This window comes from Pseudomonas sp. PS02303 (assembly GCF_029959925.1).
Taxonomy (GTDB): domain Bacteria; phylum Pseudomonadota; class Gammaproteobacteria; order Pseudomonadales; family Pseudomonadaceae; genus Aquipseudomonas; species Aquipseudomonas mandelii.
Window position 1 is genome coordinate 1 of the sequence record NZ_JASCOM010000011.1, and the last position, 57,671, is coordinate 57,671.

Here is a 57,671-nt window from a genome sequence, read left to right on the forward strand (position 1 = left end):
GCTTCGCTTCGACCTCCTCTCGATGTGTGCGGCTTCGCCGCACGGCGCTACGCGCCCACCCCCAGATGAACGCCTCCACTCGGCCTCCCGACGGGGCGAGCAGATCAAGATCAAAAGCAGGCGAGCTAACGCTCGGCCTAATGAGTGGTGAGGAGCGAAGCATGTACACCGAACCCTTGTAGGAGCGAGGCTTGCCCGCGAAGGCGGCCTGACAGCCGACCATTTTCTTTCAGGCATGCACCAAACCTTGTAGGAGCGAGCCTGCTCGCGAAGGCGGTCTGACAGCCGACCAATCTCTTGCAGGTACCCACATTCCACTGTAGGAGTGAGCCTGCTCGCGATGGCAGCCTGACAGCCGACCAATCTCTTGCAGGTACACCCATTCCACTGTAGGAGCGAGGCTTGCCCGCGAAGGCGGTCTGACAGCCGACCATTCTCTTGCAGGTACCCACATTCCACTGTAGGAGCGAGGCTTGCCCGCGAAGGCGGTCTGACAGCCGAACAATCACTTGCAGATGTAGGTCATTCCCTGTGGGAGCGAGCCTGCTCGCGATGGGGGGTGTGTCATTCAACATTGATGTCGGCTGACCCAATGCCCTCGCGAGCAGGCTCACTCCTACAGGGAATGTGTGCTGATTTGAGGGGTGTGTTTAATTGCGTTTAGCGTTACTTCCTGAAAGCTACAGTTCCTTGCGCCGTTGCCTACGACTGCGCCAGAATCCGCCGGCTTGTGCGCTTTGTGCCTGGTCTTTATCGTTTCCGGGTCGCTGAATTCAGCGGCCGGGTTTAGCGACCTGAACAGGTATAAGCGCAACAAAGCTCCATTTTTATTGCAGGCTGATGTCTGCAGTTTCGATATGGTGGCTGTGCGCGGGAGACCCTCGGGTCTGCCGGGTCTTATACCTCTCGGTTCGCTAACCTGCGTACAGCCGCCACCCTTACTTGTTTAGCGACAGGTGCCGGTGGTTCCAACAGGTATAAATGGAGTTTCACCATGTTCAAAGCCACACCCAACCCCCCGCACTCCGACGACGTTTCCCCCTACGATCCCCTCGACCCCAAAAAACTCAACGAAGCCGCCGACCGTGCGCTGGATCACTATCTCAATCCGCTGAAAAGCGCGATCCCGCCACGCAAGCCCAGTACCATCTACCTCATCGCCCCGGATATCGACACCGAAACCCTGTTGGTCAATGCCTGCGAATCCCTGGCTTCAGCCAGTGTCATGGCCAGCGACTTCGCCGGGTTTCTCGAAGGCCCGCAACGCAACACGATGCTGGCCCTCCAGCAAATCATTATGCTGGGCGAGCTGGCGGTGAATCGGGCGCTGGATAACGTCGTTCCGCAGGCGTAAACGCTGAGTCTGGAGCGGGAGGGTTTCTGTGGCGAGGGAGCTTGCTCCCGCTCCGCGGCGAAGCCGTCGTAAAACCAGTGAATGCGGTGTGTCAATGGAGATGCGTTTGCCGGGTTTAGGTCTGCTGCGCAGCCCAGCGGGAGCAAGCTCCCTCGCCACAGTATGAGTTCATCAAGTGGGCCGCGAATCGTTCGAAAGCGGCTTGTCAGGCATCCAATTCGCCGCAGCCTCACACAAAAAAACCGCGACCCACCCCCGAGGGCCGCGGTTTTTTATGCCTTGCGATTACTGCTGCAGCACGGTCGCCCGGTTGTCACTGCCCAACTGCTGAACCGTCGCCATTTGGGTCACGCCGCTCTGATCAACACTGGCCATGTTCCCGGTACCGCCCTGGGTCACGTAGGCGACGTTCATGGTGTCAGCCTGTTTGACGCTGATCATGTTGTCGCTGCCATACAGCTGCGTGGTGAATGCCTGGTTGCCCGTGCCGGACTGGTCGAACTCGGTGGTGTTGCCAGTGCCGTTGGTGGTGCCCTGGGCCAGGTTGGTGGTGCCGCGCTGGTCGGCGATCAGGATGTTGTCGCTGCCGTTCTGGTCGAAGTACAGCTCGTTATAGGAGTCGGCCTGGCTGATGGTGGTTTTGTTGCCCGTGCCGGTCTGGTTGGTGGTCATGATGTGGCCGACGCCATCCTGGTTGAAGCTGGCGATGTTGCCGTTGCCGGCCTGGGTGACGGTCGCACGCTGGTTGCTGCCGAATTGGCCGCCCAGTTGCGGGCCTTTCCAGTTGCTGGCGTAGACCTTGTTTTCGGTACCCACGGAGGTGGCGTTCAGCACATGGCTGTCGCCGCTCTGGTAGGTGAAGTGCACGTTGCCGGTGCCTTGCTGGTACAGCGCGAGCACCGAGCCGACGGAGTCGAACTGGTCGGCGTAGATGGCGTTGACGTCGCCAACTTGCAGGACCTGGGCGTTGTTGTTTTGGCCGAAGCTTTGGTCGACCACGGTTTCGTTGGTCTGTCCGTACTGGTTGACGGTGGCTTGACTATTAGCGGTTTGCCCGCCTTGCCAGACTTCACTGCCGTTGAAGTCGCCGAACTGGTTGATCGTGATGACGCCGCCGTTGCCGTCGCGTTGGTCGCCATAGGCATAGTTGCCTTCGCCGGCCTGGTTGATGCCGATCTCGCCGCCCATGTGCGCGATCTGCTCAGTGGTGCCGTAGTTGGCGGTGCCGTACTGGATGATCGTCGCGTTGTTGGCGATGCCCAGTTGAATCTGCTCGATATTGGCCTCGTTGGCGTCACCGAACTGGAAGGTCTGGCCTTTGGTGGCTTCTTGGCTGTCCTGATAGAGGAACGAGAAATTGCCGCTGCCCGTCTGTTGTTGCAGCGCCTGGTTTTCGCCCATGCCGATCGATTGACTGGCATGGCTGATGTTGAGACTGCCGACCTGTTGCTGGACGATGGTGCTGCCGTTCTCGAACAGTTGCTCAGCGTAACCGGCGTTGAAGTCGCCGGCCTGATCCTGGGTGATGGTGCCGGTGGCGGTGTCTTGCACCGCCATGGCATCGTTACCCTCGCCGAGTTGCTGTTGGGCTGCGGTACTGAACGGGGCCGCGGTCTGTTTCACTTCGGCAATGTTGGCGGTGCCGACCTGGGACTGGTTGGAAACGCTGTCGTCGGCCATTGCCTGGGCACTGACAATGACCAGGATGGCAGCGGTGAGGGGCGTCAGTTTGAACATGATGAAACCTCCAAGTGGTGCAGTGCTTTAGCGATATTGTTTGACCGAAACGCTCATGCCATTTCCCGACTGGGTCACGGCGCTTGAAAGTCCCGTACCGGCCTGGTCGATGCTGGCGTCGTTGTTATTGCCGTTCTGCGAAATCTGCGCGCGGTTGTGGCTGCCGTTTTGCGTGATTGAGGCGGCGTTGCCGGAACCTTGCTGGGTAATCAATGCCATGAGGTCGCTGCCTTGTTGCAGGATCCAGGCTTCCTGGTTACTGCCCGACTGGACGATGGTGCCGAGCAACGACTGGCCGTTCTGTTGCACCAGCGCCACGTTGGCCTGGCCGTTCTGGTCGATCAGCGCGTGCTGGCCAACCGGTGGAGGCAACTCGCCGAGGTCGGCGGAGGGTGCCAGGTCGTCGTTCTCCATCAAATCGTCGGCGCGCGCGCCTGCACTGCTGCAAAGCAGAAGCAGGCAGAGCAGGGCGGCGGTCGGCGTTTTCATGGCGCTGTCCTGTGGGAGGAGGCCGGCCCCACCCACCGAATCGGCGGGTGGGGCGAGGGCTCAGTTGGAGATGACCGTCACGGTACGCACGGTGCCTTGGGACGAGGTGATCGTGGCTGTCGGGTTCGCCGACGGAATCACCGTGGTGCTGTTGCTCACCGTCAACCGCCAGCGACCGGTCACCGGCACCGTGGTGGTGCCCAGAGTTGCCAGCCCTGTCGGGGTGCTGACCTTGACGGTGATGACGTTGCCGGTAATCACCGATGAGGTACCTGCAAAGTCCCAGGTGAAGCGGTTGTTGGAGCGCGCCGACACCGTGGCCGTGGTGACCGTGAAGGTTTCCGCAGCAGGCCGTGGCGAGACTTGCACCGTGACGGTAGCGGGAGCCGACAGGGCGCCGAAGCTGTCCCGGGCGACGTAGGTGAAGGTTGTGGTGAAGGCCGTAGTGACCGTCGCTGGTGGGGTGTAGGTGATGACGGTGCCGTCGGTGCTGACGCTGCCGCGATTGAGTGCCGGTTGGGTCAGGCTGGCGACGGCGAGCGGCACGTTGCCTTCCGGATCGGTGTCGTTGGCCAGCACGTTGATCGGTATCGCCACGCCGAGGGTCGCGATGCTGTCGGCGACGGCCACCGGAGACTGGTTGGGCGCCACGGTGATGGTTACGGTTGCCGGAGCGGTCGAGGCCAGGCCTTTGACGTCTTGAGCCTTGTAGGTGAAGGTCGCTGTCAGCGGTGCATTGACCACGGCTGGCGGGGTGTAGACCACCGAAGTCGTGCCGCTCAATGCCACGGTGCCTTGCCCGGCAGCCGGTGGGGTCAGCGCGGTGATGCTCAGCGGCGTGTTGCCATCGGGATCACTGTCGTTGGCCAGCAGGTTGAGGGTCAGCGGCACGCCGAAGCTGGTGCTGCCAGTGTCGGCGACCGAGAGCGGCGCCTGGTTCTCACCGGTATCCGGAGCCGTCCCGACCACCACGACTGGTTCGGTGTCACTGCCGCCAGCAGCGGATTTGACGGTGACGGTAGCCGGTGGCTGAGTCAGGTCTGCGATGGTCAGTCGTTGCAGGGTGCCGGATTTCGACAGGCGTCCGTAACCTTGCGCAACCATGTCCGGCACGGCCACTTCATCCGTGGAGGAGGCCTCGATCAGCAGGCTGTGATCGCTCCAGTTGTAGCGAGCGGTCTGGATTTTCACCAGGTCAGTGACCTTGCTCGATACCGCCGTCGGCCGGGTGGTGCCCGACGGATTGGTGGCGGTGACGACCACGATCGAAGGCAGCGTGCCGCTGGCCGGGTGCTGACCGAAGAACCCGCCGTTGTTGTCGCCCAACAGGTTGGTCTGGCATGGCGAAAGTGGCGGACCCGGCACCAGAGCGATGGTTTCGCGAAAGCACAGGGTCGAACTGTTGTCTGATTTGGCAAAGACTTCGACCCGGGTGCTGGTGCCTGTACCCGAAGTGGTGCGCCGGTAAGTAGCGCGATCAACTTCCACGGGGGTTTGCGCACGGCTGTCCAGGACTTTACCGGACAAGTTGAACAAGTTGGTTTGAATGGTCCCGGCCGGGCCTGTGATGCGGACGAAGTTGGTGTCATTGGGACTGCCGGTGACCTGTTCGGTGAGGTTCGGGTCGCCAACGTAGGTTTCGATGGCGCCGGTGTCCGGGTTCACCTCGGTGTAAGGACCGTTGACGCTGCGCAGGAACGGCCCGATGTTGCCATTCAGCGTGCCGCTGAAATTTCCAGGCGCACCGATGCCGATGTCCCGGGTGATGTTGATGGCACGACGGCCAGGCGTGGTGACGTTGACCGTTTCGACCCCGTAAGGGTGAGTGATGGTGTACACCCCGGCAGTGGGCACCGAGACCCGAACGCGAATCCGCGCGAAGGCCACTTGATCGCCATCGAGCGGATTACCGCCACCGAATGCAGCCTCGATCCCGGCCACGTAGGCATCCAGTTCATAGCCGCTGTTGCCAATTTGCGGGATCGCAGTCTCAGCCAGGAACCAGAACGCTTCCGGCGGCCAGTTGTCGGGGAAGATCATTGGCTGGGCATCGTCGTAAATGCCCGGTTCAGCCAGCAGGATGCACATGTAGGCCGGCGGCACAGTGGTCCCTACCCGTGAGCTCACTGCCCGGGACTGGCACAGTTCCATCGAGAGTAAATTGTTGTCCTGATACCACATCGGGAATTTCCCGGTGGCGAAGGTATAAGGGCCGGGGTCGACAGCCGCGAGTTGCGCGAATGCACTGCCGGACAGCGATAGAGTCAGTCCCAGGGCGTTGAGCGCCAGGCGTGGCCAATTGTTCATGATGCCTCCTGATGAGGATCTGCGCATGTGAGCGTTCATTGCACGATGACCACTTCTTCGATGTCGCTGCCGCCATTGGATGACGTCACTCGAACCTTGGCGGGTGGAATCGGCGAGATGCCGGTCGCCAGGGATTTCACTGCGCCATCGCCACTCAGGGCGCCAATGGCGGCACCGCTGGCGGAGGTGGCGGTGAGCACTGGCGGCGAGGTTTCATCGCTGGTCGAGGCCACGAGCGTCAATTGCCCGGAGCTCAGGCTGTACTCGGCACGCTGGATCACCACCAGGTCGGTCAGGGGCATGGACAAGTTCGTCGGCGTGCTGCTGGGGATGGCCAGGTGATTGTCGGCTGTCAGTTGCAGGGTGCTCGGCAACGTCGGGTTGTTCGAGGACTGCGCATACCAGTTTCCGGTGGTGTCAGCCTCGGTCAGGTGCAGCGCCGGGTTGTTGCTGTCCAGGGTCACAGTGGCTGGTGGCGGCGGGGCCATGACGAACACGTCTTGTTGGGCCACCGGGGCGCTTTCACCGGCCTTGCGCGAGTAGGTGCTGCGCTGGGTGATCATCGGAGTCGGACGGACCACCGTCGATAACTTGCCGGAGATGGCCATCACCGTGGTGCGCAAGTCCAGTCCGTTCGGACCTTCGATGCGGATGTAGTTGGTATTGAAAGGGCTGCCGGTGAAGGCTTCCGAAAGGTTCGGGTCGCCGACGAATTGCTCCGCAGCACCGGTCACCGGATTGGTTTCGGTGTAAGGGCCGTTGACACTGCGCAGGAACGGTCCGATGTCACCCTTGAGAGCGCCGTCGTAGGTTTTCGGTGAGCCGATGCCGATGTCCCGGGTCATGTTGATCGCCCGCCGCCCGGGGGTGTCGACGTTGAATACATCGACGCCGTAGGGGTGGGTGATCACGTAGGTGCCAGCGGTGGGCACGTCCACCCGGATGCGGATGCGCGCAAAGCTGATTTGATCACCTTCGACCGGGTCGCCGCCGCTGAAGGCCGCTTCGATGGCACTGACGTAGGTCAGGTCGATGCCCCGGGCGGCATCGACAATGGCGCCGTCCCCTGTGAACCAGAATGCTTCGTCGGGGAAGTTGGTCGGAAAGACGACCGGTTGCGCATCATCAAAAACCCCGGGAGTCGGCAGCAAGTTGCACATGTACGACTGTGCACCGGGAGCGCCGGGGACTCGCGAACTGACGGCCTTGGACAGGCACAGATCGAGGGTTCGACCATGGGTGTCCTGATACCAGGCGGCGAACGAACCATTGGCTGGCAGATAGGGACCGGGGTCGACGGCAAACAGCGCTGCCTGGGCAACACTTTGGGCGAGAGCGCTGACAACCAGGGCGGCCGCCGTTTTGGACAGTAAAGGGTGCATGAGTATTCCCTCTATCAGAGTACCTGCCCCGTAGGGATGGGTCAGTTGGGAGGGCTTCGGCAACTTCCATACCAATCTTTCAAAACGGCCGGAGAGGCCCGCAGTGAAGGCGTGGAGCGCGCAAACGGTTTCGCGGGGGCGAGGGCGTAAGCGGGCGACTGTCCCCAGCATTGGGGGTAGGTGGGGGCAGTGGGGTATGTGGGGAATTGGGTGGGGGGGACAAAACCCGATGTCGGGCAAAGACCGGACAGTGGGCTATAACCCTATAGGGAGTTTCCGGGAATAACGTCCATGACCAGTCAGACCACCACCCTCCTGAAAGAAGAGGGCGATATCCGCCTGAGCTCGCGCAAACAGCCGTTCAATCTGCTGCGCTGGTTCTCGCTGATCAGCATGGCCGTGATCGGCACGGTGGCCGTGGCGCTGGGGGCGGTGTCGACGCGGTTCGTGATTACCGAAAGCGTGCAGCGCGATGCCTTGCTCACCTCCCAGTTCATTCAAGCGATTGCCTCGGCCGAGGTTCGCCATGTCTCGATCCCCAACGTGCGAACCATGGGCGAGCTGCTGGACCCGCGCAAGGACAGGGATTTTCCTGACGTTGATCCGATGGCCCGCGCCAGTGCCCGTGGTGAATTCCTCGACCATATCCAGCATTTGCCAGACGTGATTCTGGCGAACATTTATGCCCCTGACCGCATGGTGATCTGGTCCACCAACCCGGCACTGATGGGCACCACGATCCATGCCGACGAAGACCTGGACCAGGCCTTCGCTTCCAAGACTCCAGTGTCGGCCAGTTATCACAACGTCGACAAAAGTCGTATGGAGCAGAAGTTCATCACGCCCCCGGACTACATCTTCATAGAGAATTACATCCCGCTGTTCGATGCCGATGGCAATACCGTCACGGCGATGGTCGAGATCTACAAGGAACCCAGGGACCTGATCGATCGCATGGAGCGCGGCCTGGTACTGATCTGGCTGGCCACGGCCCTGGGCGGCGGACTGATTTATCTGGGGTTGTACTGGATCGTGCGCCGGGCAGCCATTTTGCTGGCAGTGCAACAAAAACAACTGATTACCAACGAAACCTTCGTGGCACTCGGGGAGATGTCCTCGGCGGTGGCCCACAGCCTGCGCAACCCATTGGCGACCATACGCTCCAGCGCCGAACTGGCCCTGGAGTTCGACACTGGCCTGGCCCACAAGAACATCAACGACATCATCGGTCAGGTGGATCGCATGTCGAAGTGGGTCAGGGAATTGCTGCAGTCCTTACGCCCGCTCAATGATGACGCCGAGCCGGTGAACCTGGTGGCGGCCCTGCATGACAGCCTCATGGCTTTCGAGCATCAGATTGCCAAGGCCGGTGTGCAGGTGGTGTTCGAGCCGCAGGAGACGCCGATGGTGTTGAGCCAGCAGGTGCAGCTTACGCAGATCCTCAACAGCCTGTTGGCCAATGCCGTGGAAGCGATGGACAGGGGCGGCACACTGAGCATCACCCTGGAGTCGACCGACACCCGGGGAATTTGCGTTGTCGTGAGCGACACCGGCAAGGGCATGAACGAAGAACAGCGCAGGATGGCGTTCCGGCCTTTCTTTACCACCAAGCAAGGCGGGCTGGGTGTCGGGCTGGTGCTGGTAAAGCGGATCATGGAACGTTTTGGCGGCGCGGTAAACCTGGGCAGCCGTGAGGGCGAGGGCACGAGTGTCCGCTTGTCGTTCAAGCGGATTCCCTGAAATCGGGTATGAACTTTCCCCGCTAGCGGGTGTCTGGACCCAGTCGTTTTCCCCGGTCACGGCACATTGATATTGATAAGCCATTGTTTTCTTGAGTGTTAATGCTTTTGTATAAAACTGTTACAAATCTGGCGAGGTCCTTGCAAAACCACCACTACCCCCTTCAAGACTTCGAGGCGGCTGGTGATGGACAGAAACGCGCGGTACCCCTTCAAGTGGTTCGGCCTGCTGACGCCGTTGAGCGTCCTCCTGACAATGACGCTCGGCACAGCGAACCTGCGTGCCAGCCCGATCGATGACGAGCGACAGCCAGAACCTGCCGATCCTTCGGCTTACTACGACGAACCGGCTGATGAAGCCGCCGCGCTCAACGCCATCTTGACCATGCCCGAGGCCAACGAAGACTCCTTCGATTTGCCCGATGGCGTCAAAGGCAGTCGAGACACCACGCGCCAGGAAAACGTCCTGCCGCCGACGGTGCAAACCAGTTTCAACTACCCCACCAATGGCAAGCCGAGCCCGCTGTTCGGCGCTCAGCCGTTCACTCAGCAGATGGTGTTGTTCGAGGAGTTCGGTCCGGAAAAACTCGACCCCACTACACCGGCGGCGCCGTTGGGCTTTCCACCGGCTACCGTTGGCCCGCTGCCACAACAGGACCCCACCAACGCGGCCCGCAGTGCGCCACCGAGCGCGGCACTCGATGCCTTTATGCGTCAACCGGGGCTGATGCCGTTCCCCAGCCAGTACTCCAACGTGGTGGACCGCAACCCGTGGCAGGCGCAGATCGAAGTCTTCCTCAACCGCCATATCGGCTCGTCAGCCGAAGGCCGTCCGCCAGGAAAAGGCTGGTCGCATCAACGCTGGAACGAGTTCTACCCGCAAATGGCCTATAAAACCGTGCAAACCGGGGCGAGGCTCAACAGCGGCTGGCGTGACAGTCATCAGATGCACGGCTATGCGCTGGGTGAGTTTGGCCCCGGTGGCCTTTATCACAACGTCGCCGGCGTGCCAGCCACGGCGGGCACCGCCAAAGGCGTCGATGCGCGTTTCCACCCGAGCATGCCAGTGCAGAACCACAACTCGGTCTGGACCTTTGACGGCACGTTACCGCCCAAGTTGCTGATGGTGCGTTACGGTCAGCCGGTGCTGATGCGTCACTACAACGGCTTGCCGATCGACCCTGCCGCCAACATGGGGTTCGGTCTGCACACCATCAGTACTCACGAGCACAACGGTCACGCACCGGCGGAAAGCGATGGCTATGCCAACGCCTTTTTCTTCCCGGGGCAGTATTACGACTATCGCTGGCCGATCCAGTTGGCCGGCTACGACAGCATCAACACCGACGCCCATGATCCGCGCGCGGCGTTCCCTTGCTCGCCGGGGGAAACCCTGTGGACCAACGACATCAGCCCCAGCCGCAAGACCTGCGACCACGGCACGATCAAGATCCGCGGCGACTGGCGCGAAACCATGAGCACCCACTGGTTCCACGACCACATGCTCGATTTCACCGCGCAGAACGTCTACAAGGGCAACGCGGCGATGATGAATTACTACAGCGCCCTGGACCGTGGCAACGAATCGGTTAACGACGGTGTCAACTTGCGTTTCCCCAGCGGCAGCGCCTTGCCGTGGGGCAACCGTGACTACGACGTCAACCTGGTGTTCGCCGACAAGGCCTGGGATCAGGCCGGCCAGTTGTGGTTCAACCCGTTCAACACCGACGGCTTCCTCGGTGATCAGGTGCTGGTCAACTGGCAGTGGAAACCGACCCTGGATGTACGCGCCCGCAGCTACCGGTTCCGCATCCTCAACGGCTCGGTGTCGCGTTACTTCAAGTTCGCCATTGTCCGCGAGGTCAAGGGCAGCAGCGGCGAGTTCCCCGGCCCGAAAAACTCCGGCGTGTCCTATGCCCGCGTGCCGTTTCACCTGATTGCCAACGACGGCAACATCATGGAACACAGCGTGCCGTTCGACGGCACCCTGGACCTGGATGCCGACGGCGATAAACAGAATCACAACGCGATCCTGCCGACCCAGGGCATCGCCGAGCGCTTCGATATCATCGTCAACTTCGCGAAAAACGGCATCAAGCCCGGCGACAAACTGTTCGTGGTCAACCTGCTGGTGCACGACGACGGCAAGGGCCCGAAAGAACCCGTGCCATTGGCCGATGTGCTGTCGGAGAAATACCTTGCGGTGATCAAGCAATCGAGCAAGGGCCCGCAGTGGGACAAGGGTGACCCGGGCGTGGGCAAGGTCTTGCAACTGAACGTCAAGGCCTACACCGGTCAGGACCTGGCCATGGACCCGGCAGCCTACGAACCGGCCAAACCGGGCAAGGCCGAAGGCCTGGTGATGATCCCGCTGAAAATCCACCGCGACAATGCGACCGACAAGGTCCTGCTGTCCCAGGCGCGCCACCGCACCTTCACCTTCGGACGTTCCGACGGCACCGATGAAGCGCCGTGGACGGTCAAGACCGATGGCGGTTTCGGCTTCCACATGGACCCGCGTCGCTTGAATACGGCGACCCAGTTGAAAACCGGTCCAACCGATGCCGGCGTCAGTGGCTTCGGCACCCTGGAAGTGTGGAACATCAAGGCCGGCGGCAAGGGCTGGAGTCACCCGGTTCATGTGCACTTCGAGGAGGGGATCATTCTCAGCCGCGGCGGCAAGGCGCCACCGGAATGGGAAAAATGGGCACGCAAGGACGTGTACCGCATCGGCTCGGAAAACGACGGCCTGGACAGCGTCGAGGTGGCGATCAACTTCCGCGAATTTGCCGGGACGTACATGGAGCACTGTCACAACACTCAGCACGAAGACAACTCGATGCTGCTGCGCTGGGACATTGAGAAACCCGGGCAATTCCAGTTGATGCCGACACCGTTGCCGAGCTGGGATGGCGTGCGCTATGTCAACTCCGCTGCGCTGCCAACCTTCCGCAATGGCGACGGCTTCGGCCCACAAGTGGCGGTGAAAAAATGAAGCGCAGGCGCGCCGACACACCGGCGTATACGCCGCGCTCCCGCGCCTTGGGCATGCACCTGATTCTGGTCCTGGTGACCTGTCTGTTGGCGGCTCGGGTGCTGCTCGCTCATGACGGGATACTGTCGCCGAGGGAATCGGCGACGCCCTGGGGTGGCGAATACTTCCCCAACACCCTGCTGACCGATCAGGACGGTCGGCAGGTGCGTTTCTTCGATGACTTGATCAAGGACAAAGTGGTGGTGATCAACTTCATCTTCACCTCTTGCAGTGATTCCTGTCCGCTGGAAACCGCACGCCTGCGTCAGGTGCAAAAGTTGCTGGGCGACCGGGTCGGCCAGGACATCTTCTTCTATTCCATCAGCATCGACCCGCTCAGCGACACCCCCGAGGTGCTCAAGGCTTACGCACAACGCTTCAAGGTCGGGCCGGGCTGGACGTTTCTGACCGGTGAATTCGAAGCGGTCACCGACCTGCGAAAAAAACTCGGGCTGTTCATCGAGGGCGTCGACAACGGACGCAGCAAAGACCACAACCTGAGCCTGATCGTCGGCAACCAGGGCACCGGCCGCTGGATGAAAGCCTCGCCGTTCGAGAACCCGTGGATTCTCGCCGACCAGTTGGCCAACACCTTGCAGAACTGGAAGAAACCCAGCATTGAGCAAAGTTACGCCGATGCGCCCGAGATTCGCCCGCCGAGCAATGGCGAAGAACTGTTTCGCACCCGATGCGCGTCGTGCCACAGCCTGGGTCCGCTGGACGGGCAGGGCATCGGCATGCGCAGCATCGGCCCGGACCTGGTCGGCGTGACGCGCCAACGGGATCTGGCCTGGCTCAACCGTTGGATTCGCGAACCGGACCGCATGCTCGCTGAAAAGGACCCGCTCGCGCTGGCACTGTTTGAACGCTTCGACAAAAACCCGATGCCTAATCTGCGTCTGGATGAGAATGCTGCGCAGTCAATTCTGGGTTTTTTGCAGGAAGAAACCGATCGCCAGCAACCGCTACAAGCGGCGCAGGTGCCATAGCGGCGAAATACTATCAGTGAAGCCGTCGACCACGATCAATGCCACCTACACTGATCCGAAACATGACTGAAAAGGCTTGATGCAAGCACCCTGGACAAGACCCATGCAGATACTGGAACAACAAAAAGTACCTGCGCCGGACGCCCCGGCAGCAGAAGGCCAAAGTCGAAGTGGACAGTTCAATCTGCTGCGCTGGTTTTCGCTGGGAAGCTTTCTCATCATTGCGGTGGTGGCGATGGGGTTGGGTTATGTGTCCACGCGGTTTGTTGTCGATGAGAGCATCGAGCGTGATTCCATGCTGACTGCGCAATTCATTCAGGCCATCGGTGATGCGGAAATTCGCCACGCCGGCATCACCCTGAAAAGAACCATGGGCGAGATGCTCGATCCGCGCGAAGACAACGCCTATCCCGACGTAAACCCAGGTGCCCGTGCCGCTGCCCGCATTGAGTTTCTCGATCACGTCGAACACTTGCCGGACACGCTGTTGGCGGTGGTGTATGCCCTGGATCGCACGGTGGTCTGGTCGACCAATCCACAGATGATCGGCATGCGCGTCGAAGGTGATGAAGAACTGGACGAATCCTTTGAAATGAAGGAGCCGGTCTCCACCAGCTATCACCAGATCGACGAGGAACGTCCCGAACAGATGCTGTTGCGCGAGCCCAAGTACCTGTTCATCGAGAATTACATCCCGATGTTCAATGCCGACAAAAGCAAGGTCATTGCCATGGTCGAGATCTACAAGGAACCGGCGGACCTGGTGGAGCGCATTCAGCGTGGCTTCAAGGCGATCTGGCTGGCGACCTTGCTCGGTGGCCTGCTTATCTACCTTGGGCTGTTCTGGATCGTGCGGCGTGCGTCCGTGTTGCTGCAGAGCCAGCAAAAACAATTGATCTCTAACGAGACCTTCGTCGCCTTGGGAGAAATGTCCTCGGCCGTCGCCCACAGCTTGCGCAATCCGCTGGCGAACATCCGTTCCAGTGCCGAACTAGCCCAGGAAATCGCCAGCCAGAGTGCGCAGAAAAACATCGGCGACATCATCAACCAGGTCGATCGCATGTCGCGCTGGGTCCGGGAGTTGCTGGTGTCGTTGCGGCCGATAAACGACGACTCCGAAACGGTGGACCTGGTGCTGGCCATTGATGACACCCTGAGCGCTTTCGACGCGCTGATCCGACGCTCGAACGTGGAGGTGCGTTTCACGCCGCAGACCTGTCCACCGGTCGTCAGCCAACGGGTGCTGCTCACCCAGATTCTGAATAGCCTGATTGCCAATGCCCTTGAGGCCATGCCCAAGGGCGGTTTGCTCAGTATCGATATTGAGCACCCCAGGTCCGCTCAGGTGCGGATGACCCTGAGTGATACCGGCAAAGGCATGACCAAGCAGCAGCAACAGATGGTCTTCAAGCCGTTTTTCACCACCAAACAGGGAGGGTTGGGCGTTGGCCTGGCCCTCGTCAAACGAATAATGGAGCGTTTCGAAGGCTCGGTCGAACTGACCAGCCAGGAGCAGGAAGGAACCCGCGTCTGTCTCAATTTCAAAGTGGCAACGGGAGGGGAATATGGAGCACAGCATACTGCTGGTCGAGGATGATGAACTCCTGGCCGAGAATATTCAGACCTACCTGGAGCGCAAAGACTTCGAGGTGACGGTCTGCCATTCGGCTGAAGAGGCGTTGGATAAACTGGGTACGTTCACCCCTGATGTGGTGCTGACCGACAACTCGCTGCCGGGCATGAGCGGTCACGACCTGATCCAGAAGCTGCGCATCAGCGCGCCGGATCTGAAGGTGATCATGATGACCGGCTACGGCAACGTCGAAGATGCCGTGGTGGCGATGAAAGAGGGCGCTTTTCATTACGTCACCAAACCGGTGGCCTTGCCGGAGCTCAAGCTGCTGCTGGACAAGGCCCTGGCCACTGATCGAATGGAGCGCACGCTGTCGTTTTATCAGGAGCGCGAGGCGCAGAAGTCAGGCGTACAGGCATTGATCGGCGAATCGGCGCCGATGCAATACTTGAAAAACACCATTACCCAGTTGCTCGACGCCGAGCGGCGCATGGCCAACACCGACCTGCCGCCCGTGCTGGTGGAAGGCGAGACCGGTACCGGCAAGGAACTGGTGGCCCGGGCGCTGCACTTCGACGGTCCGCGCAGCAAAGGTCCGTTCATTGAATTCAACTGCGCGTCGATCCCTTCCAATCTGGTGGAGTCGGAACTGTTCGGCCACGAGAAGGGCGCCTTCACCGACGCCAAGGACCGTCGAGTTGGTCTGGTGGAAGCGGCCGATGGCGGCACGCTGTTCCTCGATGAAGTCGGTGAAATGGACCTGCTGCTGCAAGCCAAACTGCTGAAGCTGCTGGAAGACCGGACCATCCGCCGGGTCGGCTCGGTCAAGGAACGCAAGGTCGATTTGCGGGTAATCAGCGCGACCAACTGCAACCTCGAACAAATGGTGCAACAGGGCAAGTTCCGTCGTGACCTGTTCTTCCGTTTGCGCATTATTTCGATCAAGGTGCCGCGCCTGTATGCCCGCGGCGCCGATATCCTGCTGCTGGCCCGGCATTTCCTGGCGATCCACGGCAAACGCTATGGCAAACCGCACCTGCATTTCAGTGACCAGGCTGAAGAGTTGCTGCTCAGCTACAGTTGGCCGGGCAACGTGCGCGAATTGCGCAACATGCTCGAGCAAACCGTGTTATTGGCGCAAAGCGATACGATTGCCGCCCATCAGCTCAACGTCTGCCTGAGCCTGGTGGATGATCCGATCGTGCTGCAAGAACCCCAGCACCACGAACCGCGACCGGCTTACAACGGCACCGAGTCGATGAACCTGCCGGAAGTCGAGCGCGACATGGTGCGCAAGATGCTCGACAAGACCGACTGGAACGTCACCAAGTCCGCACGCTTGCTGGGCCTGAGTCGCGACATGCTGCGTTACCGGATCGAAAAGCTCGGCCTCGCACGCCCGGACAAACGCCAGTGGTGAGATTTATTGCAACGTTGCCCCCTGACGGATGAGGCATTCGAGCACGCATGTGGGGTCGAGGACTTCCTGGTTGACGTAGACGCCACGTACCGGATCGTAGGAACGGATGAATACCCGGACTGAGGCATCCGCGACGGTCGGTAATATTGAGTCGTGGAACTCATGCTGGCTGGCAATCGGGATGAAGTCCTGAGGTGCGGTCGGGATGTATGACCGAGGCGGCACGGTGCTCAGGGAGGGCGGCACCGGGTGGGCGAAGGGCTGGTCGGCCCCGTAATAATTGAACTCACTGCTGTAGTCAGTGGTGGGTGTCAGGGTATCGTCCGCCTGGGCGTCGGTGATGGCGGTCAGGCTGAGGGCGAGCAACAGCGTCAGATCAGTTTTTTTCATGGCAACACCTGCGAAATCGGTTTTCCCGCACTTCCCCAAGGCCATTAACTATAGCTGCCCTACGGGCACGCGTTCGCGGCGCCCGGATTACAACATTCCAACAAACGCCCAATGGGGTTTTTCAGCACCCTGATCTAGACTCGTGCCGGTCAACAATGACCCGGATTCTGGAGTGTGCAATGGAAATGCCGACCAAAAAAAATGCCATCGCCAGCAACCGCGATGCCTGGAACGACTCCGCCCGACACCACAAGGACACGCCCGATTGGCAGGCTCTGGTGGAGGCGGTCAGTCATCGCGATTTTTGCTGCATCGATGACACACTTTGCGGTGTACTGGAGCAGGTCGGCGTCGATGGCAGGGACGTGGTGCAACTGGGCTGCAACAACGGACGGGAAAGTCTTTCGCTGTTTGCGCTGGGGGCTCGCAGCGTGGTGGGCGTCGACCAGTCCGACGCGTTTCTCGATCAGGCGCGGGAACTGGCTGGACTCTCACCCCATGAGCCCGAATTCATCGAGGCCGACATTCATCACCTGCCGGCTGAATTGCATGACCGCTTCGACGTGGCGCTGATCACCATCGGCGTCTTGAACTGGATGCCCGACATCGGCGAATTCTTCCACCATGTCGCGCAGACCCTCAAGCCCGGCGGTGCGTTGGTGGTGTACGAAACCCACCCCTTCCTGGAAATGGTCGACCCCGAGGCCGCCGATCCCTATCGTCTGGACAGCTCGTACTTTCGCAGCGAGCCGTTCGTGCAGGACCAGCCGATCGTCTACGAAGGCAAAGTCGACCAGCACACCGCGTCGTCCTACTGGTTCGTCCACACCCTGGGCGCCATCTTCACCGGCGCCATCGAGGCGGGACTGCAGATCAGCCATTTCAAGGAGTACCCGCATTCCAACCGCGAGGAACTCTATGACCGGTATGAGCGGCAGACGGCGCAGTTGCCGTTGTGTTTTACGTGGGTGGGGGTGAAGCGCTGAGACCGAGTCGCGCCCATCGCGAGCAGGCTCGCTCCCACATTGGATCGTCGTCGAACACAAAATCTGCGTGCGCTGAGGATCTACTGTGGGAGCGTCGTCGAACACAAAATCTGCGTGCGCCAAAGATCCACTGTAGGAGCGAGCCTGCTCGCGATAGCTCTCTGTCAGTCACATCAATGCCGAATGTGCCGCCGCCATCGCGAGCAGGCTCACTCCTACATTGGATCGTCGTCGAACACAAAATCTGCGTGCGCCAAAGATCCACTGTGGGAGCGAGCCTGCTCGCGATAGCTCTCTGTCAGTCACATCAATGCCGAATGTGCCGCCGCCATCGCGAGCAGGCTCACTCCTACATTGGATCGATGTCGAACACAAAATCTGCGTGCGCTGAGGAACTACTGTGGGAGCGTCGTCGAACACAAAATCTGCGTGCGCTAAAGATCCTCTGTAGGAGCGAGCCTGCTCGCGATAGCTCTCTGTCAGTCACATCAATGCCGAATGTGCCGCCGCCATCGCGAGCAGGCTCACTCCTACATTGGATCGTCGTCGAACACGAAATACGCATGCGCTGGAGATCCACTGTGGGAGCGAGCCTGCTCGCGATAGCTCTCTGTCAGTCACATCAATACTGAATGTGCCGCCGCCATCGCGAGCAGGCTCACTCCTGCATTGGATCGTCGTCGAACACAAAATCTGCGTGCGCTGAGGATCTACTGTGGGAGCGAGCCTGCTCGCGATGGCCGCAACTCGGTCTGTCTATCGGATATCAGGCGCTAGCCGCCCCTGTTACCACTGGCCGTCCCGGTTTGCGCAGCGGATCAAGCCGTGAGCCGGTGTAGCGGGTTTCGCGGTAGAAGCGCCAGAGTCCGAACAGGCCGTAGACGTGGGTAACGCGACCCTGTTCGTGGTAGCCCATGCGGATGTGCAGCTTCAGGGCAGGGATGTTGTGGGTTTCGCAGACGTCCACCACCTTGTTGCAGCCTTGGGCTGCCATTGCCGCCCAGAGGTCTACCTGAGCATCCACCGACAGGCTGGTGCCGAAGTAGGGGCGGGCCATTTCGCCGCCGAACTCGAAGAACTCACCAGGTTTGACCGGGAACCAGCAGCCGTAATAGTGACGGTCGTGGTAGTCGCGGACGCTGCCCCAGATGAACGCAACAGCGTGGCCTTCTTCGTCCAGATACATGTGCCCGGTGTGACCCTCGGTGGCGAGTTCGGCCATGGTCCCGACGCGGTCACCAAAATGCTTGCCGAAGGCGCTGGCGTTTTCGGGGGTGATGGTCACCATGCGCAGTCCCGAATAGGGACGCAGTTTGTGCGGCGGTACCGGGCTGATCAGGTCCCGTTCCATCCATAAAAGCTCCCAATGGAAGAACACGTAGCGTTTCCACAGCGTGTTGAACGTGCGGCTCAGGCCCTTTTGTTTTATGCGTTCGCGAAGCTTTTCGATGATGCTCATGACGCTCTCCTTAGCCTAAGCCAGGGTGTGGGTGGAAACGCTTTTGATGGGTATAGATCAAGCTTGAAAGTTCATATCAAAGCGCCAGCTTTGAATGTGTTGCAACGTATGTAACTCATTCGAGCGCGGCTTCACCGGTCACCAAATGGCTGTTCAAAACACCATAGGAAGCCCGCGGCACACCGTGAAGACGCCGCTCTAGAACAAGGGTTAGAGACTCTTCTGGCTGCAAATAGGCATCACCGAAATCAGCGCCAAGCTGAGTCGGATGAGCCACGATTTCCAGCACACCATCGGTCGGCATGGCCTCATTGCGCAGGTCCACCGGTGTGCACACATAATCCGCGGTCACACCCGCCAGGCTCTGCAAGCGATTATTCAGCAAGGTCTTGAACACACGCTTGGGCAAGCTCAGGTTTTGCCCCAGATTGCGCGCAAGGCGCACGGGCACTCCTTGGCTCGCGGCGAAGCGGGCGACGATCTCACCAATGGGCCAGATGTTGTGAACGTGTTGATGGGAATCGATGTGGCTGGGCCGTACACCGTTGTCCACGCAGCGTTGCCATTGGGCGTTGAGCTCCTCCAGCACTGCGTCGCGGTCCCCCCGGCTGAGCCAGAGGCGATGGCGGGACAGGTTGAGATCGAACACCCCATGGCTGTCACAGAAGTTCCTTCGACCCAGAATCGACTGACTCAACGGACGCCCATACGTGAGGTTGAAATGCAGGCCGATCCGGTCCTTGAGCAACGGATGCTGGGCCATGACGCACGCCGCTTCGAAGGCCGGCATATTGGCCATGGCCGTGGCGGAGCTGATCACCCCCGCCTGGAAGGCGCCCAGGATTACCGCGTTTTCGCACGGGCTGAGACCGAAATCGTCAGCGTTGACTATGACTTGGCGAGGCATGGTCGCCCTCCCTGTTTGTGTCGGTTGGCTTCGTTGCTTTGACCGCTGCGGCAACGGGCGCCGGTGCAGTGGCAACCGTCGCTGCTGCCCGTTTGGCTTGCCATTTCTGCAACAAGGGTTTGAGCCGCTGCCAGAGTCTCAGGGCCAGGCCCAGCGCCAGACCGCTGGGGCGCCAGGAATAGAAACTCCAGCGCCAGTGTTCGAGTTGCCCGGTCATGCGTTCGTGCAGTTGATGGCTGGAATTTTCCAGGCTCACCCGCGAGGCATCGATCCAGCGCCAGTGCTCGTCCAGCCCCCAGCGAATCCACTCGTCGAGCAGCACCCGACCGCTGCCCAGATCGGCGTATTGCGGCAGGAACGCCAGGTTGTAATCGTACAACCGGCCTTGCTCCAGCAACCCGAGGCGGTAGCTGATGCAGCGCCCGTCCAGCTCCAGCACCACGACCCGCACCAGCCCCTGTTCGGCGAGGGCGGTGAAGGCTCGGTCCATCCATTGTCGGTGACGTTCGTCGGCGAAAATCCCGACGCCTTCATCGCCTTTCCAACTGACCGCTTCGACTTCACTGATGGCCTGCAACAACGGACCCATGGTCGACGCATCGGGGGTGATCCGTCGAACCTGGGCACCACAGGCTGCGATGCGTTTGCGTGCGCGGCGCAGTTTATAGCGGGGGTCACCCGAAACTTCCTGGTGGTCCGCGTCGCTGATCACGTGCACCGGCACCCGACAGCTGAGGCGCCGTTCACCGGTCGAGCTGTGCGCCATCCACTCGGTCAGCACGCTTTCTTCGCCGACCGGTTCCGACAACTCGTTGAGTTGCAGCAGGGCATGGGGAAGTTGTCGGCGGATCTCGATCAGTGCCTTGCGGATATTCTCCGAGTCCGTTTTTGCAAGGAGCGCGAGGCGGTCGGCAAGTGGGTAGCCAAGGTGATGCAGCACGCGAAACGGCAGCCTGGCGAAACGCTCGACGGAGGCCACCAACGGCAAACACAAGACCAGCTCATGACCCTGCCAGCCAAGCAACACATGCAAGCGTTGCCCGGTGGTCAGGGCCTGTTCGGATGCACGCATCCAGGCCAGGGTATTGAATGGCGTGTGGTCCGTCACTCGCAGACGCAACGCTTCATAAGCCGTTTCCGGGAAATCAGCGGCGCACAACGAAGTGCGCCATTCGAATCGTGCTGCCATAGGGTCAGCTCACCGCTGCTGTGGCGGGTTCACGTGCCGGTTTGCGCAAGGCATCCAGGCGTGAGCCGCTGTAATGGGTTTCGCGGTAGAAGCGCCAGCGACCAAACAGCTCGTAGACGTTCATGATCCGCCCTTGTTCCTTGTAGCCGGTGCGTATGTGCAGCTTGAGGGCAGGGACATTGTGGAACTCACAGACATCCACCACCGTGTGGCAACCCTGGGCCAGCATGGCTTTCCACAACTCCGTCTGCAGGTCCATCGAGAGTGCGGTGCCCCAATAGGCACGGGTCAGCTCGCCGCCGAATTCGAAGAACTCGCCTTCTTTCACCGGAAACCAGCAGCCGTAGTAGTGCTTGTCGTGATAGTTGCGCGCCGCGCCCCAGATGAAGGCCACCGCATCGCCCTTGTCGTCCAGGTGCATATGCCCGGTGTAGCCTTCACGTGCCAGTTCGGCCATGGTCTCCACGCGGTCACCGAAGTAACGGGTGAACGCCACGGCGTTTTCCGGGGTGATGCGCACTACCTGCAGCGGCGGGTAGGGCCTGAGTTTGTAAGGCGGCACCGGAGTGACCAGATCGCGCTCCATCCACAACAGTTCCTGATGGAAAAACACGTAGTGCTTCCAGATTTTACTGAGGGTGGCGCGCCAACCTTTTTGTCTGATGTGTTGGCTGAGTTTCTGCAAAACGCTCATGTTATTGACTCCTGACGGTCTCGGCCGCGAGTGGAGTGATGCGAGGTGCGGCCAATGGCCGATTTCGCTATTCAATACTTGGCAATTCATGAGGCGCTCCAGCTGAGATTGAACAGGGTCCGTCCTGGCAGCTCGAAGCTGACGCGACCGTCCTGGCAATTGAAGGGTGCGTCGCGGGCGCGGTTGTCGGCACCGAAGTAGCTTAATGAACCGTTGGCCAGCGGACACTGGACTCCAGTCAGGGCCACACGCTGCAAGCGCGTGGCTTTATTGACGCCCAGAAGGCTGCGCTTCTTGTCCTCGGCCATGGCCAGCACGTCGACCTCGAAGGCGTCGTTATCGAGGAGCATCACGTCGTGCAGCCAATGCTGGCGGATGAACTGCTGAGCCAGGCCCACGGGCTTGAGCTCGAAGCGATCCTCGCCGAGGACACGCAACATGCCTTTGGGGTAGTTCGGTTCGTCGGCGGCCTGGAACCAGCTCAGCATCTCCAGCAAGCCATCCTGAGACGAGTTGATGACGACCGACGTCCACCACAACGACGCGAAGTGGGTTTCCTGATCGTAAGGACTGAGGCTGGAACCGCTGGACATGTTGGTCTGGTCCAGCAGCAAGGCTTTGCGCGGCCGGCCCTGGGCGTCGAGGCCGACCAGGTCGGCGGCGCGGCGCACGCTGTCACGGTAGACCCGTGTTGCCAGCAGGTCGCGAATCATCCATTCGTGCCAGGCCAGGGCATCGATGTTGTCGCCGGATTCGGCCAGCAAGCGTTTGGCCCAATCGATGCCGCGTTTGTCGGCGGCGTTGTCAGCAAACGGGCCGTTGACCAGTCGCGAACTGGCGGGCATGGCGATGCGCACGCCGGCCTTGGCATTGGCGGGATTGCTACGCACTTGCCGGGCCATGCTGTTGAAGATGCTTTGGTAGTTGGCGTAGTCCGGGTAATTGAGGTTCGGCTCGTCGGCAAAACCGATGTAGTGCGTGCCTTTGCCACCCAGGGCCCGGGTCGACGCGAGCCAGGCGTCGAGCCCGGCGTTGCTCAGGGTGTCGGCGCGCAAGTCAGCCTGGCGCTGGCTCCCGGCCAACAGCGTGATGTCCTGGGTGATGCCGAAGCGGTCCTGATACAGCCGACGGAATTCATCTTCGTAGTGCGGATTCTTCGCCGTGATGTCGACGAAACTGTAGTAAGTGCCCGCCTGTGGCTTGAGTGCATCGAGCACGGCATAACTCGATTCCGGCACCTTGACGTAGGGCAGGGCGATGCCCAGGTTCGGGGTCGGCCCCAGCATTTTATTGTGCAATGTCAGCCGGACCTGGCCATCGTCTTCGCGCAGGGGCTTGAGTTGCTGCGGATTCTGGGCGAAGAGGTTGGCGGTGCCATCTAGCCAGAACGCCACCTTGCCGCTGCCTTGCAGGCGCAGGCGCCAGACCTGTGCTTCTGTTGCGACGGGCAACTCGACCTTGTCGAACTGCCAATAACCCCGATACGGTTTCAGCGTCAGCGCCACTTGTTTGCCGTCGCCCATGCGCTGCGCTTGCAAGGCGCTGACACCGCCATGGAACTTGCCAGCCAGCACTGCGCGCTCACCCGGCGCTACCTTGAAGTACAGCTCATCGCCGTTGTGGGTTTCGGCGCTGAAATGCACCTTGGCCGGGGCGAACAACGCCACCGTGTGTTCGTCGTGTTCAACCCGGTAGCGACGGAAGCTGTAGCCCGGAATTTCCAGTTGATAGCTGGAGGCGCTCGGGGTCAACGGCCAGCTCTGGCTGCCGCGTGATTCGCTGGCGGCGATCAGGCGCTCGCCCTGGAGTTTGCCCTGGCCGTCGAGCAGGTACAGGCGTTCTTCGTTGGCATCCGCCTGCCACGCCGGCGCCCAGCGAATGGTCAGCGTGTCGGGACGATCCGGTTGCAGGTACAGGCTGCCGTCGCGAATATCGGCCCAACGCATGGGCGCCGCCTGGGCGCTCAGCGCGAGGCCAAGGCTAAACAGCAGGACCAGGCGTTTCATGCCGACTTCCGTTGCAGCATGTGCAGCATCGGCGTTACATCGCTGGGCAGGATGATCAGGGTTTGCCAGACCGGCACACCGCTCAACCGGCAGTACATCACCAGCAGCGCGAGAGTCACCGCGAGGTAGGCGATGGACGAGGCCGCCGCCGCGCCGACAATCCCGTAGGCCGGAATCAACACCAGGTTCAGCGCCAGGTTCAGCAAGGCGCCCAGCCCCATCAACAGCGAAATCGTGCCGGGACGGTTTTTGCCCAGCAAGTCCAGGCGCAGGATGCTCGCGTAGCACAGGCCCAACAGGCCCGGCAGCAGTGCCAGCAAGGCCGGATACGCCGGCTGATAGGCCGCGCCGAATAGCGTCACGATGAGCCATTCGCCGATCACCGCCATGGTCACGCAGGCGCCGAGCATCACCGTGGCGGTCAGGCGCAGGGCCAGCGGCGTCACTTTGTCGATGCCTTCTTCCTGTTGCAGCAGGCGTTTCATCAACGGCGTGGTCACGGCTTCCGGGACAATCAGCAGCAACTCGGCGGCGGCGCTGGCCATGGCGTAATGACCGAGCGCGGTGCTGCCGAGCAGGGCGCCGATGAACAGGTAATCGGAGCGCAGGATCACTTGCTGGAACAGCAGGTCGGGATGGCTGCGAGCGCTGTAGCGCAGCAGCTCGTTCTGGCTGGCGCGGTCCCATTGCAATTTCAGGGGCTGAGCGCGTTTGAGCCAGAACCAGCCCGCCAGTACCACCAGGCTGATGCCTGCCAGCCAACTGATCAGCGCTGCTTCCAGCGCGGCGTCTTTCCACATCCAGAACAAGGCGAGAAACAGCAGCAGCGGCGCCAGGGATTCCACCAGGCGCAACGCGTTGAAGGCCACCACGCCGCCAGAGGCGTTGTGCAAGGTCAGCAGTCCGCTCTTGAGTACGGTCAGCGGCACCGCCAGCAACAACAGCCAGGCGAGCAGGCCCAGTTGCGTGGTGATGTCGAGTTCACTGCCGAACTCACGCACCAGGGCGACCACCAGCAAAGTCAAAAGACCCGCCAGCAAGCAACCGAACACCAGCACCTGACTCAGCAGCAACCCCATGGGGCGTTGCTTGGCCGCCTGAAAACCCACCGCCGAATTCAGCCCGCCGCTGGTGGCGGCGCTGATCAGGTCGGGCAAGGTGCTGAGCAGGGCAAACAAACCCCGTTCGCTCGGCCCGAGGATCCTTGCGAGCAACACGTTGCGCATCAGCCGCAAACCGATCATCGCCAGTTTGGTGCCCATGCTCAGGGCCAGATGCTTGAGGTAATGGCTGCGGCTCATGTGCGGGCCCCGCGGAACAGGCGCCAGGACAGCAGCTGCGGATTGCGCGCCACCCGTTGGCTGACGCCGAAACGGGGCAGGTTCAAGGGGTCATCGGTGCCCCGATAGATCCCGGTGCCGGTGCCCAGGGCGAACGGGTAATCGTGATCGGCAACGTGTTCGCGTACCCGCGCATCGTTGTCGCCGTTGGGGTAGCAGTAGACCGGCAGCGGACGGTTGCAGCCATTGTGCAAGGCGTCGCGGCTGCGGCTGAGTTCTTCATGCAAACGCTGATCATCGAGGCCGGTGAGAATCGCATGGCTGGCGCCGTGGGGACCGAACCGCACCAGCCCCGAGCCTTCCAGCATGCGCACCTGCTGCCAGTCCAGCGCCTGGGGCAATGACTCGTCCGGGCACTCGTCGGTCAGGCGATTCAAGTCAGCAGGGCTGAGGGTTTTCAGGCTGTGCAGAAAATGCAGCAAGGCCAGGCTGCGACGCTCCACATCCAGTTCATCGAAGGCCACCGGCAACGGCCGACCGACTTGTCGCAGGCAATCGATCAATTGCATCCGCGCCCGTTCACCGTGGCTGCCCCAGAGGGTTTCGCCGATGCTTTCCCACCAGAACCGCTGACGACTACCAATGAAATCGGTGGAGAGAAAAATACTCGCCGGCACCTGGTATTTTTGCAGCAGCGGGAAGGCATTCAGCGCATTGTCGCGCCAACCATCGTCGAAGGTCAGGGTGATTTTCGGGCGATCCGATCTCACCGTGCCGGGTTGCAAGATGTCCATCAACGACACGCAATCGAAGTGTTTTTTCAGCCACACCAGCAAGTGTTCGAAGGCTTTTGGCCCGACGCACAGCTCATTGCGATGGGGCAGTTCGGCGGCGTGGTCGCTGGCCAGCACCCGGTGCAGCATCAGGATCACACCGGCGCCTTGCAGTTGATTGCGGCCCACCGGCGAGTTGAGATAAAGCCAGCCACTGGTACGTTTTAATAGTTGTTTGATCGCCATGGCTCAGTCCTTTCAACGGTTTTGCTCAGGGTTCCACTGGGCGTACCGCTGCCCCCGCAGGAACTGCCACAGACCGATACTCATCCCGGCCAGGGTCACTAGCAGGAACGCGGCGAGGCGGAAAGGTTTGGGCAGACGGTGTTGCGAATCCAGCAGACCGGCGATGGCCACGGCGTAACCGAGCAGTTGCGCGACCAGGCTCAGGCGATAGAAACCGTGTTCTTCCCACAGCCAGAAATTGCTCAGCAACAGCGGCAACAACAGAATCGGCGCCAGACGGCGGATCAACTTGTGGCTGATCAAGGCAATCGAATACAGGCCATGTTTCAGCGGATTGAGCAGCTCGCTACGTTGGGCCAGGCTTTGCAAGCCCCCGACGGTAACCCGCTGACGGCGGCGGAATTGTTTGTCTGCTTCATCGACGCCTTGGTCGATTACTTGCGCTTCGGGCACATAGACAATGCGCTTGAACGCCACAGGCGCGCAGGTGCTGATGAAGAAGTCATCGTTGACCTCGGCCGGCACCTCCTGGAACAACTCGCGGCGCAGGGCAAGCAGGGCGCCGTCGGCGGAGACCATGCAGCCGGTGCGGTTTTCCACTTTGCGCAGCCAGCCTTCGTAATGCCGATAGAGACTGTCGCCGATACTCAGGCCGCCGCCGGTGACCGGGATCACCATGTGCCCGGCGCACGCGCCAACCTGGGGATCGCACAGCGGCGCCAGCAGGTGACCGAGGGTGTCGCGGGACCATTGGTTGTCGGCATCGGTGAACACCAGAATATCCCCGGTGCTCAACGCCACGCCGGCATTCAGGGTCGCGGCCTTGCCCTGGCGAGGCAGGTCGAGGATGGTGATGCGCGGGTCGATGACCTTGCGCGCACAGGCCACGGTGTCATCGGTCGAACCGTCGCTGGCCAGAATGATCTGCAGCGAGGCCGGCTCATAATCCTGAGCGAGCAACGTGCGCAACTTGTGTTCGATGTGCCGCGCTTCGTTGTGCGCGGCAATCACGATGCTGATGTTCATCGGTTCCGCGATTGCGTTACGCCGCGCCGCAAACAATGGCGCCAGCAGCGTCAACAGCAAGGGGTAACCGAGATAGGCGTAAACCGGCAGCAACAGGCACAACCAGAAAATGAATTCAGCCACGGGCAGGCCTCCTGGCTTTCCAATGACAAAAACTGAGAACAAACGCGGCACCGGCCAGGTGCAGACGCAACCAATGCAGGCCCCAGAGTTGCAGGGTCAACAGCAGATCACGGTGTTTTAAGGTCTGGCGCATGCTCAAGGCCAGCGCCGGTAGGCTGGTCAGGAACAACATGAGCGCCGCATGGTGGGGGAAGCCATCGAGCAGGGCGGAGATTGCCAGGAAATCCAACATCCAGGCGGCGAGCGACATCAGCGGGAAGCGCAGCAGACGCATGCTCATCCCGTGACTGCGCAGTAACTGCAGATGACTGCCCTGACGCCAGAATTCCTTGCCCATCCATTCACGCCAACTGCACTCATACCCCCAATGCAGGGCGACGGTCTGGTTGACTGACAGCAGGCGCGCGCCAGCGTGGGAAAGGCGCATGGTGAAATCCTTGTCCTCGCCGGTGCGCAGGGTTTCATCGAAGCCGCCGACCTTGTCGAACCAGGGGCGGCGCATCAACAGGTTGGAACTGGGCAGCCAGCGCACCGTCTGCACCGTCTCGTTGTTCGGACGCAAGGTGCGACGTTGCCAGGCATTGGCATACCAGGGGGCTTCGGCCGGGGTGTGCAAGTCCAGCCCGAGGACGTCGACCTGAACCGCGGGCTCGATTTTCAACAACAGCGTGAGCCAGTCCTCGGGCATCTCGACGTCGGCATCGATGAAAGCCAGCCAATCGCCGGTGGCGATGGCCGCACCGCGATTGCGCAAGGCGCCGATGAGCACGCCCGGCAGCACCAGCACCTGAGCGCCGAATTGCCGGGCTATCTGCGGGCCCTGATCGTCGGAACCGTTATCGACCACGATCAGCTCGCATTCCAGACCGGCGGCGATGGCAGCGCGTTGCGCAGCCAGCAAGGTCCGAGCGATGTGGCGAGATTCGTTGTACATCGGAATAACGATACTGATGCGGCTCATGCCTTGGCCTCCGCGAGTGGGCTTTCTTCGGCTTTCAAACGCAGCACGCTAGTCAGGGCGAGCATGATCCACACGTACTTCTGATTGGGTGCGCTGAGGAACATCAAAAACAGCGTCAACGACAGGAAACTCATGCTCAGGTGCGTCAGCAAATCTGCCTGTTCGCGGTTGCGTCGCTGCATCCATGCACGACGGGCGCGGACCAGGTTGTACAAACCGAGGCCGAGCATGCCGACGAACAACAGGCCGGCGGGAATCCCCAGCTCACTGAAGATTTCCAGGTAGGTGTTGTGGGCGCGACGGTAGAGGTCGCCGATTTTGCGGTTGGCCGAAAACGCCTTGGCATAACCGGTGGTGGCGTAGTGCAGCGGGAACGTCCCGGGGCCGGTGCCCAGCAACGGGTTCTCGCGGATCATCTCGCTGCCGACCACAATGTACGAGGCGCGACGGCCGAGGGATTGGTCCTGGCTCTTGGCGCCGGCGCTCAAGATGCTCAAGGACTGAATGCGCTCGATGTAACCCTTGGGCATCGCATAAATGGCCAGCGGAATCACGATCACCAGGCCCAGCATGGCAAACCCCAGGTGCCGAGGACGGATGCGTTTAAGCTCGGCGCGGTAATGCCAGACGCCGATCATCAGGCTGAGGAACAGCACCACCAGCCCCGAACGGGATTCAGTCTTGGTCATGCCGCCCAGCAGCAAAATGCAGCAAGCGACCCAGAACACCCGATGCAGGAAGTGCGGGCTGCGCACCACCAAGAGCAAGGCGAGCGGCACGGCGAAGGCGATCAGCATGGCAAAGGCGTTCGGGTCTTCCAGCAGGCCGGCGGCGCGCCCCTGGTCCTGGTATTTGCTGGAGAACATCGCCAACACGCAGGTCGCCGTGACACTGAGGGTGACCATCTTGGCGAACAGGTCCATGTTCAGCTCGCGGCCGATCAGCAGGGTGATCACAAACAGCACCAAGCCGACACTCAGTTCTCGCAGGTGCCCCATGGACATGCCCATGTTGTCGGTGTTGATCACGCTCAGCAGGTACAAGACCATGAACCAGATCAGGTAGCGCCAGATGTTGCTGCGCAGGCGTTCGGAGGGTATCTGGTGGATGGCCAGTTGCAGCATCAGGATCACGGCCAGTGACGCGCCGAGGAACTTGGTGCCCGACAGCGAACTGTCCTTGAAGAAACCTTCGAACGGCACCAGCGCCGCGATCCCGAGCAAACCCCAGGTGGGTTTTCGGTAAAGCAGCGCGACACCGACCAGGCCCAGCACCGCTCCCGGCGCCAGATACGGATAAGGGCTGGCCAGCAAAGCGAGGCAGACCAGGCCAAACAAACTGACGATCGAGAGCGGAAAGATCACGCGCGTGCCTCCCGTGCAGTACGGAGATAAAGTTGCGACCAGCGTTCGGCCAGGGCCTTGAGGTCGTAACGGTCCAATTGCGTACGTTTTGCGTTGTCGATCAGGTCGCGGGCCATGGCCGGTTCAGTCAGCAACGAGCCGATCTGGCGGGCGAGGGCGGCGCTGTCGGCGGGTGTCGCCAGCAGGCCGTTGTGCCGGTCTTGCAGCACATCGGGAATCCCGCCGACGCCGAACGCCACCACCGGCACACCGGCTTGCATCGCTTCGAGCAGAATCATCGGCGTGCCTTCGGTGCGCGAGCTGATCACCAGCGCATCGAGTTGTCGCCACCACACACTCATGTCGGTCTGGTAACCCGGCAGGGTGATGCGGTCCTGTAAACCCGCTTCGTTGATACGCGCCAGCAGCGTCTCCCGTTCCGGGCCGTCGCCGAGCATCACGGCGTCCAGTTGCGGGTGTTGCCGGCAGAGTGGAATCAGCGCATCGAGAAAAAAGTCCGGGCCCTTTTCACTGCTCAGCCGCCCGACGTAACCGGCCAGCCAACGCTGGCGTTTCGCGTGACGCGGCAACAGTCCGTCAGTCGCCGGCAGACCATTGGGAATCACCTGCAGCTTTTCCGCCCGGACGCTGGCCTGACGGCACAGCACGGCGATGCTTTCGGCAACGCAGACCACGCGATTCACCGACGCGGTGCGGCACAGTTGCAGGCTCAGCCAGGTGTAGAACTTCTGCTTGCGGCTGCGCGGTGTGAAACCGTGCTGGGTAATCACCAGCGGCAGGCGCAACAACGTTGCGCCCACCCAGCCAAACAACAGGCCCTTGAAGTTGTGCGTATTGATCAACGGCCGTTCCGCCCGGCGCTGGCGCAAATGCGCCAGTAATTCCCCCAACCCCGCGCAACCCCGGCAGTCGACCCCCGCCTGACGAAACCGCGCGATCAAGTCTGGCGGCGCATCGAGAAACAGCACCTGGTGCTGCCCCGGCGTCGCCAGGCAATGGTCCAGCAGCATCCGCTCAGCCCCGTAGAAGCCGCCGCTGCTGAGCAAATGAATGATCGGCAGGGAAGGGATGAGCGGCGCGTTCAATTGCGCACCCAATGCACAAGGCGCGGTAAGGACCAGTTGCTGTGCGGATTGGTGGGTTCCACGTTCTGATCGTTGATCACCAACAGCACCGGCAAGCCCAGTTCGTGGGTGATTTGCGCTGGGTGTTTGAAACGGTGATCGAAGAACTCACGCACGTAGACCAGGGCAATCGCCAGCAAGAGACCGGTGAACAAGCCGAACGGAATGATCAGCATCGGTTTCGGGAACGCCGCTTCGGTGGGCTCATACGGCGGGCTGAGCACCCGTGCGTTGGACAGGTCGTTGTCCAGCGAACGTGCGCTGCTGCTTTCGGCGAAGCGTTGGGCATAGGTCGAGAACGCCGCGTGCAACGCGTTGATCTCGGTGTCCATCTGCCGCAGCTTGCTCTGGGTTTCCTGCAACTGGTGGATGCGCTCCTTGAACTCGGCAATGCGCTTGGTTTTCTGGTCGATCACCGAGCTGACAATCGCCAGATCAGTGTTGCGTTCCTGAATCCGGTTGCTGACCACTTTCAGAAACTGCTGACGGGTGCGGGCGATTTGCTCGCGGGTCAGCAACATCGGTTCGCTGCTTGGCTGGAAGATCGCCAGGTCGTTCATGTAGCGGCTGACCTGCGTGGTCAGGGCCTCACCCATCTGTTTGATCTCACGATCCTCGAACGCCACATTGTCCACGGTGGTGGTGAAGGTGTAGGGGAAGGTGTAGTCGTTGAGTTTCGAGTTGCTCGCTGCGGCCAGGCTGGTTTTCAGGTAGTCGAGCCAGCGTTGGCTTTGCAGCAGGCGATCGCGGTACAGGTTGAGCGCCTGCTCCTCGGTGTTGATGGCATTGAGGCGGAAGGTGATTTCTTCCTTCGGATCGGACGAGCCGACCGCTTCAAGCAAGCCCAGCCGAGTGCCTTCCAGGCCATCGAGACGCACCTGGTATTGCTTCTTCTTGGTTTCGTAGAACGACTGCGGCAAATCGATCGATTGCAGTGCCTGACGGCTCGTCAGGTAGTTCTGCAGCAAGGCTGCAACGAAATTGGTGCCTTGGGTTGGATTGTCGAAGCTGTAGATGATGGAGATCACGTTGGAGCCTGGCAGGGTCTCGATTTTCAGACTGTCGATCGCCTGTTGGGTCAGGGCATCCAGCGCCGTGTCGCGTACCGGGTCGGTTTCCAGGCCCAGGGTGGCTTTCATCGGGTTGATCATGTATTCACGCAGCGGCGTGGTCACGTACTGCTTGAACGGCTGGGTCACCAGTTTGTTGAAAACGCCAGGGGTAGGCGTGTACTCACCCTTGTCGCGCAACTCGCTGATGGTCTGCCGGATCAACGCCGGCGAGCGCAGGATATTGCTCTCGGTTTCCATGTCCGCCAGGGACGGTGGAATGAACGAGGCGTTCTCTTGGTTGAGGGAGGTTGTGGCGTCTCCCTGTGAGAGTTTTTTGGACTGCACGATCACCTGGGCGGTGATATCGAAGCTCTGTTTGAGCATCAGCGGCAGGACCAGCGCGATCACTGCAAAGACCAGGAAGACTCGTTTCACCAACTGCTTGTTGGCGAAAAAGATCCTGAAGAACTCGTGCAGGTAGTTTTCCTTTGGATTCATGGTCGGTCACCTGAGAGTTAGTTGCTGTCACTGTCTTTGTTGTCGACGCGGTAGCCGAAGCTGAAGCCCACGCCCTGGAACAACACCACGTCTGCCAGTTGCCGCGCGAGCTCACCGGCGCTCGCCAGTTTGGTCTTCGGCACATAGAGCATGTCGTCCGGTTGCAGGTACGCAATCTGCGACGCATCGCCGGCCAAAGCCTTTTCGACGTCGTAGCGCACGGCCTGCACCTGGTTGCCATTGCGGCGCATGATCATCACCGAGTCGAGCCGCGCCTTGGTGTTGCTGCCACGGGCCAGGGTCAGCGCTTCAAGCACCGAGACTGGCCGGCGAATCGGGTAGGACCCCGGTTGGCCAACTTCGCCCAGCACATAGATTTCGTTACCCGCCGTGGACTTCAGCAGCACGTCGACGGTCATCCGCCCCGGCAGCTTCGCGTAGCGTTGGTTGAGGAAGGTTTCCAGTTGATTGACGGTCATGCCTTGCAGCGGCACGGCGCCGATTTCCGGGAAGCTGGCGTAACCGTCGGTGCCCACGGTGATCTCCCGGCTCATGCCGGTAGCGGGGTGGTTCAGGGCACTTTTGAGGTTCGACTCGTTGCTCAGGGGGCTAATGACCTGCACGGACAACTGGTTGCGGTTAGGCTGGAACAGCTGTTTGCGCTGGTAGGCGCGCTGGATTTCCTCACGCGCCTGTTCGGACGTCAGCCCGGCAATTTTCACCGAGGTGTTGGCGCCCGGCAGTTCAATGGTGCCATCGGGCAGCACCAGTTGATTGCCGTTGAGCTGGCTGGCAGCGGTGAAGTTCAGGCCGATCTGGTCGCCGGACTGGATGCGGTAGGCGTCCGAGCCGCTGGTGCTGATGTGAAAGATCACGTCCAGCACATCCTGTGGCCGCAAGGTCTGTTCGACCTTGGGCATGTCAGTGGCCTGGGCGTTGGCCGGTGAGGCCGTGAGGATATTCACCGGCATGTTCTGGGTTTCGGAAGTGCTGGAGCAACCTGCAAGCGGCAGCAACAGCAGGACAAGCATTTTGGCGTTCATGTCGTCATCCTTTTCTGATTGCTCACAGGTTTTTGTAGAGCCATTTCGGCATGTAGTACTTGCGCCGGTTGAAGACGCTGCCGACCAGTTTCGCGCCGGCCTGGGTCAAGCGCTGAACCGCCGCCTGGGCTACTTCCCAGCGCGTGTCTTCGGAGCGCACGACCATGATCACGCCGTCCACCTGGGTACTGATGATCATGGTGTCGGCGGCGGAATACACCGCGTCGCCGTCGATCACCACAAAGCGATACTGACTGCCGAGCTGATCGAGCAACGGGCCCAGGCGTTCTGGGGTCAGGTGCTCGGTACCACGCACATACCGGCCGTTGGGCAGGATGTGGAAGGGCAGGCTGGAGACGTTCACCACGCAGTCCTGCAGCAGGGGCGGGCTCTGGGTGTTGAACAGCAGGTCGCGAAAACCGCGCTCCTTGGTCAGCCCCATCTGTTGCGTGAGGTTGGTCGATGACTGACTGGCATCGACCAGCAACACTTCGCCGCTGCTCATTTTCGCCAGCTGACTGGCCAGCGCCAGGGCACTGGTGGTGGTGCCGGCGCCGGGGTTGGCGGCGGTCAGAAATAGGATCCGCAGATCTTGATCGAGCACGGTCGAGGTCAGGTTGGACTCGCTCGGGTTGGCAATGCTTAGGCTTTTGGCTGATGAACCGTCCATTTAACTCGCTCCGTGGCCGCTGAATACTTTGAAGGGGGTTTTCAACAGGATCTTCAGATCAAGCAACAGGCTCTGCTCGGCGATATAGCTGAGGTCCAACTCAACGCGCTGGTCGAAGTCGATGTTGCTGCGCCCGGAGATCTGCCACAGGCCGGTCATGCCGGGGTAGATGCTCAGGCGTGCAAGGTGATTGTCCTTGTAGCGGTAGGCGTTGAACGAGGTCGGCCGCGGGCCCACCAGGCGCATGTCGCCCATCACCACATTGATCAGGTTTGGCAGCTCATCCAGGCTGCTGCGCCGCAGGAAACCACCGATGCCGGTGATGCGCGGGTCCTTGTCGATCTTGAAATCGATCGCGTCGGCTCCGTGCTTGTTCAGGTGACGCAGGGACTCTTTAAGCTCCTCGGCGTTGGCCACCATGGTGCGGAACTTGTACATGCCGAACATGCGACCGCGGTAGCCCGTGCGTTTCTGCACGAACATCACCGGTCCCGGGCTGCTGAATTTGATCGCCAGTGCCAGGCCCAACAAGATGGGCGAGATCAGCAGCAGAATCACCAACGCACCGAGGCAGGCGACCACGCGGTTGGTGCGCGACAGCGTCCAGGGGCGACCGCCGTCACGGCCGGTCATCCAGCCACGACCCTGCATATGGATCGCGGTGTCGAGGCGCATTCGGTGCTCCGGGTCCAGGCGCTTGTCTCGGCGCATCTGTTGCATCGGCACCGTTTTTTCATGTCCAGTCATAGAATCCTCCGCTGAAGTTCAGCCGCTAGCGGCGCGTGGGCGATAGGCAGTGGGTAGTAATCGCGGAACCAGGCGATGAAGCGCCCGAGTCCTTCATCCAGCTCGATACAAGGCTGAAATCCGGTTGCCCGAGCCAGGTCGCTGGCATCGGCGCAGGTGTTGAGCACGTCGCCCGGCTGCAGTGGCAGCAACTCGACGAGGGCTTTTTGTCCAAGGTGTTTTTCCAGCAGCGCCAGGTAATCCTTGAGTTCCACCGGGTGCTGGCCGCCGATGTTGAAGATCCGCCACGGCGCCATGCTGCTGGCCGGGTCCGGTTGTTCACGGTCCCATTCGGCGTTGGCTTGCGGTGGACGGTCGATCAGGCGTGCGATGCTCTCGATGATGTCGTCGATGTAGGTGAAATCGCGCTGGTGTTCGCCGTAGTTGAACAACTTCAGTGGCTGCCCTTCGGCAATCGCCCGGGCGAACTGGATCGGCGACATGTCCGGCCGACCCCAGGGCCCGTACACGGTGAAAAAACGCAGGCCGGTGCAGGGAATGCCGAACAGGTGGCTGTAGCTGTGGGCCATCAGCTCGTTGGCTTTCTTGGTCGCGGCGTACAGCGACAGCGGATGGTTGACGCCGTCCTTCACCGAGTAAGGCGTGTGCTGGTTCGCGCCATACACCGAACTGGACGAGGCATAGACCAGGTGCTTGACCGGGTGGTTGCGGCAGCTTTCGAGAATGTTGAGGAACCCGCTCAAATTGCTGTCGAGGTAAGCCCGTGGGTTCTCCAGGGAGTAACGCACCCCGGCCTGGGCCGCGAGGTGAATCACCACCTCGGGCTTTTCACGGACAAACAGGGCCTCGATGGCAGGACCGTCGGCCAGGTCAACCGTCGCGAGCTGGAAAGCGCCAACCTGCTCCTGCACCCAATTCACGCGGTCGTGTTTGAGTTGCGGGTCGTAGTAATCATTGAAATTGTCGAGGCCGACCACCTGGTGCCCGTCACGGATCAACCGCAACACGCAATGGGCACCAATGAAACCGGCCGCTCCGGTGACGAGAATCTTCATGGCCGCGGCGCCTCGGGAACGATGTGCCGCAGGCCGATGCCGCTGTAGTGCAAACCGGCGGCCGCCACCTGTTCCGGGTTGTAGAGGTTGCGACCGTCGACGATCACCCGCGAACGCAGTTTGCTTGCCAGCAATTCAAAGTCGACCACGCGGAAGTTTTTCCACTCGGTGCAGATCACCAAGGCGTCGGCGTCCTCCAGCGTGTCGTCGCGGGTGGCGCACAGGTGCAGGTCATTGCGGTAGCCGTAGATGCGTCGGCATTCGGACATGGCTTCCGGGTCATAGGCCTGCACGCTCGCGCCTTCAGCCCATAACGCATCCATCAGGTAACGGCTGGGGGCTTCGCGCATGTCATCGGTGTTGGGCTTGAACGCCAGGCCCCAGATCGCGATGGATTTGCCGGCCAGCCCATCGGGGAATTGTGATTTCAGTTTGCTGAAAAGAATGTGGCGCTGGCTGTCGTTGACGTCGGTGACGCTACGCAGCAAGCGCAGCGGCATGCCGTTGTGTTCGGCGGTATGCAGCAGGGCGCGCAGATCCTTGGGGAAGCACGAGCCACCGAAACCGCAACCTGGGTAGATGAAGTGGTAACCGATGCGTGGGTCCGAACCGATGCCTTTGCGAACCGCTTCGATATCGGCCCCCAGCAGCTCGGTGAGGTTCGCCAGTTCGTTCATGAAGCTGATGCGCGTGGCGAGCATCGCGTTGGCTGCGTATTTGGTCAGCTCGGCGCTGCGGTTGTCCATGAACATGAGCTTTTCATGGTTGCGGCAGAACGGCGCGTAGAGCTCGCTGAGCTGACCGCGGGCTTCCTCGTCGTCGGTGCCGACGATGATCCGGTCCGGGCGCATGCAATCGGCGAGGGCGCTGCCTTCCTTGAGAAACTCGGGGTTGGAGACCACCCGCACATTGAGGGTGCTCTTGCCGCGACGAAGCAGTTCTTCGTGGGCGGTGGCGGCCACCTGGTCCGCGGTGCCGACCGGCACGGTGGACTTGATGATCAGGGTGCGATCGGCCTCCATGTAACTGGCGATCTGGCGGGCCACATTCAGTACGTGACTGAGGTCGGCCGACCCGTCTTCATCGGCGGGCGTGCCGACGGCGATGAAAATCAGCTCGGCGTGTTCGACCGCATCGCTGGCCTGGGTCGTGAACAGCAGACGGCCGGCCTTGATGTTCTCTTCCAGCGTGCCGGATAACCCCGGTTCGCTGATCGGCGGCACTGCCTGTTGCAGTTGCTTGATCTTGTTGGGATCGATGTCGACACATAAGAGACACGATGTCCGACATCGGCCAGTGCCGCTGCTTGTATCAGGCCGACGTAGCCCGTACCAAATACGCTCACGTCCATATTGGCGTGCCTCGTAAGACGGTTGAAAGAACTGAAATAAGACTGTCAAAAGGGGTATAGCCCAGCGTTGGGAAAACGTGTCAGCAAAATGACATGTTGCGCAGCTATAACAGCCCCATTTTTGGGGCGTTTTGCCATCAAGTGCTTGCCACTGCTGGATTTGCCGCGGTTTTGACGGGTTTTTCACAATTCGAAGAAAACGATAAACGGTCGTAGGGCTTGAAACACAAGGGTTGTAGCCGGTCAGGTGTGTCAGATTTGAGTCAACGTTTTTTTGACGCTTTGTGTAAAAACCCGACATTTCTTGCGCTTTGATGGCCCGGTGCTAGTGTCAAAAAATGGCTGACAATCTATTGGCCAACGGACGGCCGCGAGCATCGGAAATACTATGATTCGATATCTCAAAGAACTGCTCTTAGTTCTCTACTTATTCAAAAATTACGACTATTACCTGGAGCGCCTGAGCGCGTTGGGAATGGGTTTGCCGGTGCTGCTGTTTGGCGGGATGTTTATCGCGCTGACCGTGGCGCTTTTTATGACCGCGTACATTCGCCAGACGCTGATCCGTCATCTATTAGCTCTGATGATGTTTGTGTCTGCCGTGTTTTTCGATGTCTATACCCGCGTCACGGCCGACTACCTGACCTACAGCAGCTTCGTGTCGCTGGTGTATTCCGGCGGGTTCATTCAGGAGGCGGCGTACCAGTACCGCGACGCGATCATCAGCGGGGTGGTCGGCGGCTTGCTGCTGTTGTTCGGTATCGGGCTCAAACCGCGTCGGCGAATGCCGCTGCCCGGTGCGTTGCTGGTGGCGGCGCCGGTGCTCGGAGTGCTGCTGCTCAGTGCGGTGTTGTTCGTGCGAGCCGGCGAAGGCGCCCGTGGCCTGCCGATCATGTACACGCCGCTGGCCTACTTGAACCTGTTCACCTATGAAGCCCTGCACAACACCGTCGGCCCACGCGAGCCTGTGAGCCTGGCGCGCAACGACGCGCCGCCGGGGCACGACATCGTTCTGATCATCGACGAAAGCATTTCCGGCAACTACCTGGACATCAACGCCCCGTTCGGTGTGCACAGCAACCTCAAGGAACCGCGCCCGGGCGTCGCGATCTTCAATTACGGTTACGCCGCGTCCATTGCCAATTGCAGTGCCGACACCAACATCACCCTTCGGTACGGCGGCACCCGCGCCGACTACATGCGCATCAACAGCACGATGCCGTCGATCTGGCAGTACGCGAAGAAGGCCGGCCTGCGCACCGTCTACATCGATGCCCAGCGCACCGGGGGCAACTTGCAGAACCTGATGAACGACGCCGAGAAAAAGGACATCGACGAGTTTGTGCAATTCGACCAGGCCAGCGTGCGTGATCGCGACATGGCGGCCGCGGCGAAACTGATCGACCTGCTCAACGACGGCAAGCCCGAGCTGGTGGTGATCAACAAGGTGGGCGCGCATTTTCCGGTGCATGACAAGTACCCGGATGCGTTCATGGCCTATCGTCCGACCTTGCCTCGGGGGCAGTTTGTCGAGATCGCGGACACCGGCAAGCGCGATGGTTTCAACGGTCAGCCGGATGACTGGGTGCTCTACCGCAACGCCTACAAGAACACCTTGCTGTGGAACGTCGGAGAGTTTTTCTCACGGGTGTTTGCCCAGGCAGACATGAGCAATGCGCTGCTGATCTACACCTCGGACCATGGGCAGGACCTGCATGAACGGGGCAATCCCGGGTTGAATTTGCACTGCGGCGGTGATCCGGTGGCGGAGGAGGGCTTGGTGCCGCTGGTGGTGATTCAAGGGGATCAGTTGCGCACGCTGGATTGGCAGAAAGCGCTGGCCGCAAACAAGGATCGGTCGAGTCACTACAACATCTTCCCGACATTGTTGCAGTTGATGGGCTATGACCTGGCGGGGATCGAGGCGGTTTATGGCAAGCCGTTGAGTGTGCCGACGGCAGACGACTTTACGTTCAACTATCGGTTCAATGCGCGGCTGGGGGCGAAGCCTGAGTGGAAGTATATTGATCTGAACAGCATTGTGACGCCTTCGCAGGCGCCTACAAATGTTGCGGTGGGGCAGTGAGGTTTTTGGTTGACTGATCCGGCCTCATCGCGAGCAGGCTCGCTCCTGCAGGGGTGTGTGTCGTTCACAAGTCCCCTGTGGGAGTGAGCCTGCTCGCGATGGCGTCAGCCAGATCAGAGAGAAGTTTTCGGATGTACTCTCGGCTATCCTAGGCGCTCTGACTTCAGCGAGCCCCTCTCATGCTTCAAGTGCACGGCGTCTTCAAAAGCTACGCCACTCCGCAAGGTCCTTTGCCGGTGCTGCAAGGTGTCGACCTGACATTGAAACCCGGCAGCAGCCTGGCGCTGATGGGTGAGTCGGGCAGTGGCAAGAGCACCTTGCTGCACTTGATCGCCGGCCTCGACAAGGTCGATCGCGGCAGCATTCAAAGCGGCGAGCATCGGCTGGACCAGATGAACGAAGGGCAGCTGGCGAACTGGCGACGGACTGAAATCGGCCTGGTGTTCCAGCAGTTCAACCTGATCGGCAGCTTGCGGGTCGAGGACAATCTGGCTTTTCAGGCACGCCTGGCCGGGCGGCACGATCCGCGCTGGCAGGCGCACCTGGTGCAGCGGCTGGGCTTGAGTGATTTGCTGCGGCGTTACCCGGAGCAGCTCTCCGGTGGGCAACAGCAGCGAGTCGCTTTGGGCCGCGCCCTGGCGTCGAAGCCCAAATTGTTGCTGGCCGACGAGCCCACCGGCAGCCTCGATGAAGCCACCAGCGATGAAGTGTTGAAGTTGCTACTGGAATTGCTCGACGACAGTCCGACCACCTTGTTGATGGTCACGCATAGTCATCGCGTTGCCGCACGGCTGGCGGAGAAGGTGGTGCTGCATCGCGGCCGTCTGGCTGGCGCGGGCGAACACTGAGGTGCGCGTCTTTCGCGAAACGCTGCGGGCGTTGCTCAGCCATTGGTGGCAGCACCCGGTGCAATTTTTCAGTGTGCTGACCGGGCTCTGGCTCGCCACCAGCCTGCTGACCGGTGTAGAGGCGCTGAACAGCCAGGCGCGTGAAAGTTATGCGCGAGCCAGTCAGTTGATTGGCGGTGAACCGCAGGCCAGCCTCAGTGCGCCCAGTGGCGCGACCTTTTCTCAGCAAGTGTTTGTCGACCTGCGTCGCGCGGGCTGGCCGGTCTCGCCCGTGCTGCAAGGGCGGGTGACGCTCAAGGGCCATGAGGAGCAACGTCTGCAGCTGATGGGCATCGAACCGGTGTCGCTGCCGGCCGGCTCGGCGGTGGCAGGGCGGTCGCTGGCGATCGAGCAGATTGTCGAATTTTTCACCCCGCCGGGCCGCACCTGGATCTCACCGCAGACCTTGCAGACGTTGGGTCTGCACGAAGGTGAGCGGCCAGTGAGCTCTAATGGCGAGATTCTGCCACCGCTGCACGTCCAAACCGATATGGCCCCCGGCATGTTGCTGGTGGACATCGGCTTCGCCCAGCAGATTCTCGGCCTGCCGGAGCAACTGTCACGCCTGTTGTTGCCCAAGGATTTCAGCGCCGCACTGCCCGATCAATACAAAGGCCAGTTGCAGCTCAAAACCAGCGGTGAAGAAAACAATCTCTCGCGGCTGACGGAAAGCTTTCACTTGAACCTCGATGCCTTGGGTTTTCTGTCCTTCGTGGTCGGCCTGTTCATCGTTCACGCCGCAATCGGGCTGGCGCTGGAGCAACGTCGAGGCTTGCTCAGAACCCTGCGCGCCTGTGGGGTCAGCGCACAAATGCTGATCACCTGTCTGGTGGTTGAACTCGGAGCACTGGCGATGATCGGCGGTATTGCCGGCGTCGCCAGCGGCTACCTGCTGGCCAGCGTGTTGTTGCCGGACGTGGCCGCCAGTCTGCGCGGTTTGTACGGCGCCGAAGTGGCGGGGCAGTTGAGCCTCAGTCCGTGGTGGTGGTTCAGCGGGGTGGGCTTGAGCCTGCTGGGTGCGCTGCTGGCCGGGGCCAACAGTCTGCTGCGGGCGGCGCGCCTGCCGTTGCTGGCCCTGGCCGACCCGCAAGCCTGGCATCAGGCTCACGCGCGCTGGTTACGGCGTCAGGGTTGGGTCGCGGCACTGGCCGTTGTCATCGCGCTTATCGCCTTGTTCCGGGGGGACAGCCTGGCCAGTGGTTTTGTGCTGATGGCAGCTCTGCTGATCGGGGCCGCACTGGCCTTGCCGGTGGTGCTGAATCTGGTCTTGAACCTGGCACTGAGCCGCAGTCATTCGGTGCTCGGCCAATGGTTTCTCGCCGACTGCCGTCAGCAACTGCCGGCGCTGAGCCTGGCGCTGATGGCGCTGCTGTTGGCGCTGGCGGCGAACATCGGTGCCGGCAGCATGACCGCCGGTTTTCGCCAGACCTTCAACGACTGGCTCGAACAACGCCTGACCGCCGAACTTTACGTCAATCCGCAAAACCCGGCCCAGTCCCGAGAGCTGCACAGCTGGCTCAAACAGCAACCTTCATTGACTGCCGTGCTGCCCAACTGGCAGGTATCGATCCAGCTGCAAGGCTGGCCGGCGGATATCTTCGGCGTGATCGATCACCCGACCTATCGCCAGCATTGGCCGCTGCTGGAAGCCTTGGGCGACAATCCCTGGGACCGTTTGGCCAAGGACGATGCGCTGATGCTCAGCGAACAACTGGCCCGCCGGTTGAAGGTGCGGCTCGGCGATCATTTGACCATCCCCACACCGGGCGGCCCGTGGTCACCTCGGATCGTCGGGATTTACGCCGACTACGGCAATCCCAAGGGGCACCTTCTGGTGAACGCCAACCATTTGCTGCGCGGGTGGCCGCAGCTCACGCCCAATCGTTTCAACCTGCGCATCGAGCCCGCGTTGATTGCGCCATTCCTCAAAACGCTGCAAAGCCGTTTTACCCTGGACGACAGTCGTATCGTCGATCAGGCGCGCCTCAAGGGCTGGTCCACGCAAGTGTTCGAACGCACCTTCGCCGCCACCGCCGCGCTCAACAGCCTGACCCTGGCCGTCGCCGGTGTGGCGTTGTTCATCAGCCTGCTGACCCAAAGCCAGAGCCGCCTCGGCCAACTCGCGCCGCTGTGGGCGCTGGGCGTGACGCGCCGGCAATTGATGCTGCTCAACCTCGGACAAACCTGGCTGCTGGCGACGCTGACGCTGGTGCTGGCATTGCCGTTGGGGATCGCGTTGGCGTGGTGCCTGGACACGGTGATCAACGTGCAAGCGTTTGGCTGGCGATTGCCGTTGCGGGTGTTTCCGTTGCAGCTGCTGCAATTGATGGGGCTGGCGTTGCTCGCAACGTTACTGGCGTCGGCGTGGCCGCTGTATTCGCTGTACCGCACACAACCGGCAGACCTGCTGAGGACGTTTGCGCATGAGGATTAAGGTCGGCGTGTTGCTATTGGTTTTGTTGAGCGGCTGCGACAACCCCGCGCCTGACGAGAAAGGCTTCGCAGGTCTGGGTGGTGACGCCTCCGTATTCACACCGGTAGTGCCCGGGCGAGAATTCAGCTTCCCGGCAGATCACGGTCCTCACGATGGCTTTCGCATCGAATGGTGGTACGTCACTGCCAATCTCAAGGACGATCAGGGCCGCGAGTTCGGCGTGCAATGGACGTTGTTTCGCAGCGCGTTGAAAGCTGTCCCGGAGCAGTCGGGTTGGGGCAATCAGACCATTTGGCTGGGGCACGCAGCCGTGACGTCGGCAACGGCCCATCACGCGGCCGAACGTTACGCCCGTGGTGGCGTGGGTCAGGCGGGGGTGAGTCTCGCACCGTTCAATGCCTGGATCGACGATTGGCGCTTCAGCAGTCAGGGGGCCGATGCCTTGGCGGACCTGCAACTCAGCGCGCGGGACAAGGGCTTCAGCTACCAACTGCGGCTAACGTCCACCCGCCCGCTGGTGCTTCAGGGTGACAAGGGTTTCAGTCAGAAATCCGAACAAGGGCAGGCGTCGTATTACTACAGCCAACCGTTTTTCCAGGCCAGCGGCGCGCTGGAAATCGACGGCAAGACTTATCAGGTCAGCGGTCCGGCCTGGCTCGATCGCGAGTGGAGCAGTCAGCCACTGACTGCGAACCAGACAGGATGGGACTGGTTTTCGCTGCACCTGGACAGCGGCGAACAGGTCATGCTTTATCGCATGCGGCAAAAGGACGGCGCGCCTTACCTCACAGGCACGTGGATCGATGCTCAAGGCCAGGCTCAGTCATTGCACGCCTCGGACATCAGCCTCACACCGCAAGACACCGCCAAAGTCGCCGGGCGTGAAATGCCGGTGCGCTGGGCGATCAAAATCCCGGCCAAACATCTCGACATCTCCATCACCGCCCTCAATCCCAACGCCTGGATGGATTTGCGCATTCCTTACTGGGAAGGCCCCGTGCAATTCAAAGGTGGCACGGGTTATCTGGAAATGACCGGGTATTGAGTCGGAACTCTCGGTTCGGCGACGGCCTCCTAAGTTAACAAGCCCATTCAATGGAGCCCGTCATGAGCGAAGACCTCAAGCCACCTGACCTCGATGCCTGGCAGCGCCTGTTTGAAGACAAGGCCTACTGGCAGCAATCCCCCGACGCCCACTACAGCGAACTGCTGCGGGTGGCCGACGACTTGCTGGGGCAGGGCGCCATTGACCTGGAACAGTGGCAGACCTTGAAGGCCAAGGCCGAGCAATCCCACAAAGACTCGCCCGCGGTGAACGTTGCACAAGAAGTCGATGATCCCGAAGCCTGAGGAGTACCACCATGAAACCCCAATCCCCCGACACCGCCGAACACCCTGACGAACCGCGACCACCCGGCGAAGTCGAACGCGACAACGATGCCCTGCGCCCCACCGATCCGACCCGGCGCAAGGAAAGCGGCAAGGGCACGCAAAGCGGTGAATCCACCGCGCAAGAAACTGCAAAAAATCCCTGAACTGCGTCTATGCTGAGTTGCACAGTCGGCGCTGACCCTCGGGCCAGAGCCGTCTGCTGCCACCCAATCACAGGGAAAGTATGCTTATGAAACTCCACGCACTGACGAAAGCCATCACCCTCGCTACCTTGCTGTCTGCCGCCAGTCTTGGCGCCATGGCTGCGGATATTCCGCTGTCTGCCGTTGTGGAAGCGGATCAAGTCACCACCAAAGTCGTCTCGGTCGACGCGGCTAATCACCGGGTTGTCCTGGAAGGGCCGGAAGGTCGTCAGGTCCATGTACAGCTGACCGATAAGGCGAAAAACCTCGGTAATCTGAAAGTCGGCGATCAAGTCGACATCAAGGTCACCAGTTCCGTCGCCGCCCACCTCGACACCGATGTCGACAAAGGTTTGCCAGGCACCATCGAGCGCACCGGCGAAGTCCGTGCCGCCCCCGGCAGCGACAACCCGGGCGGCGAAGCCTACCGTCAGGTGCAGGTTCAGCTGAAAATCACCAAAATCGACTTGAAGAAAAACCAGCTGACCTTTGAAAATCCTGCTGGCCAGTCCAAGACCATCGACGTTTTACGACCCGAAGTTCAAGCAAAATTGAAAGACCTGAAAGTTGGACAGAGTGTCGTCGTGACCTACACCGATATCCTCACAGTGACCAGCAAACACTGAAGTTGAGTATTAGCTCTATATATTGATTGTTCTCGTACAGTTTTTTTGTATAAGAACAATCAGTTTTAATGGTCGAACTGGTGAGTTTTTGTTGTCGTACAAATAATATTTAAGATGACATTTAATTAATGTTGTATCGATAAATTTCATGATTATGTATGCGGACAACTTCGCCAACTTCCATTAAAATACGTCCCGTTCGCCCAGTGGCAAGGCTCTTTACCAGTGCATGGATTGCCGAGGCCATTACACTGGGCGAACACCTCCCGGGTGCGATACGCACCTGCAGCAATACATCAACGCCGAATCCCGCTTGCCGTTTCGCTACCTCAAACACACCTCCAAGCTGACTCGTAAACTCGGCAACTCCGATATTTTGCGCTGCAACACAACAAAGTCATCAACCTCAAACAGGCCGTGTCATCAATTACGGCATAGTCATCGCATCGGGTGAATACTTTTCCCTCTGCCGCCCGGTCGGCCGACTGACCCGCAAACGCGGTTACGTCGAAGGTATGGACCTGTCATTTGGTAGCCATTCAGTCGCCGCTTTTAGTGGTGGAGCGGTCAAACCACAGCTTCGATCGGTTTCCTGATGAAGGTCGGGTACTGCCATTCGGTTCAGGGGCGGCGATTTTTTATAACTACGTTGATCTGGTATTGCATAACCCGACGGATCGGCATTTTCAGTTGAAGTTGAAGTTGAAGTTGAACGTGGGCGAGCAGCAGTTGGAAGGGGAATTGTTGTGTGATCGGATGCGGGGGTTTTGGTATCACATTTATCAGGTTGGGCATCGGTTTTTGCGCGAGGGTGGGCGGGTGTTTCGGGGGAATGAGATTTGGCGGGAGGTGCGGAGTAAAGGGCAGGGGAGTGAGGTGTTGGGGAATGAGCGGCTTTATAGGAATTGGGTGGTTGTTAAGTATGAGGTTGGGGAGAGTTTGTTGGTGGTGAATGGATGAAAAACGGGTGATCTCAAAATTGCCCGTTTTTTTTGAAGACAATAGAGCTTTGGGGATTACTGAAGCACGGGTCGATAGGGTTGAGCCAGTACACCCGGATCAATTCCTGAAGTAAAGCTCATCCAGTTGCCGTTTCCGAATCCGCAGATATTCCTCCCATACCTTAGGGAAATCTTCATCTTTAGTGAGGGGGAAGGTCAGATAAATGTACTTGCCTTTAACACTTATATACTCGCGTGCACGTTTGAAGGCAGGTTGTTCGTACATCGAGATGCTTTCATCGTATCCGTCATGGCTGTGGGAGATGCTTACCCTGTGCGGAGCGATCATACCTCGCGCAAAGTCAATCACCCATCCTTGATCCAGCCCAGTGCTCAAATAGCCGAAAACACCATCGTTTGAGAGTCGAATGCATGTTTTCGCCTGAGCACCATCGTCATCGTTGACGACAATGATCTTGTCTCTGAAGTACTGGATTTTGCGCTGATCCGGTCCCTGCAGAACCAGATTCCAGCCTTCAGCTGACATGCGAAATTCCCCCTGATTCTCGAACTCTGCAATCCAGCCGTTTGAAAGACTGATCTGGTGTTTATTCATGAGAGGCCCTGCTTGTTTGATTTATAGGGTAGATGTACTGCGAGTGGTGACTGTCTAACTTTCCTGATTTTTCGGGATCTTGGCGTTTTGTGGTTACGGAAAGTCAGAGAGCCAAGTCAGACATTGGGCTGGCTTATCGGTATCGTCCATCCAAGCCGATTCTCTCTTGTCCAGCTCTGTAATTGTTCCCGCCGCACTAGCTCGATAACAAATCATCCAACCATTGTGTCCTTCATTGACGATCAGATAGGTTGCTCCATGGCCTTCGACAGTCAACGACCAATAACCGAAAAATGCGCGCTGGTCCGAGAATTCGATTACGGTGAACCCGGCACGCTTAACCGCATTGAAAAGAATACGATATAAAAACCAAAGATTTACAAATGCTTTCATTCGAACAACGGCTTCAAAAACTAAAAAAGACGCGCAGCCAGCAGCTGGTCTTGTCGTCAGCCTGGCCTTCGCGGTCCCAGTGGAATTGCACTTTGACGCGGCCGTACTGATCGCAGTGGATCTCTTCACCCTTGGGCCCGGTGACCACGGCGCTTTGGCTGCCGAGGATGCGCGGTTTCTTTTGCGTCAGCGGCGGACGGTTCGGCACGTCCGATGGGGTGGCCTGGAAGCGGTTGCGATAACCCTGGTGGAAATCGCCCCTTGAGGCTGGTGGTGTCGCTGGTGAGCGATTCTTCCAGCACCTGCGGCTGTTTGCCTTCGTGCAGGACTTCGGTCTGCAGCCAAAGGTCGTTCCATTTGGCTTTCGGGTGTTGCGTGAAAATGGTGAAAATGGGGACAGATTTATTTTCTCTAGTGAAAATAAATCTGTCCCCTTTTTGCTTGATCTAACGGTTATCGGGCCACCTGATTTTTGGCAATCATATAGCTCAGCTATTTGTTGATTCTTCTGCCTTGCTTTCGTTTAGGTTTGCCTTGAAGTACGTCATAAAATCCTGCCCTTGAGCAAAGGCTTTTTCGATTTTCGAGCTTTGTTCTTTAAGCGCTGGGCTTGGCTTGGCCCATTGTTCAGACGGAAGAGGTTTGGACCACTCAGCAATGGAATCAGGTAGAGACTTCATACTGAAACGATGGTCCCACTCCGCCACCCAGTATGGAAAGCGCCACCAAGTGATCATGTGTGTCAGGTACCACCAACCAACTCCTAATGCGGAACGTTCGTTGTGCTGGTATTCCTCGTGCATGTCTTGTCGTTCTTTATCGAAGGTGTGGCGACCCTCGTAGGGTGCTTTACCAGGGCAGAACTCCGGTCCTTTTTCCATGTTGAAAAAGGGGACAGATTTATTTTCCTAAATGAAAAATAGGAAAATGGGGACAGATTTATTTTCTCTAGTGAAAATAAATCTGTCCCCTTTTTGCTGGTCCCCTTTTTGCTGTATATCAACACAAGGGAAAGAGTCAGGTCGCTCATTCCTTCCTCCTTTGTCCACAGAGGTGTATCGAGGGCTAAGCCAGAGCCATCCTTGTACTCATAATTATCTATCTTTTCTACGAAAGACGCTGGAGGTAATGCCAATGTATTGCCGTACTCGGAGATTCTTGCATTAATATCCGGTTCGTTGAGTATTCCATACTAGTTTTTGCCGGAAATTTTATCAAGATCACCAATAACCAGTGCGACAATAAGATCTATTACCTCTAGTTAGAGGCTCTTGTCAATTTTCACTTTCATCGGTTTCCTGGTATACGAGTCGAAGTCTCCGGATTAACATCAAGGATTTCCCAGGGATAGATTTATTTTAGAATGCAGAAATATATTTATCCCTTACTCTCTAGTCTCTGAGAGTTTAGTCTTGGTATTCAAAGCTTCCTCGGTATGTAAATAGATTATTTCTGATTTTAGTGTTTTGGGGAGTGCCCGAGAAGGAGTAGTCGTAGATTGCAACTATGGTGTCTATAGGCGCATCGGTCAGAGGAGTGTTTTTATTTTTCATGTCAGACGCGATGTCAAGGTCGTATGAGCATCCGTCAATTGCATTAATTAGAGAATTGGTTGGCTCGATTTTATCTGCTTCGACAGTGTCATCGTCAACAAAACCAAGTGAGAAAGCCTTACTGAACTCAGAGCCAAGAAAGTCTCCGTCGTCAGAATACTCTGAGCTCATCACATCTCGAAGAGTAGACGGTTCCCAATCGGTGTTTGCCGTCCAAATAGAAACGATTTTTTTCGAGCCCATTTTTTGTTTCCTCAATTTTTTAGTCCTGAAGGTAGAGCATCGGCACCGCCTTCCAATCGCCGTCCAGCCCACTCATTTAGGCCTTTTCGGAATTCACTGTGATCTTTGGAGTTGTCGATAATGTCTAGGATTTCATTATGCGCTTTCGTCGAGCCTTTACCGCCATGGTGCCCAGCAGGATTGACAAATTTCACATCTGAAATTGCGGACCGTAGCTCATAAATTTGTTCTGCATTCACTCCCCAGCGCTTGAATGTATCCGCTCTCGAAACCATGTGCCATTCGTGCATTCCACCTGGGTACCTCAACCTGGCTTTAATGGAGTCCTGATAGGTTTTGTTGGACCAAACCGTATCAAATTCGTCTGGAGTCAACTCATTGAACCACTTATTAAATGCGCCATCTTTGACACTTGGAATGCTACCGCCGGGAACCAATTCCTCTAAGGACTTTGTTTTAGGAGTACAGTTTGGGCCGCCGGGACAGACTACTGGTATTGTTTCCAAACCTAAAGGATCGACCCAACCTGTTGGATTGGGTACATATCTGTAGTTGTTCAATCCACCCGCTAGCTTGATTGGATCTGGCGTCAGATACCGCCCGGTGCCAGGATTGTAGTAGCGATGCCGGTTGTAATGTAAGCCCGTCTCAGCATCGAAGTACTGGCCCTGGAAGCGCAGCGGGTTATCAATTTCCGCCACATCAAGGGTGGCGAGGTTGCCGTAGGCGCGGTATTTCGCCGACCACATGATCTCGCCGCTGTAGTCGGTGAGTTCTTGTGGGGTACCGAGGTGGTCGAGTTGGTAGTAGAACGGCTCGGCTTTGAGCGGGCCTTCGCCATCGAGCATCGCCAAGGGCCGGAAGGAGCCCGGCTCGTAGATGTAGCTGCGATAGCGGTTGTTGGCGCTTTCGGCGATGAGGCGTTCGCCTTGCCACAGGAACTCTGTGGTTTGGCTGTCGACGGTTTTGGCGATACGGCGGCCGAAGGCGTCGTACTTGTAGCTTGCGATGCTGCCGCTGGGGAGGCTGACACCGATGAGGCGGTGTTGGCAGTCGTAGCGGTATTCGGTGACGAGCTTTTGCCCGGTGCCGCGGCGCTCACGGCTCAAATTGCCATAGGCGTCGTAGTCGTAATGTCGATCACCCTGCATCAGCAGGCGGTTACCTTTGACGTTGGCCAGGCTTGCAGCCTGCTGATCACCTTGGCCGAGCAGGTTGCCTGCCGGGTCATGGGCGAAACTTTCCGGCGTGGTGCCACGAACGTTGATCAGCCGGTCGAGCGGGTCGTAATGATAGCTACGATTGCCTTTTCGGCTGTCATCGATGCCGGCGAGGTTACCGTTGGCATCGTAAGCGTAGCGACGCTGGAACAGGTTGCGATCCTGCTGGTTGACGCTATGAGCTTGCAGGCGGCCTTGTTCATCGTATTGGTATTGGCTGAGCAACAGACCCTGTTGACGCTGCTGTTCGCGACCTGCGCTGAACTGGTGGGTGGTCAGGCGCGAACCGTTGAGGTCGATGCTGCTCAGTTGACCGCCTCGTTGGTGGCGATAATCAAGCTTGCTGCCGTCTGGGAGGCGGCAGTGTTTCAGTTGGCCTACGGTGTCGTACTCGTAACGCAGGGTTCCCCAACCTTGGTGCTCGGTGATCAGGCGGTCTTGCAGGTCGTATTCGTAGGCCAGCGGCCAGTTTCCGTCATCGACGTTCACCAGGCGCCCGAGGGCGTCGTAGCTGTAGTGAATTTCCTCGCCATCGGCCAGGGTTTTCACCAGCAGGCGGCCAGCGGCATCGCGCTGGTACTCGGTAATCAGTTCGCTACCGTCGTCGCCGAACTCGGTTTTCTTCAGCAACTGACCATTGAGGTCGTATTCATAAGCCGTGCGACGACCGTCGAAGCCGGTTTCCTGCTGGATGAGGCCGTTCGGGTAGTAGTCGAGGTGATACTGCTCGCCACGTTCGTTTTCGATCTCGCTGAGCAGCAGACGTGCGTTGTCGTAGCGATAGCGCAGTTGGCTGCCATCCGGGTTGATGCGGCGGCTGACCAAGTGCAGGTTATCGGCATATTCGTAGCGGGTGACTCGGCCCAGTTCATCGCGTTCGGCGGTGACGCGGCCGTATGGGTTGTAAGTGAACGCGCGCGTAGCGCCACCGGGCAGGGTGATTTGCGCGAGTCGGTTGGCAGCATCCCATTGGTATTGGGTGATTGCGCCGCTTTCGTCTTGACGGGTGATCTGTCGGCCCAACGCGTCGTAGCGGTACTTGCGCTGGCCACCATCGGGCAACTGTTCTTCGAGCAGTTGGCCGAGATTGTTCCATCCCAGTTGATGACGGCTGCCATCCGGATGACGGATTTCTAGAAGACGGCCCTGGCGGTCATAGTTGTAGTGGGTTGAATTACCATCCGGGTCGATTTGTTCGGTGATATCGCCTTGGTCGTTGCGCCAATATATCCACTTCGCCGGGCCACGATTCACCACACGGACGTAGCCGTGGTAATACTCATAAGAGGTCGGGGTGTCTTCGGGTGGAATAACCGCGATCAGTCGGCCTGCTTCGTTGTATTGGTATTCGGTGACAGCGCCGAGTGGATCTTTCTCGGCGATCAGGCGGCCTTTGTCGTCGTAGGCCTTGAGGTGCTCCGCACCGTCCGGATCAACCTTGGCGACCAGTCGCGCCTTATCGTCGTGGGTGTAGACCTCTTCGCTGCCGTCAGCATTGGTAACTGTGACGCTGCCTTTGTCATCCCAGGCGTAATGCGCGTCCATTTGCGAGAAGCTTGCCCAGTGATGGATGCATCGCGCCGATTTACCTTCTTTTTCCCATTCCCAGTAGAAACTGGCGCCACCGGCGAGTTGCCGCTCAAGAATGACGTTCTGGTCGTTGTAGGCATAACGCTCGGCTTCGCCGGCGGCGTTTTTGGCTTCGATCAGGCGGTGTTGGGCGTCGTAACTGTAGGTGACTAGGGTCTGGATGGTGCTCCAGGCGTCTTCCAGATTGTCAGCCGGGATGAACTGCTGGTAGTCGATGGCGACGATGTGCTTGCGGTCGTATCGCACGAGAAGGGCACGACCGCCACCGTTATCGACGCGCTTGATTCGCCCGTGAATGTCACGGGTAATGTGCAGCCGATTGCCGTAGTTGTCGCTGATGGCGATCAGCGTGGCGCCCTTGCTGTTGTAGCGAAAGTGGTAGAACTGGGCACGTTCTCCGGCCTGGGTGAGGATCAGTTCAGAGGGATCATCACCAAGGAAAATCGCTGCTTCCGACAGACTGTTGGTGATCGCCGGACGCTGCACACTCGGTAACGGGAACGTGGTGATACGGTTTTCGTGGTCGGTCCAGACCACCTCTTCATCTTTAACGTCCACCCGCTGGGCAAGTGCATGACTCCAGCCGTAACCGAGGCCGCAATCAATTTCCGCAGCGCTGGTGCGGTAAAGGCGAGTCCACTCGAAAGGTAGCAGTCCGTCGAGCTGACCATCGGTCAGCGTCAGTAGCTCTTCACCGGTAACCATGGAAACCGGGCAATTGTTGGTGCAGGTTTTCTTGGCGCAGGTTGAGCTCTTTTCGTCGGGCGTTTTTGACTGGGTCGGAGCATCGCTGACCTTTTCCTTTGGCTCCAAGACGAATTGTTTTTCTGCTTTTTTTCGAGCAAATGCCGAGGCGTTTTTTTCCAACAAGGCAGGTGTGTCGCTGGTGATCGGCACCGGACCTTTTGCTGTTGCTGCGGTGGCTTGCTCGATTTTCAATGCAGCCTTTTTGGCGGCATCCATCGGTACGCCTTGCGCACTGGCCAACAGTGGTTTCACGGTTTCGCCGTGAGCCTTCAAGGCGTGTCCCTTACTCGCGGCCAAGAGTTTTTCCGCGAGCTCCTCTAGCATTTTTACCGCTGTGCCAGATTGGACCTTGGCCAAGGTTTTTGTACCAACACGAATCGCCAGCCCGAGACCGCCAGATAGGCAGATCCCCAGCACCACGTTGATCAGAAAGGAAGCACCGATGGCCGTAATTACTTCCACACAGACTTGCGGCGGCAGCATGCCCACCCACGCGATAATGGCTGAGAGGTAGATGAACATCAGCGGTTCGTCGCTGAGAATCAGCAGTCCGGTGGCAATGGCTTCTTTCGATGCTGAGTAGAGTTTTTTGACTTCTTCTTCACTCAGGTAATGAAGAAGTTTCTCCACATTTTTATAGGGGTCGGCTAATAGTTCGAACAGGCTTTTGATGTCATCCCACAGACCCAGAAGCGCTTTCTCAAGACTATCGAGTGCGGACTGCATCAATATGAGCGAGCGCCCCGCCCGGTCAGTCGCCGAGTAGCTCGCCCACTGCGGCTGGAACTTACTCGACCACTCGCTTTTCAACCAGCCGTCAAGGTTGCCGATGACACCCTGGTATGAGTCGTAGAGCGCCTTGACGTTGCTTTCAGAAACGTTAGGGAAAAAAGTGATGCGGTACATCTGACCCGGCTTGCAGCCCTTGATAACTTCAATGCCGCTTGGGCCGATATTCGCAGGAATCACCGGACCGACAACGTCGTATCCGCCGAACATCGCTTTTTTGACGGGTTCGAGCTTGACCGGTGTATTGCCGATGGGCACGTACCGCGCGCTCTCAAACATATGGATCAGTGTGAAATCACCCATCAGCGGACAGGTGGCGTAAGTTTCAACCGGTCCCGTCTTGGTCTTGCGCTCAGTAACGCTGACTTCGTTGCCCACCTTGAACTTCTGATCTACATCCATTGCCCAGCCAGTCCAGAAACCGTCGGCCCAGGTCTTGTATTCAGTCAGGCAATTGTTGAAGTCCTTGAGAATGACACTCACGTCAGGGGTCTTGGCGTCGAGGACTCGAATAACCAAATTACCGATGGGATCAATCATGACGTGACTTCCTTTGTCAGCTCAGCAGCCAGACGCTCTGCCATATCTTCTGTGTTGGGTTGTTGGCGGACGAAACGCTCGACCTTGTGGCGCAAATTACTTTCGGGGAAGGCAAAGAACAGTTCAGGGCAGTCCTCGCCCAGCCACTGCATCAGGTTGTCGACGACGGTGCTGTGGTCTTTTTCCGCCAGCGTATCGAGCAGCTTCTGTGGCACTTCCCACCACGGCCATTCCTTTGCTGGAGGAACGGATCTTGGCCCCACCTCCAGGCTTTGTCCGTTGATAAGGTAACGGTCGAACACTGGTAGGACCTCGCCAGCACTGGCGCCCAGGCCTTCAAGAATCGGGTAAATATGCCGCCCGTCCCAGAACCGAAAAAACACCTCGGCCCCGTCGGGCATGAACACTTGAGTCAAACTGCGAAGGTGTTCGAACACCACATCTGGGTTGCTGGTGGAGACCGCCAACCAGCCCCAGTCCTGGGCGTCGGTTTCGGCAATCCACTGAAGAAAACCGGCGTTGGGTTTCAATTCGGCGAGGTAGGGCATGACGGGCTGCCAATCGGCATAAGGCGTGCCTCCCCAGATAGGTATCAGTTCTGGTGCCATCTCTTGCTGGTAAAAGGCCTTGAGCGGTTCGGCATCGCTTGCAGCACTGACAATCAGATAGAGACGCTCATCGGCCTGCAACGGCCGTTCAGCCAACCACGCCTGCGGAGTCAACAGATCAGATCGCACAAGCACCTGCCTTACACTTCTCGCACTCTTCACAAAACGGCGCATTGCGCTTCAACGTATTGATCTGCGCCGGTGTCAAAACCGCCCCAGCCTTATCCGCATCCGCCTGCTTCAACACCCCCGGCAACAACGGCGCAGCCCCCGTCCCGCTACCCGGCCCACCCCCGGAGTTCATGTTGATCACCGGCCCACTCAGCGTCACGCCGCCAGCATCGATCTTGATGAAGCTGCCACCGCCGATCAGGGTCAGTTCACTGCCGGCTTCCAACACGACTTTCATGCCGCTGCTCAGGTGAATCTCCTGGCCCGCGTCGATGAATTGCCCGGTGCCAATCTTGATGTGCTGGTTCACGCCCACGGTCAGGTGGTCGTTGGCCCGGGCTTCGACTTTGCGGTCGGCGTAGACGGTGTGGTGTTCTTCGGCCTTGAATTCGCTGTAGCTGTTTTGCTCGACGGTGTCGTGGCGTTCGTTGCCGACGCGGATTTTCTGGTCGTGTTCGACGTTTTCGTCCCAGTCGCGCTGGGCGTGGAGGAAGATTTGTTCCTGGCCTTTTTTGTCTTCGATGCGCAGTTCGTTGAAGCCGCCACCACCCTTGGAGCTGAGGGTTTTGAAAGTGCTGCGGGTTTTGTTCGCCGGCAGCGGGTAGGGGACGACGTTTTCCTTGTGGTACAGGCAGCCGCTGATCAGCGGTTGGTCGGGGTCGCCTTCGAGGAAGGTGACGAGCACTTCCATGCCGATCCGCGGGATGGCGATGCCGCCGTAGTGGGCGCCGGCCCAGGCGGAGGAGACGCGCAGCCAGCAGCTGGTCTTGTCGTCGGCCTGGCCTTCGCGGTCCCAGTGAAATTGCACTTTGACTCGGCCGTACTGGTCGCAGTGGATCTCTTCACCCTTGGGCCCGGTGACCACGGCGCTTTGGCTGCCGAGGATGCGCGGTTTCTTTTGCGTCAGCGGCGGACGGTTCGGCACGTCCCATGGGGTGGCCTGGAAGCGGTTGCGGTAACCCTGGTGGAAATCGCCCTTGAGGCTGGTGGTGTCGCTGGTCACCGACTCTTCCAGCACCTGCGGCTGTTTGCCTTCGTGCAGGACTTCAGTCAGCAGCCAAAGGTCGTTCCATTTAGGCTTAGGGTGTTGGGTCAGGGCCAGGAAGTGGCCGCTGACCAGCAACGGCTGATCGCTTTTGCCTTCGGCCAGTTGAAAGTCGCTGCGGTGACGTTCCAGGTTGCGCTTGGCCAGGTGTTTGCCACGCTCGCGGTCGATGAAACGACCGGGGTAGTCGTAGTCTTCGAGGTCGGGCAGGGCGTCGCCGCGGTTTTCGCTTTCGAGGGTGAGGCGCGGCTTTTCAAAGTCGTAGTCGCGGCGGGTGGTGCGGCTGGTGCGGGTTTCCAGGCGCAGATCGAAGCGCTTGATCACCGGGTTGTTGGCGACCATGCCGGAGTCTTGCTGGTAGGCCACGGGTGCGAGTTTCGGGAACACCGTCTGGTCATCGCCGAACACCAGTTTGTGGGCCGTGGTGCTGTGCTGGAAGTGGTAGTGGATACCTTCTTCCTCGCACAGGCGCTGGATGAATTGCAGGTCCGATTCATCGTATTGAACGCAGTAGATGCGCTCGGGATAAATCGCCCCGACTTTGAATTCATAGGCGTTGCTTTGGATGCCGTGCTCTTCAAGGACCATGCCGATGATTTTCGGCACGCTGAGGTTCTGGAAGATGCGTTGGTTGATGCGGTGCGCGAGGTAGGACAGTTGCGGGCGCAGGGTCACCGCGTAGCGGGTCAGGCGTTTGCCGGAATCACCCTGGGCGGCGCGATAGATCAGGCCATGGATGCCGCTGCCGTCAGGCGAGAGCTGCAAAAAGGCCGGTTTGTGCAGCAGGGTCTCGAGGTCCAGGGACGGCTGTTCACTGACCAGCTCCACCTCAAACACAAAAGGCTGGCTGATGGCTTCCCGACCTTGCAGGGAAAAGACCTGGAAGTCGCTGGAAAGACCTTCGATGGTCAGGGCAAAGTGAGTTTGATTGGCCGGCGCGAACATCCCTTGTTCCTCGTGCAGTGCTGCGGCATGCGCTGACACCCGGAAACCGGGTCAACGGACGCGAAATTCTGGAAGGGCGGAAACAACATCGACCAGCAGAGCTGGCCGATGCTTGTGACGGTCAGCCTGACTTAGGCGACCGGCAGACGCCAGTCATCGGAACCCGAAGTACCGGATACTTCGTGGGTCCAGGTGATTTTGCGGTAGGTGAATTGCACTTCTTCCAGGTGAGTGAAGTGCGAGTTCGACGGATCCTGGCAGTTGTGCATTTTGTTGTTGATGGCGACGATGATCGCGTCTTCCAGTTTGGTGGTGTAGTAATGCTCTTGGGTACCTTGAGCCGAAGTGCGGTACCACTGGATAACGATTTCGCTCATGCGCTCGCCGGAGGTCAGAGCAGCTTGCAGCAGTGGCGAAGCCTTGTCGTAGACCTTGGTGATCACGACTGGCTTGTGAACGCGCTGACCGGTTGGCTGGCCGGACTGTGGGTCACGCGGGATGATCACGTCGTGGCTGAAAGCCTGAACCATGACCTGGTCTTCGTGACCTTCTTGATAAGTGTTGCCAACCGAGTCGGCGGTGAATGCGCCGGCGGTGATCAGACCTTGTTTTTCGCCAGTGACGGACATGTACGCTGGAGTAGCCATGGATGTGCTCCTTGCTGAATATAGTGAGGGTGCCCGGGAGGCGGTATCGCCCGGTGGGTGCCTGACTGTTATCAAGGTCCGTGCCAGAAACGGTTAAGGCTATACAAATCAAGGTGTTGAGACTTTTTTTAAAGTGCCTGGAAGGTTTTTGCAAGGAGCGCCGCATGAATGTGCGCAAGTTCTTGCGCAGCACTGCGCAAGAACTTGCGCACTTGGCTGGAGAGCCTGGCAGGCCGGGCGATCAGCGATCCTGCAAGCGTGTTTGGTGCGAGCAGTGCGCAACTTCTTGCACAGCAAGGCTTTGCGCCATCACGTGAAGGTGTCCGGAACTCGGTGCAACGAATCAATGGGCTGAGTGGTCCATAAAAACAGCGCCGTCGAGCGTCCAAACAACCTGGAAGTGGAGTGAGAACGACATGAAAATCCTGATGGTTTTAACGTCCCACGATCAATTGGGCAACACGGGTAAGAAAACCGGCTTCTGGCTGGAAGAATTCGCCGCGCCGTACTTCGCCTTCAAGGATGCCGGTGCACAGCTGACCCTGGTTTCGCCCAAGGGTGGCCAGCCGCCGTTGGACCCGAAAAGCGACGAGCCAGATGCACAAACTGCTGCCACTGATCGCTTTCGCAAAGACTCCGCAGCCCAGTCTGCATTGGCGTCTACCGCGCTTCTGAGCAGCGCGAGGGCTCAAGATTACGATGCGGTTTTCTATCCGGGCGGTCATGGGCCGTTGTGGGACCTGACCGAAGACAAGAACTCGATCGCGCTGATCGAAGCGTTTATCAAGGCGGATAAACCGGTCGCGGCCGTTTGCCACGCACCGGGTGTGCTGCGTCACGTCAAGGGTGCTGATGGCCAGCCATTGGTCAAAGGCAAGCGGGTGACGGGGTTCACCAACACTGAGGAAGAGGCGGTGCAACTGACGAAGGTCGTGCCGTTTCTGGTGGAGGACATGCTGAAGGAGAAGGGCGGTGAGTATTCCAAGGGCGCGGATTGGGCAAGTTATGTGCTCACCGATGGCCTGCTGATCACCGGGCAAAACCCGGC

Annotated in this window: 44 protein-coding genes and 3 pseudogenes (1 of these 47 running past the window's edge); 16 read left to right on the top strand and 31 right to left on the bottom strand. The window is 59.4% G+C overall.

The window, feature by feature from the left end; translation table 11 throughout:
• The first annotated feature begins 994 nt into the window (after positions 1 to 994).
• Entirely contained in the window at positions 995 to 1,354 is a 360-nt protein-coding gene (locus QMX98_RS05005) for a DUF6124 family protein (protein ID WP_010455672.1), read from the top strand.
• A 285-nt stretch (positions 1,355 to 1,639) separates the two neighbouring features.
• Here the strand turns inward: QMX98_RS05005 and QMX98_RS05010 are convergent, their stop codons facing one another.
• From QMX98_RS05010 to QMX98_RS05025, 4 genes are read right to left on the bottom strand one after another with little or no spacing between them, the layout of a single operon-like run.
• Positions 1,640 to 3,091 carry a curlin gene (locus QMX98_RS05010; protein WP_010455670.1) on the bottom strand — a complete coding sequence of 484 codons (1,452 nt, stop codon included), beginning with the start codon at positions 3,089 to 3,091 and terminating at the stop codon, positions 1,640 to 1,642.
• A gap of 27 nt (positions 3,092 to 3,118) precedes the next feature.
• Positions 3,119 to 3,580 carry a curlin gene (locus QMX98_RS05015; protein ID WP_077750527.1) on the bottom strand — a complete coding sequence of 154 codons (462 nt, stop codon included), beginning with the start codon at positions 3,578 to 3,580 and terminating at the stop codon, positions 3,119 to 3,121.
• 60 nt (positions 3,581 to 3,640) lie between these two features.
• Positions 3,641 to 5,887, bottom strand: coding sequence for an Ig-like domain-containing protein (locus tag QMX98_RS05020; RefSeq protein ID WP_282410358.1), 2,247 nt, complete (start codon positions 5,885 to 5,887; stop codon positions 3,641 to 3,643).
• 35 nt (positions 5,888 to 5,922) lie between these two features.
• Positions 5,923 to 7,269 carry a hypothetical protein gene (locus QMX98_RS05025; RefSeq protein ID WP_282410359.1) on the bottom strand — a complete coding sequence of 449 codons (1,347 nt, stop codon included), beginning with the start codon at positions 7,267 to 7,269 and terminating at the stop codon, positions 5,923 to 5,925.
• A gap of 291 nt (positions 7,270 to 7,560) precedes the next feature.
• Between QMX98_RS05025 and QMX98_RS05030 the strand changes: the two genes are divergently transcribed.
• From QMX98_RS05030 to QMX98_RS05050, 5 genes are all read left to right on the top strand, one after another.
• On the top strand, positions 7,561 to 9,009 hold the full coding sequence (locus QMX98_RS05030) for an ATP-binding protein (RefSeq protein ID WP_083376374.1): 1,449 nt from the start codon (positions 7,561 to 7,563) through the stop codon (positions 9,007 to 9,009).
• A gap of 186 nt (positions 9,010 to 9,195) precedes the next feature.
• Positions 9,196 to 12,003 carry a multicopper oxidase domain-containing protein gene (locus tag QMX98_RS05035; RefSeq protein WP_282410360.1) on the top strand — a complete coding sequence of 936 codons (2,808 nt, stop codon included), beginning with the start codon at positions 9,196 to 9,198 and terminating at the stop codon, positions 12,001 to 12,003.
• A complete protein-coding gene (locus QMX98_RS05040; RefSeq protein WP_282410361.1) occupies positions 12,000 to 13,031 on the top strand; it encodes an SCO family protein in 1,032 nt (343 codons plus the stop codon). The genes QMX98_RS05035 and QMX98_RS05040 overlap by 4 nt, the downstream gene beginning before the upstream one ends.
• A 103-nt stretch (positions 13,032 to 13,134) precedes the next feature.
• Positions 13,135 to 14,628, top strand: coding sequence for a HAMP domain-containing sensor histidine kinase (locus tag QMX98_RS05045; RefSeq protein WP_282410362.1), 1,494 nt, complete (start codon positions 13,135 to 13,137; stop codon positions 14,626 to 14,628).
• The gene (locus tag QMX98_RS05050; RefSeq protein WP_077749041.1) at positions 14,597 to 16,024 is read left to right on the top strand and encodes a sigma-54 dependent transcriptional regulator; all 1,428 of its coding nucleotides are present in this window, start codon (positions 14,597 to 14,599) and stop codon (positions 16,022 to 16,024) included. Before QMX98_RS05045 ends, QMX98_RS05050 begins: the two co-directional genes overlap by 32 nt.
• Positions 16,025 to 16,027: 3 nt before the next feature.
• Here QMX98_RS05050 and QMX98_RS05055 read toward each other — a convergent pair whose 3' ends face one another.
• Positions 16,028 to 16,414 carry a hypothetical protein gene (locus QMX98_RS05055; RefSeq protein WP_282410363.1) on the bottom strand — a complete coding sequence of 129 codons (387 nt, stop codon included), beginning with the start codon at positions 16,412 to 16,414 and terminating at the stop codon, positions 16,028 to 16,030.
• Positions 16,415 to 16,593: 179 nt separating this feature from the next.
• Here QMX98_RS05055 and QMX98_RS05060 point away from each other — a divergent pair, with 179 nt between their 5' ends.
• Entirely contained in the window at positions 16,594 to 17,400 is an 807-nt protein-coding gene (locus tag QMX98_RS05060; RefSeq protein ID WP_282410364.1) for a class I SAM-dependent methyltransferase, read from the top strand.
• Between the two features lie 766 nt (positions 17,401 to 18,166).
• On the opposite strand, the gene QMX98_RS05065 is transcribed toward QMX98_RS05060, so the two are convergent.
• The 17 genes and pseudogenes from QMX98_RS05065 to QMX98_RS05145 all read right to left on the bottom strand — a co-directional run bounded on the left by QMX98_RS05065 (position 18,167) and on the right by QMX98_RS05145 (position 36,968).
• Positions 18,167 to 18,859, bottom strand: a complete 693-nt coding sequence (locus tag QMX98_RS05065; protein ID WP_077749045.1) for an N-acetyltransferase — start codon at positions 18,857 to 18,859, stop codon at positions 18,167 to 18,169.
• A 115-nt stretch (positions 18,860 to 18,974) separates the two neighbouring features.
• Positions 18,975 to 19,766: a ChbG/HpnK family deacetylase gene (locus tag QMX98_RS05070; RefSeq protein WP_083376382.1), complete on the bottom strand. Its 792-nt coding sequence runs from the start codon at positions 19,764 to 19,766 to the stop codon at positions 18,975 to 18,977.
• Complete coding sequence (locus tag QMX98_RS05075) at positions 19,738 to 20,955, bottom strand: GNAT family N-acetyltransferase (protein WP_077749047.1); 1,218 nt, start codon at positions 20,953 to 20,955, stop codon at positions 19,738 to 19,740. The genes QMX98_RS05070 and QMX98_RS05075 overlap by 29 nt, the downstream gene beginning before the upstream one ends.
• 4 nt (positions 20,956 to 20,959) lie before the next feature.
• Complete coding sequence (locus tag QMX98_RS05080; RefSeq protein WP_077749048.1) at positions 20,960 to 21,649, bottom strand: N-acetyltransferase; 690 nt, start codon at positions 21,647 to 21,649, stop codon at positions 20,960 to 20,962.
• An 86-nt stretch (positions 21,650 to 21,735) separates the two neighbouring features.
• On the bottom strand, positions 21,736 to 23,655 hold the full coding sequence (locus tag QMX98_RS05085; RefSeq protein WP_282410365.1) for a hypothetical protein: 1,920 nt from the start codon (positions 23,653 to 23,655) through the stop codon (positions 21,736 to 21,738).
• Positions 23,652 to 24,956 carry an oligosaccharide flippase family protein gene (locus QMX98_RS05090; protein WP_077749050.1) on the bottom strand — a complete coding sequence of 435 codons (1,305 nt, stop codon included), beginning with the start codon at positions 24,954 to 24,956 and terminating at the stop codon, positions 23,652 to 23,654. The genes QMX98_RS05085 and QMX98_RS05090 overlap by 4 nt, the downstream gene beginning before the upstream one ends.
• On the bottom strand, positions 24,953 to 25,954 hold the full coding sequence (locus QMX98_RS05095) for a polysaccharide deacetylase family protein (RefSeq protein ID WP_083376384.1): 1,002 nt from the start codon (positions 25,952 to 25,954) through the stop codon (positions 24,953 to 24,955). Before QMX98_RS05095 ends, QMX98_RS05090 begins: the two co-directional genes overlap by 4 nt.
• Positions 25,955 to 25,966: 12 nt before the next feature.
• On the bottom strand, positions 25,967 to 27,103 hold the full coding sequence (locus QMX98_RS05100) for a glycosyltransferase (RefSeq protein ID WP_077749052.1): 1,137 nt from the start codon (positions 27,101 to 27,103) through the stop codon (positions 25,967 to 25,969).
• Positions 27,096 to 28,064, bottom strand: coding sequence for a glycosyltransferase (locus QMX98_RS05105; protein WP_010455631.1), 969 nt, complete (start codon positions 28,062 to 28,064; stop codon positions 27,096 to 27,098). Before QMX98_RS05105 ends, QMX98_RS05100 begins: the two co-directional genes overlap by 8 nt.
• Positions 28,061 to 29,428 (bottom strand): O-antigen ligase family protein, encoded by a 1,368-nt coding sequence (locus tag QMX98_RS05110; protein WP_282410366.1) that lies wholly within the window; start codon positions 29,426 to 29,428, stop codon positions 28,061 to 28,063. Before QMX98_RS05110 ends, QMX98_RS05105 begins: the two co-directional genes overlap by 4 nt.
• Positions 29,425 to 30,513 carry a glycosyltransferase family 4 protein gene (locus QMX98_RS05115; protein WP_083376386.1) on the bottom strand — a complete coding sequence of 363 codons (1,089 nt, stop codon included), beginning with the start codon at positions 30,511 to 30,513 and terminating at the stop codon, positions 29,425 to 29,427. The genes QMX98_RS05110 and QMX98_RS05115 overlap by 4 nt, the downstream gene beginning before the upstream one ends.
• A complete protein-coding gene (locus QMX98_RS05120) occupies positions 30,510 to 32,102 on the bottom strand; it encodes a Wzz/FepE/Etk N-terminal domain-containing protein (protein WP_282410367.1) in 1,593 nt (530 codons plus the stop codon). The genes QMX98_RS05115 and QMX98_RS05120 overlap by 4 nt, the downstream gene beginning before the upstream one ends.
• A 17-nt stretch (positions 32,103 to 32,119) precedes the next feature.
• Positions 32,120 to 33,145, bottom strand: a complete 1,026-nt coding sequence (locus QMX98_RS05125; protein WP_010455623.1) for a polysaccharide biosynthesis/export family protein — start codon at positions 33,143 to 33,145, stop codon at positions 32,120 to 32,122.
• A gap of 22 nt (positions 33,146 to 33,167) precedes the next feature.
• Positions 33,168 to 33,815: a CpsD/CapB family tyrosine-protein kinase gene (locus tag QMX98_RS05130; protein WP_010455621.1), complete on the bottom strand. Its 648-nt coding sequence runs from the start codon at positions 33,813 to 33,815 to the stop codon at positions 33,168 to 33,170.
• Entirely contained in the window at positions 33,816 to 34,562 is a 747-nt protein-coding gene (locus QMX98_RS05135; RefSeq protein WP_010455619.1) for a sugar transferase, read from the bottom strand.
• On the bottom strand, positions 34,559 to 35,617 hold the full coding sequence (locus QMX98_RS05140; RefSeq protein WP_138739056.1) for an NAD-dependent epimerase: 1,059 nt from the start codon (positions 35,615 to 35,617) through the stop codon (positions 34,559 to 34,561). The genes QMX98_RS05135 and QMX98_RS05140 overlap by 4 nt, the downstream gene beginning before the upstream one ends.
• Positions 35,614 to 36,968 (bottom strand): annotated as a pseudogene (locus tag QMX98_RS05145) (UDP-glucose/GDP-mannose dehydrogenase family protein). The gene QMX98_RS05140 and the pseudogene QMX98_RS05145 overlap by 4 nt, the downstream one beginning before the upstream one ends.
• A 388-nt stretch (positions 36,969 to 37,356) precedes the next feature.
• On the opposite strand from QMX98_RS05145, the gene QMX98_RS05150 reads away from it, so the two are divergent.
• The 8 genes and pseudogenes from QMX98_RS05150 to QMX98_RS05185 all read left to right on the top strand — a co-directional run.
• A complete protein-coding gene (locus QMX98_RS05150) occupies positions 37,357 to 39,054 on the top strand; it encodes a sulfatase-like hydrolase/transferase (protein WP_282410368.1) in 1,698 nt (565 codons plus the stop codon).
• Between the two features lie 179 nt (positions 39,055 to 39,233).
• Positions 39,234 to 39,902, top strand: coding sequence for an ABC transporter ATP-binding protein (locus tag QMX98_RS05155; protein WP_282410369.1), 669 nt, complete (start codon positions 39,234 to 39,236; stop codon positions 39,900 to 39,902).
• Between the two features lies 1 nt (position 39,903).
• Positions 39,904 to 42,375: an FtsX-like permease family protein gene (locus QMX98_RS05160; RefSeq protein ID WP_083376388.1), complete on the top strand. Its 2,472-nt coding sequence runs from the start codon at positions 39,904 to 39,906 to the stop codon at positions 42,373 to 42,375.
• Entirely contained in the window at positions 42,365 to 43,420 is a 1,056-nt protein-coding gene (locus QMX98_RS05165; RefSeq protein WP_083376389.1) for a lipocalin-like domain-containing protein, read from the top strand. The genes QMX98_RS05160 and QMX98_RS05165 overlap by 11 nt, the downstream gene beginning before the upstream one ends.
• 62 nt (positions 43,421 to 43,482) lie before the next feature.
• The gene (locus QMX98_RS05170; RefSeq protein ID WP_145308208.1) at positions 43,483 to 43,725 is read left to right on the top strand and encodes a hypothetical protein; all 243 of its coding nucleotides are present in this window, start codon (positions 43,483 to 43,485) and stop codon (positions 43,723 to 43,725) included.
• A gap of 11 nt (positions 43,726 to 43,736) precedes the next feature.
• Complete coding sequence (locus QMX98_RS05175) at positions 43,737 to 43,910, top strand: hypothetical protein (RefSeq protein ID WP_010455603.1); 174 nt, start codon at positions 43,737 to 43,739, stop codon at positions 43,908 to 43,910.
• An 86-nt stretch (positions 43,911 to 43,996) separates the two neighbouring features.
• Positions 43,997 to 44,575 carry a hypothetical protein gene (locus QMX98_RS05180; RefSeq protein ID WP_282410370.1) on the top strand — a complete coding sequence of 193 codons (579 nt, stop codon included), beginning with the start codon at positions 43,997 to 43,999 and terminating at the stop codon, positions 44,573 to 44,575.
• Positions 44,576 to 44,879: 304 nt separating this feature from the next.
• Positions 44,880 to 45,535: pseudogene (locus QMX98_RS05185) on the top strand (VanW family protein); the annotation flags it as partial.
• Between the two features lie 99 nt (positions 45,536 to 45,634).
• Here QMX98_RS05185 and QMX98_RS05190 read toward each other — a convergent pair.
• From QMX98_RS05190 to QMX98_RS05230, 9 genes and pseudogenes are all read right to left on the bottom strand, one after another.
• Positions 45,635 to 46,132 (bottom strand): hypothetical protein, encoded by a 498-nt coding sequence (locus QMX98_RS05190; RefSeq protein ID WP_027921338.1) that lies wholly within the window; start codon positions 46,130 to 46,132, stop codon positions 45,635 to 45,637.
• A gap of 93 nt (positions 46,133 to 46,225) precedes the next feature.
• Complete coding sequence (locus QMX98_RS05195) at positions 46,226 to 46,525, bottom strand: hypothetical protein (RefSeq protein WP_282410371.1); 300 nt, start codon at positions 46,523 to 46,525, stop codon at positions 46,226 to 46,228.
• A 28-nt stretch (positions 46,526 to 46,553) separates the two neighbouring features.
• Positions 46,554 to 46,893 (bottom strand): annotated as a pseudogene (locus QMX98_RS05200) (type VI secretion system tip protein VgrG); the annotation flags it as partial.
• A 120-nt stretch (positions 46,894 to 47,013) separates the two neighbouring features.
• A complete protein-coding gene (locus QMX98_RS05205) occupies positions 47,014 to 47,328 on the bottom strand; it encodes a hypothetical protein (RefSeq protein ID WP_282410372.1) in 315 nt (104 codons plus the stop codon).
• Positions 47,329 to 47,931: 603 nt separating this feature from the next.
• Entirely contained in the window at positions 47,932 to 48,321 is a 390-nt protein-coding gene (locus QMX98_RS05210) for an immunity 22 family protein (protein WP_010455588.1), read from the bottom strand.
• An 11-nt stretch (positions 48,322 to 48,332) separates the two neighbouring features.
• The gene (locus tag QMX98_RS05215) at positions 48,333 to 53,207 is read right to left on the bottom strand and encodes an RHS repeat-associated core domain-containing protein (protein ID WP_282410373.1); all 4,875 of its coding nucleotides are present in this window, start codon (positions 53,205 to 53,207) and stop codon (positions 48,333 to 48,335) included.
• Positions 53,204 to 53,944 (bottom strand): DUF4123 domain-containing protein, encoded by a 741-nt coding sequence (locus QMX98_RS05220; protein ID WP_282410381.1) that lies wholly within the window; start codon positions 53,942 to 53,944, stop codon positions 53,204 to 53,206. Before QMX98_RS05220 ends, QMX98_RS05215 begins: the two co-directional genes overlap by 4 nt.
• Positions 53,934 to 55,976, bottom strand: coding sequence for a type VI secretion system tip protein TssI/VgrG (gene tssI, locus QMX98_RS05225; protein ID WP_282410374.1), 2,043 nt, complete (start codon positions 55,974 to 55,976; stop codon positions 53,934 to 53,936). Before tssI ends, QMX98_RS05220 begins: the two co-directional genes overlap by 11 nt.
• Before the next feature lie 131 nt (positions 55,977 to 56,107).
• The gene (locus tag QMX98_RS05230) at positions 56,108 to 56,623 is read right to left on the bottom strand and encodes an Hcp family type VI secretion system effector (RefSeq protein WP_033058787.1); all 516 of its coding nucleotides are present in this window, start codon (positions 56,621 to 56,623) and stop codon (positions 56,108 to 56,110) included.
• A 416-nt stretch (positions 56,624 to 57,039) separates the two neighbouring features.
• On the opposite strand from QMX98_RS05230, the gene QMX98_RS05235 reads away from it, so the two are divergent.
• Positions 57,040 to 57,671: the 5' portion of a type 1 glutamine amidotransferase domain-containing protein gene (locus tag QMX98_RS05235; protein ID WP_145308222.1), read on the top strand. It continues 46 nt past the right edge of the window; the window shows 632 of its 678 coding nt (coding positions 1–632); its start codon is at positions 57,040 to 57,042; its stop codon lies off the right edge, out of view.

Coding starts and splice junctions, on each gene's coding strand:
- QMX98_RS05190 (WP_027921338.1), bottom strand. CDS start 46,132: ATGAATAAACACCAGATCAGTCTTTCAAACGGCTGGATTGCAGAGTTC.
- QMX98_RS05195 (WP_282410371.1), bottom strand. CDS start 46,525: ATGAAAGCATTTGTAAATCTTTGGTTTTTATATCGTATTCTTTTCAAT.
- QMX98_RS05230 (WP_033058787.1), bottom strand. CDS start 56,623: ATGGCTACTCCAGCGTACATGTCCGTCACTGGCGAAAAACAAGGTCTG.
- QMX98_RS05125 (WP_010455623.1), bottom strand. CDS start 33,145: ATGAACGCCAAAATGCTTGTCCTGCTGTTGCTGCCGCTTGCAGGTTGC.
- QMX98_RS05140 (WP_138739056.1), bottom strand. CDS start 35,617: ATGAAGATTCTCGTCACCGGAGCGGCCGGTTTCATTGGTGCCCATTGC.
- QMX98_RS05150 (WP_282410368.1), top strand. CDS start 37,357: ATGATTCGATATCTCAAAGAACTGCTCTTAGTTCTCTACTTATTCAAA.
- QMX98_RS05045 (WP_282410362.1), top strand. CDS start 13,135: ATGCAGATACTGGAACAACAAAAAGTACCTGCGCCGGACGCCCCGGCA.
- QMX98_RS05085 (WP_282410365.1), bottom strand. CDS start 23,655: ATGAAACGCCTGGTCCTGCTGTTTAGCCTTGGCCTCGCGCTGAGCGCC.
- QMX98_RS05050 (WP_077749041.1), top strand. CDS start 14,597: ATGGAGCACAGCATACTGCTGGTCGAGGATGATGAACTCCTGGCCGAG.
- QMX98_RS05080 (WP_077749048.1), bottom strand. CDS start 21,649: ATGAGCGTTTTGCAGAAACTCAGCCAACACATCAGACAAAAAGGTTGG.
- QMX98_RS05095 (WP_083376384.1), bottom strand. CDS start 25,954: ATGGCGATCAAACAACTATTAAAACGTACCAGTGGCTGGCTTTATCTC.
- QMX98_RS05060 (WP_282410364.1), top strand. CDS start 16,594: ATGGAAATGCCGACCAAAAAAAATGCCATCGCCAGCAACCGCGATGCC.
- QMX98_RS05175 (WP_010455603.1), top strand. CDS start 43,737: ATGAAACCCCAATCCCCCGACACCGCCGAACACCCTGACGAACCGCGA.
- QMX98_RS05015 (WP_077750527.1), bottom strand. CDS start 3,580: ATGAAAACGCCGACCGCCGCCCTGCTCTGCCTGCTTCTGCTTTGCAGC.
- QMX98_RS05135 (WP_010455619.1), bottom strand. CDS start 34,562: ATGACTGGACATGAAAAAACGGTGCCGATGCAACAGATGCGCCGAGAC.
- QMX98_RS05010 (WP_010455670.1), bottom strand. CDS start 3,091: ATGTTCAAACTGACGCCCCTCACCGCTGCCATCCTGGTCATTGTCAGT.
- QMX98_RS05170 (WP_145308208.1), top strand. CDS start 43,483: ATGAGCGAAGACCTCAAGCCACCTGACCTCGATGCCTGGCAGCGCCTG.
- tssI (WP_282410374.1), bottom strand. CDS start 55,976: ATGTTCGCGCCGGCCAATCAAACTCACTTTGCCCTGACCATCGAAGGT.
- QMX98_RS05075 (WP_077749047.1), bottom strand. CDS start 20,955: ATGGCAGCACGATTCGAATGGCGCACTTCGTTGTGCGCCGCTGATTTC.
- QMX98_RS05205 (WP_282410372.1), bottom strand. CDS start 47,328: ATGCACGAGGAATACCAGCACAACGAACGTTCCGCATTAGGAGTTGGT.
- QMX98_RS05105 (WP_010455631.1), bottom strand. CDS start 28,064: ATGAGCCGCATCAGTATCGTTATTCCGATGTACAACGAATCTCGCCAC.
- QMX98_RS05040 (WP_282410361.1), top strand. CDS start 12,000: ATGAAGCGCAGGCGCGCCGACACACCGGCGTATACGCCGCGCTCCCGC.
- QMX98_RS05130 (WP_010455621.1), bottom strand. CDS start 33,815: ATGGACGGTTCATCAGCCAAAAGCCTAAGCATTGCCAACCCGAGCGAG.
- QMX98_RS05055 (WP_282410363.1), bottom strand. CDS start 16,414: ATGAAAAAAACTGATCTGACGCTGTTGCTCGCCCTCAGCCTGACCGCC.
- QMX98_RS05030 (WP_083376374.1), top strand. CDS start 7,561: ATGACCAGTCAGACCACCACCCTCCTGAAAGAAGAGGGCGATATCCGC.
- QMX98_RS05120 (WP_282410367.1), bottom strand. CDS start 32,102: ATGAATCCAAAGGAAAACTACCTGCACGAGTTCTTCAGGATCTTTTTC.
- QMX98_RS05165 (WP_083376389.1), top strand. CDS start 42,365: ATGAGGATTAAGGTCGGCGTGTTGCTATTGGTTTTGTTGAGCGGCTGC.
- QMX98_RS05035 (WP_282410360.1), top strand. CDS start 9,196: ATGGACAGAAACGCGCGGTACCCCTTCAAGTGGTTCGGCCTGCTGACG.
- QMX98_RS05155 (WP_282410369.1), top strand. CDS start 39,234: ATGCTTCAAGTGCACGGCGTCTTCAAAAGCTACGCCACTCCGCAAGGT.
- QMX98_RS05020 (WP_282410358.1), bottom strand. CDS start 5,887: ATGAACAATTGGCCACGCCTGGCGCTCAACGCCCTGGGACTGACTCTA.
- QMX98_RS05070 (WP_083376382.1), bottom strand. CDS start 19,766: ATGCCTCGCCAAGTCATAGTCAACGCTGACGATTTCGGTCTCAGCCCG.
- QMX98_RS05065 (WP_077749045.1), bottom strand. CDS start 18,859: ATGAGCATCATCGAAAAGCTTCGCGAACGCATAAAACAAAAGGGCCTG.
- QMX98_RS05005 (WP_010455672.1), top strand. CDS start 995: ATGTTCAAAGCCACACCCAACCCCCCGCACTCCGACGACGTTTCCCCC.
- QMX98_RS05180 (WP_282410370.1), top strand. CDS start 43,997: ATGAAACTCCACGCACTGACGAAAGCCATCACCCTCGCTACCTTGCTG.
- QMX98_RS05025 (WP_282410359.1), bottom strand. CDS start 7,269: ATGCACCCTTTACTGTCCAAAACGGCGGCCGCCCTGGTTGTCAGCGCT.
- QMX98_RS05210 (WP_010455588.1), bottom strand. CDS start 48,321: ATGGGCTCGAAAAAAATCGTTTCTATTTGGACGGCAAACACCGATTGG.
- QMX98_RS05215 (WP_282410373.1), bottom strand. CDS start 53,207: ATGATTGATCCCATCGGTAATTTGGTTATTCGAGTCCTCGACGCCAAG.
- QMX98_RS05090 (WP_077749050.1), bottom strand. CDS start 24,956: ATGAGCCGCAGCCATTACCTCAAGCATCTGGCCCTGAGCATGGGCACC.